We start from the raw sequence: 57,671 nt of genomic DNA, 5'->3' as shown, positions 1-57,671 counted from the left end.
TACACGAGTTACCGTCGAGCCAGTCCCGCGGATGTCGGCAATCTGGCCGCCCGGGGACGACCTTCGCCACCGCGTGTCACGCTCTCGCAGGAAGCCAGCCAAGTCAGCGGCCACCGCACACGCAGCGCACATCGCGCCAGCCGGTCACGCGAACCAAACCAAGCACCACCGTTCCACCGGCCGCAAGTCCCTTAGGAGGACGCCCATGGCCCCAACCGAAGTGTTGGATCGGACCACCCCCAAGCAAAACGCGCAGAACAAGACCCGTCGCACGCGTTCACGCAACCGCGACCACAGCCGCCCGGCCAACCAGCCGCAGCCGCCCAGCTCCGCCGAGGCCCGCGACGTCGCCGGCATCGTCGACGTCCACCGCGACAAGATGATCCTCCGGGTCGAGAGCTACCTGCCCAGCCCCGATGACGTCGCCGTCCCGGCCGCCATGGTCCGCAAGTACGGGCTGCGCCACGGCGACGCGATCACCGGCAGCGCCAACGGCTCGACCCTCACCCGGCTCGACACCGTCCACGGCAGCGACCCGGAGTGGGCCCGCAACCGGCCCGAGTTCAGCAAGCTCACCGCGCTGTTCCCGCAGGAGCGCCTGCGGCTGGAGACCGGCCCGCGGCAGCTGACGACCCGCCTCATCGACCTGGTCATGCCGATCGGCAAGGGCCAGCGGGCGCTCATCGTCTCACCCCCCAAGGCGGGCAAGACGATGGTGCTGCAGGCGATCGCCAACGCCATCGCCACCAACAACCCCGAATGCCACCTCATGGTCCTGCTCGTCGACGAGCGGCCCGAGGAGGTCACCGAGATGCAGCGGTCGGTGCAGGGTGAGGTCATCGCCTCGACCTTCGACCGGCCGGCCAACGAGCACACCGGCGTGGCGGAGCTCGCGATCGAGCGTGCCAAGCGCCTGGTCGAGCTGGGCCACGACGTGGTCCTGCTGCTCGACTCGATCACCCGGCTCGGCCGGGCCTACAACAACGCGGCGCCCGCCTCCGGACGCATCCTCACCGGCGGCATCGACGCCAACGCGCTCTACCCGCCGAAGCGGCTGCTGGGCGCGGCCCGCAACATCGAGAACGGCGGCTCCCTGACGATCATCGCCTCCGCCCTGGTGGAGACCGGTTCCACCGGTGACACGGTGATCTTCGAGGAGTTCAAGGGCACCGGCAACGCGGAGCTCAAGCTCGACCGGAAGCTCGCCGACAAGCGCGTGTTCCCGGCGATCGACATCGACGGCTCCAGCACCCGGCGCGACGACGTCATCCTCCACCCGGATGAGCTGCTCGCCGTCCAGCGGCTGCGGAAGGCCCTCAACGGGCAGGCGTCGACCGAGCAGCTGCTCGACCGGCTCGCCCGGACGCAGTCGAACGCGGAGTTCCTGACCCTGCTGCTGCGCGGCCAGGCCTGACGAGTCCCGACTGAAGGCCCGAACGGCTGAAGGCGCCCTCCCAAGCGCGGACCAGGAGCGGTCAGGAGGCCTGACGGCCTCCGAAGCGGGCCTGCGGGGTAAGGCGGACGAGCGCCTCGTCCGTCGACAGCACCCCCAGCGCCGAGGCGAACGCCATGTCCCGGCCCCACGACGCGATGTCCGCCGGGGCCAGATCGGCCACGCCGTCGACCTCTTCCAGGTGCGCCCGGTAGGCCAGCCAGCCGGCGGCGCTGCGCTGCCCCTCCGGCGTGCTCTGGTCGCTCCAGCCGAAGTCGACGACGAGGTACAGCACGATGCCCAGCCCGATGGTGGCGATCGTCGCACCGGTGATCTGGTCGGCCAGGTTGGCGCCCAGGTCCCGGGCCACCCACCACCAGGTGAACCAGGTGAGCAGGGTCGGCGCGGCCGCGCCCAGCAGCAGCGCCCGGGTGCTCTTGCGGGAGAGCCGGCGACGGGACAGGCCGCGGTTGCGCGCCTCCTCGACGACCGCCCGGTAGAACGCGCCGCGCCAGCGCCGCGCCTCCGACCAGCTGCCGAACGCCAGGCTGCTCAGCGACGTCTCGCCGTTGACCGACAGGCGGTGGACCCGGTCGAGGATCTGCTGCTCGTAGGGCGTGAGGCTGCGTCCGTCGCCCTTGCGCAGCCGGACCGTCGTCTCGGCCGGGTCGTCGCCGGGCTGGCGCAGCTCCAGGAAGCCCCGCGCGGCCAGGTCGAGCAGGGTGGCGTCGATCGCGTCCTCGTCGGCCCGCCAGCGGTTGATCATGAGGCTGACGACCGCCGGCGGCTCGTCGCCGGGCGGGTCGGTCCGGACCGGCCCCGCCTCCGGCAGCCGGGCGCGGGACCGCCAGAGGCTGACCACCGCAAAGGCGATCCAGATGGCCAGCGCGATCAGCGCGCCGTAGTCCAGCAACACGGACGGTCCTTCCAGCGGGGCGGTTGGAAAGTTCGGCAACCACCCTACTGGCCGCGCCTCACCACCCGGCAACCACCACTTTGCCCGTCATGTGGCCCTCCTCCACCATTTGGTGGGCTTCCCGCAGCTGTACCGCGGCGATCGGGCCCAGCTCCCGCGTCATCGTGTGCCGGACGGTCCCCGCGTCGACCAGGTCGGCGACCCGGTCCAGCAGTTCGTGCTGCACCACCATGTCCGGCGTCTCGAACAGCGACCGGGTGAACATCAGCTCCCAGTGGAAGCTGATGCTCTTCTCCTTCAGCGGCAGTAGGTCGAGCCCCGGCGGCTCGTCGATCGCGGTGATCTGGCCGCCCGGCCGGAGGATCCGGGCGAACGTCTCGATCTGCCCGGCGGTGTGCGGGGAGAAGACGAAATCCACCGCCTCGGGGAGGTGCCGGTGGTCGACCACGTCGTGCGCGCCGAGCCCGCGCGCCCACTCCCGCGACTCGGGCCGCGACGCGGTGCCGACCACGGTCACCCGGGTCAGCGCCCGGGCGAGCTGGATGATCATCGAGCCGACCCCGCCGGCCGCGCCCAGCACGAGCAGCGTGCCGGTGCTGTCGGGGGCCAGCCGGAACCGGTCGAACAGCGACTCCCACGCCGTGATCGTGGTCAGCGGCAGGGAGGCCGCCTCGGCGAACGTCAGCGAGCGCGGCTTGTGCCCGGCGATGCGCTCGTCGACCAGGTGCAGCTCGGCGTTCGTGCCGGGCCGGTCGAGCGCGCCGGCGTAGTACACCTCGTCGCCCACCCGGAACAGGCCGACGTCGGCGCCGACCTCCGTCACCACCCCGGACGCGTCGTAGCCGAGGACCTTCTGCACCCCGCTCGCCCGCTGCTTCACGTCGACAGGGTTCACCGAGACGGCCTCGACCCGCACCAGCAGATCGCGCGGGCCGGGTTCAGGATCCGGCAGCTCGACGTCCTGGAGTCCCACCACAGCTCGCATGGTTCCGACGGTACCGTCGGGGCCGTGAGCGTCCCGATGGTTCCCGAGGTGACCCTGGACCTCGCCGGCGAGGAGGTCGGGCTGTACGAGGCGACCGGCGGCTACCGCAGCGACTCGCCGCCGCCGTTCTGGTCGTTCGCCTGGCCGGGCGGGATCGCGCTGGCCCGGTTCGTGCTCGATCGCCCGGAGCTCGTCGCCGGGCGGACCGTCGTCGACCTGGGCGCCGGCTCCGGCCTGGTCGCCATCGCCGCGGCCCGGGCCGGCGCGGCCGCGGTGACCGCCGTGGACAGCGACCCGGCGGCGCTCGCGGCCGCCGGGCGCAACGCGGCGCTGAACGGCGTCACGATCAGCACCGCACCGGCGGTCGTGCCCGCGGACGTCCTGCTGGCGGGCGACCTGTTCTACAGTCCGACGGTGGTGGCCGGTGTACTGCCGGTGCTGCGCGCGGGCACCGGGACCGTCCTCGTCGGCGATCCCGGCCGCGGCTACCTGCCCGAACGCCTCTTCGAGCCGCTCGCCACCTACGACGTCCCCGTCCGACCGGCCCTGGAGTCCACGGGCCGGATGCGGACGACGGTCTGGCGCCTGCTGCGGGCTACTTCTTCTTGTTGAGGCCGTCGAGCCCCTTGTCGAGGCCGGCCCGGCGCAGGGCGTCGGCCAGCGCGCCGCCGCCCTGGAACGAGTCGCGCGACTGCTGACGGCCGCCGCCGCCACCGCCGCCACCGCCGCGGCCGTCGCGGCGCTGGCCGCCCTGGCCGCCACCGCCCTGGCCGCCGCGCTGACCACCCTGGCCGCCCTGACCACCCTGGCCGCCGCCACGCTGGCCGCCGCGCTCGCCGCGCGGGGCCGACGGGTCGCGCTGCTGGGTGGCCTCGTCCTCCAGGCGCAGGGTCAGCGAGATGCGCTTGCGCAGGATGTCGACGTCGAGCACCTTCACGCGCACGATGTCGCCCGGCTTCACCACCTCGCGCGGGTCCTTCACGAACGTGCGGGACAGCGCCGACACGTGCACCAGCCCGTCCTGGTGGACGCCGATGTCGACGAACGCGCCGAAGGCCGCCACGTTGGTGACCACGCCCTCCAGGAGCATGCCCGGCTTCAGGTCGCCCAGGGTCTCGACGCCCTCGGCGAACTCGGCCGTGCGGAAGGCCGGCCGCGGGTCGCGGCCCGGCTTCTCCAGCTCTTTGAGGATGTCGGTGACGGTCGGCAGGCCGAACTTGTCGTCGACGAAGTCGGCCGGCTTGAGCTTCGTCAGCACCCGGGTGTTGCCGACCAGCGACTTCATGTCGCCGTCGGTGGTGGCCAGGATGCGGCGGACCACCGGGTACGACTCGGGGTGCACCGACGAGGCGTCGAGCGGGTCGTCGCCGTCCGGGATGCGCAGGAAGCCGGCGCACTGCTCGAAGGCCTTCGGGCCGAGGCGGGCCACGCCCTTGAGCGCGCTGCGGTTGCGGAACGGGCCGTTGGCGTCGCGGTGCGCCACGATCGCGTCGGCCAGGCTGCCGCCGATGCCCGAGACGCGGGTCAGCAGCGGGGCGGAGGCGGTGTTCACGTCGACGCCGACGCCGTTGACGCAGTCCTCGACGACCGCGTCGAGCGAGCGGCTGAGCTTCGACTCCGAGAGGTCGTGCTGGTACTGCCCGACGCCGATCGACTTCGGGTCGATCTTCACCAGCTCGGCCAGCGGGTCCTGGAGACGCCGGGCGATCGACACCGCGCCGCGCAGCGACACGTCGAGGCCGGGCAGCTCCTGGGAGGCGAAGGCGGAGGCGGAGTAGACCGAGGCGCCGGCCTCCGACACCATCACCTTCGTCACCTTGAGCTGCGGAAACTCCTTGACCAGGTCGGCGGCGAGCTTGTCGGTCTCGCGGGAGGCGGTGCCGTTGCCGATCGCGATCAGCTCCACGTTGTGCTTCTGGCACAGCGCGGCCAGGACCGTGATCGACTCCTTCCAGCGGTTCTGCGGCACGTGCGGGTAGATCGTGTGGGTGTCGACCACCTTGCCGGTGGCGTCGACGACGGCCACCTTGACGCCGGTGCGGAAGCCCGGGTCGAGGCCCATCGTGGCGCGGGTGCCGGCCGGCGCGGCCAGCAGCAGGTCGCGCAGGTTGGCCGCGAAGACCCGCACGGCCTCCTCCTCGGCCGCCTGCCAGAGCCGCATCCGCAGGTCGATGCCCAGGTGGACGAGGATGCGGGTGCGCCAGGCCCAGCGGACGGTGTCGTTGAGCCACTTGTCGCCCGGCCGGCCGTCGTCGCGGATGCCGAAGCGGGAGGCGATCGCCGGCTCGTAGAGCGACACGTCGTCGTCGGACGCCAGCGGCTCCATGGCGAGGTCGAGCATCTCCTCCTTCTCGCCGCGGAACATGGCGAGGATGCGGTGCGAGGGGAGCTTGGTGTACGGCTCGCTGAAGTCGAAGTAGTCGGCGAACTTGGCGCCGTCGGTCTCCTTGCCGGACCGGACCCGGGAGACCAGCCGGCCCTGCGCCCACATCTTCTCGCGCAGCTCGCCGATCAGGTCGGCGTCCTCCGACATCCGCTCGACCAGGATCGCCCGCGCGCCGTCGAGCGCGGCGGCGGCGTCGTTGACGCCCTTCTCCGGGTCGACGAAGACGGCGGCGGCCGCCTGCGGGTCGACGCCCGGGTCGGCGAGCAGCCCGTCGGCGAGCGGCTCCAGGCCGGCCTCGCGGGCGATCATCGCCTTGGTCCGCCGCTTCGGCTTGTACGGCAGGTAGATGTCCTCCAGGCGGGCCTTCGAGTCGGCCGCCATGATCTGCGCCTCGAGCGCCTCGTCGAGCTTGCCCTGGCTGCGGATCGACTCGAGGATCGCGGCCCGCCGCTCCTCCATCTCCCGCAGGTAGCGCAGCCGCTCCTCCAGCGTGCGGAGCTGGGCGTCGTCGAGCATCTCGGTCGCCTCTTTGCGGTACCGCGCGATGAACGGCACGGTCGCCCCGCCGTCGAGCAGGTCCACCGCGGCGGTCACCTGCCGCTCCCTGACGCCGAGCTCTTCCGCGATCCGCTGATGAATGGAGGTCGTCACGATCCAGCATTCTGCCCCACCAGCCCGGCTCTGCCTCACCAGCCACATGCCAAACCGAGCGCAACCGAGCACGCAGGCCGCCCGGGACGGTCGCTCGAAAGTGACAGAAACGGGGACACCGATCCGAGGTTCGTTCACCTAGGCTCTCGCGGCGTGATCGATTTTGACCCTGTCGCGCCCTACCCGGAGCTGCGGCAGCTGCGCGCCGAGGTGGACCGGCGCAACTGGCCGGCGGTCGCGGCGTTCTTCGCCCGGCTCACCGACCCGGACGATCACGAGTATGCGGTGCGCATCGTGTCGGACACGAACGGCAGCGACGCGTTCCTGCGGGCCGCGGCCGAGCACGAGCCCGGCACGCTCGCGCGGGTGCTCCACGCGGCCCGCCTGATCACCGTGGGCTGGCGGATGCGCACCGGCGCCCGCGCCCAGCACGTGAGCCAGGAGCAGTTCGCGAACTTCCACGACTACCTGCGCCGCGCGGAGCGCATCCTCATCGGCGTCACCGCCGAGGAGCCGGGCAACACCTCGGCGTGGGTGCAGCGGCTGAAGATCAACCGTGGCCTGGAACTGGGGCAGGCCGAGGTGCGCCGGCGGTACGACCGGCTGGCCCGCCACGTCCCGCACGTGTTCGTCGCGCAGGCCTCGGTCGTGCAGCAGTACTGCCCGAAGTGGGGCGGCACCGACGAGAAGGCCCACGCGTTCGGCCTGGAGTGCATGCGCCGGGGTCCCGACGGCTCGCTGGCCGCGCTCAGCATGGTCGAGGCGCACGTCGAGATCGGCATGGACTGGGACGACGAGCGCAACACCGTCGCCTACCTGCGCCGGCCCGCGGTCCGGGCGGAGATCGACGAGGCGGCCGCCCGCTCGGTGCGCCATCCCGCGTTCCGGGCCCGCGGCTACCGGGCGATCACCGCCCACAACTACTTCGCCCTGGTCTACGGCAAGATGGGCGACCTCGCCGCGGCCCGGCCGCACTTCCAGGCCATCGGCGGCTTCGGCGCCGGGTTCCTCTGGGGCTACTTCGGCGACGAGCACGAGGTGTTCGCGTCGTTACGCACGCAGGTGCTGGGGCGGTGAGCATGCGACGGCTGGAGGTCGACGGCGTCCCGGCCCTGTACGCGCCCTACGACGGGCCGATGATCGCCGGCCTGACGTTCCGGGTCGGCCAGGTCGACGAGGCGCTGCCCTACCGCGGCATCACCCACCTGCTCGAACACCTGGTCCTGCACCGGCACGGGCTCACCGACTACCACTACAACGGCGCCACCGGCGCGATCTCGACGACGTTCACGCTCCAGGGCGGCGAGGACGACATCACCGCGTACCTGACCGGCGTCTGCGACTCGCTGCTCGACCCGCCGCTGGACCGGCTGGAGACCGAGCGGACGATCCTGCGGGCCGAGGCGGCCGGCCGGGGGATGAGCGTCAACGAGCTGATGCCCCTGTGGCGCTACGGCGCCCGCGACTACGGCCTCGTGAGCTACGAGGAGATGGGGCTGCCCCGGATCACCGGCGAGCACCTGCACCGCTGGGCGGCCAACTGGTTCACCCGGCAGAACGCCGTGCTCTGGGTGGCCGGCCGCCGGATGCCGCCGGGCCTGCGGCTGCGGCTGCGCGACGGGGTCCGCCAGCCGGTCCCGCCGCCCTCGTCGGCGCTGCCCCGCACCCCGGCGTGGTTCACCGGCCCCGGCACGCACGTCGTCTTCGACGGCATCGTGCGGCGCGGCACCCCCGGCTCCGTCCTCGCCGGCGTGCTGGAGCGTGAGCTGTTCCGCACGCTGCGCCAGGAGGACGGCAACTCGTACACCGCCACCGCCTCCTACGCCCCGCGCGGCGACGGCTTCGCCGCGGTGACCGCCTTCGCCGACGCGGCGCCCGGCAAGCACGACGCCGTGCTCGGCGGGTTCGTCGACGTGCTGGCCAAGCTGCGGGTCGGCCGGATCGAGCGGGCCGACGTCGACGCGGTCCGGGCCAAGGCCGACGACGCCCTGACCGGCCCGATGGCGGCGGTGGGCCGGCTGCCGAGCCAGGCGCTCAACCTGCTGCTCAGCGAGCCGGTCCGCGACGTCGAGCAGGTCCGCGAGGAGCTGCACGCGGTCACCGTCGCCGACGTCCACCGGACCGCCCTGGCCGCGCTCGACAGCGGCCTGCTCCAGGTGCCCGGCGACCTCGACGCCGAGTGGGCCGGCTACGCCGCCGCGCCGACGTCCTCGACCGTGGTGGTGGCCGGGCCGCGGTACGGCCGGCTGATCGTCGGCGCCGACGGCGTGAGCCTCCAGCACGACGACGCGGCGGCGACGGTGCTCTACCGGGAGTGCGCGGTCTGCCTCGCGTACCCCGACGGCGGCCGCCAGCTGATCGGCCACGACAGCATCACCGTCCGGGTCGAGCCGACGATGCATCCGGTACCGCCGGATCTCCTGCGACAGATCGACGCCACCCTCGCCCGGGTCACGGTCTGGCTGCCGGCCCGCGACCCGCGGTCGATCCCGCAGCCGGCGCCGGCCGAGCACCCGCCCCTGCCGGCGCCGGCCGGCCCCAACACCCTGGTGGGCGGCATCGTCCTCGTCGTGCTCTCCGTGGTGGCGCTGTGCTGCGGCGCCACCTGGACCTGGGCGGTCGCCGACAACAGCGACCCGGAGAGCGACGTCCCGTTCGACGCGGTCAGCGGCACGATCAACGGCATCCTCTACGCCGCCGGTCTCGTCATGCTCGTGATCGGCATCCGGCTGTTGCTGAGACGTCGCGCAAAGTAGTTTTTCGGAACCTGTTATTGACCCTGCGTGCTCACGTCTCCTGAATAGGTTCGACAGGAGGACGCGGATGAGCACGGCCACGGTGATCGCGGCGCGAGCCGGCGACCAGCGGGCACTCGATGCCCTGGTCGGTGAGTACCTGCCGTTGATCTACAACATCGTCGGGCGGGCGCTGCAGGGGCACGCCGACGTCGACGACGTGGTCCAGGAGACGATGCTGCGCATCGTCGACGGCCTCCCGCGGCTGCGCGATCCGGAGAGCTTCCGCTCCTGGGCGGTCGCGATCGCCATGTCCCAGGTCCGCGACCGGCACCGCCGCCAGGTCCAGGCACCGCTGGTCGGCGACTGGGCCGACCCGACCGACACCGCCGACCCCGGCGCCGACTTCGCCGACCTGGCGATCACCCGGCTGCGCCTGTCCGGCCAGCGGCAGGAGGTCGCCGAGGCGACCCGCTGGCTCGACCACGACGACCGCGAGCTGCTCTCGCTGTGGTGGCTGGAGGCCGCCGGCCAGCTCGACCGCGAGGAGGTCGTCGAGGCGCTGCACATCAGCCGGCAACACGCCGCGGTGCGCATCCAGCGGATGAAGGCCCAGCTCGACTCGGCCCGGGCGGTGGTGCGGGCGCTCGCCGGGCGGCCCCGCTGCCCGGAGCTGCATTCCATCGTCACCCGCTGGGACGGCCGGCCGAGCGCGCTGTGGCGCAAGCGGCTGGCCCGGCACACCCGCGAGTGCCAGCGCTGCGACCGGGCCTGGAACGACCTGGTCGCCGCCGAGCGCCTGCTCGCGGGCGTCGCGCTGGTGCCCGTGCCGTTCGTGTTCAGCGCGGCGGCGGCCAAGACCGGCGCGCTGTCGGTCGGCGCCGGCGCGGGGGCCGGCGGGTTCAAGGCGATGATCGCCGGCTGGTTCGCCGCGCTGAAGCCGGCCATGGTCGGCGTCGCGGCGACGGTCGCGATCGCCGGCGCGGCCGGCGCCGTCTACCTCACCACGCAGGGCGAGGAGCAGCCCGAGCAGCAGATCGCGGCGGCCGCCTCCGAGACGCCCGGCGCGGAGCCGCCCTCCTCGGTCGCGCCCGCGCCGTCCAGCGCGCCGCCGTCGGCGTCCCCCTCGGCATCGAAGAGCGTCGTCGCCGCCCCGCCCGCCGTGAAGACCGCGAAGAAGGGCGTGAGCACCTACAACTTCTCCGGCAACGGCCAGGCGCTGCGCGACGTGAAGGCGTCCTGGTACTACAACTGGTCGGCCGATCCGAGCGTCGCGGCGATCTCGGGCGTCGAGTACGTGCCGATGATCTGGGGCGGCGCCTCGGTCACCAGCGGCAACCTGAACAAGGCCAAGGCCAACGGCAAGGTGCTGCTGGGCTTCAACGAGCCCGACCTCAAGGAACAGTCCAACATGTCGGTGCAGCAGGTGCTCGACCTGTGGCCGCAGCTGCAGGCGACCGGCCTGCGGCTGGGCAGCCCGGCCCCGGCCTACGGCGCCGACACGCCCGGCGGCTGGTTCGACCAGTTCATGAGTGGCGTCAAGTCCCGCGGCTACCGGGTCGACTTCATCGCCCTGCACTGGTACGGCGGCGACTTCTCCACCGCCGCCACCAACCAGCTCAAGAGCTATATCCAGAACGTCTACAACCGCTACAAGCTGCCCATCTGGCTCACCGAGTACGCGCTGATGCGCTTCGACAACGGGACGGTCTATCCGAGCACCGACCAGCAGGTGACGTTCGTGAAGAACTCGACGGCCATGCTCCAGGGCCTGTCCTACGTCGAGCGCTACGCGTGGTTCTCGCTGCCCAGCAGCAAGTCCGGAGACACCGGCCTCTACAGCAGCGGCACGACCCCGACCTCGGTCGGCGCCGCATATCGAGCAGCAGGAGGATGACGATGGACCCCCGATCGACCGGCGCCGCCACGCTGCTGGCCGCGCTCAACGCCAGTTGCGAGGACTTCCAGCGGTACGGCCAGCAGATCGCCGCCACCCACGGGCCGATGCACTGGGAGCTCATCGGCCGCATCGGCCCCGGCGAGGCGCCCTTCGCGCTCGTCGGGGTCGTTCTGCGCTACGACCGCACCACGGTCGACCTGGGCGTCGACCTGTGGGTCCGGGAGGGCCGGTTCGAGGTCAGCGGGTACGGCACGATCGACGGGCGCCGGCTGCTCGTCGACCTGCCGGACGTGCTCACCGACGACCTCGACATGGCGGTCCGCGTCCTGCGCGAGTACACCGCCCGGCTGTGCTCCTACCGCAACGTGCTGGACGAGGTGGCCTGAAGCTCCCGGTCGACGCGCGGCACGCGGCTGCGCAGGTGCACCACCAGCGCCACGCAGCCGACCGCGACCGTCCCCGCCCCGCACAGCACGAAGGTCGCGGCCGGGCCCGCCGTGTGCACCAGCGGCGCGCCGAGCAGCGTGCCCACCGGCGTGGCGAGCACCAGCACCGCGCTGCGGGCGGCCAGCACCGGCGGGAGCCGCTCGGCCGGCACCGCACGCTGGAACAGGGCCGTGCTCGCCGCCGGGAACGGTGCCCAGGCGAGGCCGGCCAGGGCCAGCGTGAGCAGGTCGGCCCAGAGCGGCAGGCCCAGGCCGAGCGGCACCAGGAGCAGGCCGAAGCACAGGACCGCGCCGATGGTCACCGGCCACAGCGGGAGCCGCCGCAGCTGCCCGACGGTGACCGCCCCGATGACGGCGCCGACGCCGAACGCCGAGTACAGCAGGCCCACCTCCGCCGCCGATCCGGCGAACAGCGGTACCGCCACCGGAATCGGCCCGAAGAGCAGGAAGAACCCGGCCGAGAGGGCGGTCAGGCGGAGCAGCTGCCGGTCGTGGCGGATCACCGCCAGCCCCGCGGCGCGCTCGGCACCCGGCCCGGCCCGCGGCACCGGCCGGACCAGCCGGAACGACAGCGCCAGCACAGCGAACGTGGCCGCGTCGATGGTGAGTACGGCCGGCGCGCCCAGCACGGCGATGAGCAGCCCGGCGAGCGCCGGACCGGCCACTGTGGACGCCTCCGCGATGGCCGTGAGCAGCGCGTTCGCCGCCAGGTGGAGCTCCTTGGGCAGCAGTTCGGCCACCAGGGTGTACCGCCCGGCCGTGCCCCAGGCGTTGAGCAGCGCGGACAGTGCGAGCAGCCCGATGTACCGCGGAATCGTCAACGCCTCGCAGGCCGCGAGCAGCCCGATCGCGCCCAGGAACACCGCCCGCAGGGTCGCGTCGAGCCCGGCCAGGTGCGCGCCGCTGCGCCCCCGCAGGGCCGGGGCCAGCACGACCGCGCCGACCGCGCCGGGCAGCGCGTACGCGGCCACCGCGAGCCCGACCCACAGCCCCCGCGACCGCTCCGGCGCCAGCTCCAGCGCGAGCCAGCCCACCGCGACGGCGCTCATGCCGTCGCCGACCGCCGAGAGCACCAGGGCCGGCAGCACCCGGCCGAAAACGGGGTGCCGAACCACCGGCCGATAGGGAGACATCAATTGATTCTCCCCTATGTGCTGGGCCTTTCCCAAGGATGTTCCGGCCCTTGCGAAATCGGCGTAACCGGCCCCGCAGCGGGTATCCGGCTCGGCATGGTGAACTTCGGCTACACACTGCTGTGTGAACAGACCGGCCCCAACGAGCTCGTCGACGACGCGGTCCGGGCGGAAGAGGCCGGCTACGACTTCGCGGCCGTGTCCGACCACTTCAGCCCGTGGCTGACCGAGCAGGGGCACTCGCCGTTCGCCTGGTCGGTGCTGGGCGCGGCGGCCTACGCCACGGAGAGCCTCGAGCTGATGACGATGGTCACCTGCCCGACCCGCCGCTACCACCCGGCCGTCGTCGCGCAGCAGGCGGCGACGATCGGCGTCATGTCCCAGGGCCGCTTCACGCTGGGCGTCGGCGCGGGGGAGAACCTCAACGAGCACGTCGCCGGCGCCTGGCCGCACCGCACCCAGCGGCACGAGATGCTGGCCGAGGCGCTGGAGATCATCAATCCGCTGCTCGACGGCGAGATCGTGCGCCACTCCGGGACCTACTACGAGGTGCCGGAGGCCCGCCTGTGGGACCGCCCCGACGAGGGTGTCCCGGTCGTGATGGCGGTGTCGGGCCACGACTCGCTGGAGGTGGCGGCCTCCCTCTCCGACGGGGTCGTGGCGGTGCAGCCCGACCCGTCGCTGCGCATCCCCGACAAGCCCTTCTACGGGCAGGTCGCGCTGTGCTACGGCCCGGACGAGTCGGAGTGCCGCAAGCGGGCGCTCGACCAGTTCCGCTGGTTCGGCCTCCAGTGGCCGGTGATGGCCGAACTGCCGGACCCGCGGGCGTTCGACGCGGCGTCGTCGTTCGTCACCGAGGACGACGTCGCCGCGTCGATCCCGTGCGGCCCGGACCTCGACCGGCACGTGTCGGCGATCCGCGCCTTCATGGACGCGGGCTTCACCCACATCGCGCTGCTCCAGATCGGCGGCGGCAACCAGCACGACTTCCTCGACTGGTCCGAGTCGATGCTGCTCCCGGCGCTGCGCTCCTGACTCACACCCCGCCGGGGCGCAGGCGCGGCAGGCGCGAGTCGACGTCCGGGACGGAGTAGCCCAGCGCGCGCAGCCGGGCGCTCACGTCCTCGATCGGCTTGCGGGTCTTCTGCGCCGCGGCCAGCAGGTGGTTGAGCGGTACCGGCTGCGAGGCGTCCAGCCACGGGCGGGAGCCGTCGAGGTCGGTGCTAGCCAGCAGGAGGTCGTTCGGCTTCACCGAGTCGACCGCGATGGAGCTCAGGTCCACGTCCACGTTGTAGCCGAGGGTCTCCAGGCGGGCCGCGATCTCGTGCACCGGGCGGCGGACGCGCCGGGCCGCCTGGAGGAGGTGGGGGAGCGGCACCTGCTCGTCCAGGTCCAGCCAGGGCTGCGAGCCGTCCAGGTCGCGGCTGGTGATGAGCAGGTCGTCGGGCTCCACCTGGTCCAGGGACGGGCCGGCGCCGTGCAGGCTCACGGCGTACCCCAGGAAGGTCAGCCGCGCGGCGATGTCGTGCACGCTGCGCCGGGTGCGCTGGGCGGCCCGCAGGACGCGGATGGTCGGGATCGGCTTCATCGGGTCGAGCCAGGGGTCGGAGCCGTCGAGGTCCTCGCTGGTGATGGTGAGGTCGTCGGGCTCCAGGTGGTCGATGAGGATCGCGTCGGGGTCGACGTCGACGCGGTAGCCGCAGGCGGCCAGCCGGGCGGCCACGTCGCCGACCTCGCGGCCGGTCGACTCGGCGGCGCGCAGCAGGTGGATCAGCGGTACCGGCCGGGAGGAGTCGAGCCAGGGCTGCGAGCCGTCGAGGTCGCGGCTGGCCAGCTGCAGGTCCTCCGGCTCCAGCTTCACCACCTCGATGGCGTCGAGGTCGCCGCCCAGCCGGAAGCCGAACGAGCGCAGCCGGGCCGCCACCTCGGACACCGGCCGGGAGGTCCGCTCGGCGGCGCGCAGGACGTGCACCGGCGCCACCTCCTCGGCCAGCTCCAGCCAGGGCGAGGTGCTGTCGAGGTCGCGCGAGATGAGCACCAGGTCGTCGGGCTCGGTGACCAGCGACTCCCAGCCGGGCTCCAGCGGGTAGCCGAGCAGTGCCAGCCGGGCGGCCGTCTCGTCGGCCGGCAGGCTCACCTTGTGCGCCGCGCGGAGCAGGTGCAGCAGGGTCACCGGCTCCCGCGGGTCGAGCCACGGATGCGAGCCGTCGAGGTCGCGGCTGGCGATGGTGAGGTCCTTCGGGCCGAACTGCTCGATCGGCAGCATGTCGACGTCGACGTCCACCTCGAAGCCCAGCTGGCGCAGGCGGGCGACGATCTGGGCGACCGGGCGGCCGGACCGGTGTGCCGCCCGCAGCAGATGCACCAGGTGTACCGGCTGGTCGGGCTGCAGCCACGGCCGCGTCCCGTCGACGTCGCGGCTGGTGAAGATGAGGTCGTCGGGGTCGACGCCCACGGTCGCGGCCCCGACCGAGGGCTCGAAGCCCAGGGCCTCCAGCCGGGTGGCCACCTCCGGCGCGCTCCGGCCGGTCTTGCGCGCGGCCCGCACCAGGTGCACCAGCGGCACGATGTCGACCGGGTCGAGCCACGGGCCGGTGCCGTCGACGTCGACGCTCAGCAGGAGCGCGTCCGACGGCCGGGCCCGCATGGCCCGCTTCCAGTCCGGGCCGGGCTTGAGCACCTTGCGGTACCGCCCGCCGGCGGCCAGCGCCGTCAGCCGCCACTCCACCAGCTCGTCGGGGCCGCCGACCGGGCCGTCGTTGGCCACGAAGCAGCCGGTCACGGCCGCGTCGACCGTTTCGCCGTCCATGTCCCACTTGCCGTGGCCGCGCTCGATGGCCTGCTCGAAGATGAGGTCCGCGACCAGCGGGCGGCCCGGCGCGAGCCGGCACAGCCAGTCGTACCCCAGCAGGGTCGTCCCCGGCGCCGTCAACGCCGGCACCGCCTCCCACAGCAGGCGGTCGACGTCCTCCTCGCGGTACGCGAGAATCTTGGTCCGGTCGACCGACAGGCGCGGGGCGAGGTCCCGGTTCAGGTTGACGACCGCGCCGAAGATCTCCTTGCCGGCGTAGAGGCCGTCGGCGAGCAGCGCGCCGTTGCCCTTGCACCACCAGACCCGCGCGCCCTCGGCCGCCACGACGCCCGGGCCGACCAGGTCCTCGTCATCCTCGTCGTCCTCGGCGACGGCCGCCTCGGACAGCTCGCCGGGCGCCCAGTGCTGGCTCTGCACGCCGTCGGTGGCCTCGGTCGCGAACTCGGCGACCCACAGCAGCTTGCGCAGCTCCTCGACCGACGAGACGGTCACGCCCTCGCGCAGGTGCAGCCGAACCGTGGTGCCCGACTCGGTGCCGGGGCCGAGGTCCTGGATGCGGAACAGGCTGCCCGGGCCGGCGATCGAGACCCGCAGCCGCTCGCCGGCCTGGCCGTCGCGGCCCATCCGGCAGGTCTCCACGGTCAGCTCGTCGGCGAGCATGAAGTAGCTCAGCACGCCGATGCCGAACCGGCTGTTGGGGAACAGCTGCACCGGCGGGTCGAGCCGGCCCCACTCGGCCTGCTCCTCCAGGAACTCCGGCAGGTCGGCCAGGCGCACGCCGGCCTGGGAGAAGACCTCGCTGAGCTCGCGCACGCCCATGCCGATGCCGTTGTCGACGCAGTCGAGGTAGCCCCGGCCGTCCGCCTCCACGCCCTGCTCGAAGCGGATCCGCCCGTCCCACGGGAGCTTCCGGTCGTGGGCGCGGGTGAGGTACTCCGTGCGCGCCTCCCGGTACCGGCAGGCGTCCAGGGCGTTCTGGTACAGCTCACGGATGGCGAGGGCGGGGTCGCCGTAGAGCTGCTCACCCATGAGCAGCTCGCGGACCCGGTCCTCGGCCAGCCGGAAGCGGACCCCGGCCGACTGGTACGCCGGGACGCCGTCCTGCATGGCAGGCCCGACGTCGTCGGTCGCCGCCCGGTTGGGCAGGTAGCGCAGCGGCACCAGGGACTCGTCGCGGGCGGCGGCCCGCTGCGCCTCGGCCAGCAGCTGGTTCAGCGTGTCGATGTGGGCGCGCAGCGCGACCTCGATGGACGGGTGGGCGCAGGCGGCGCTGAGCACCAGCGTCGCCCCGCGCGGCTCCCAGTGGCTGTCGCGGACCGTATCGAGGACCTGCCGGGCGGTGACGGGGTCGCCGATGCCCAGGTGCTCGCCGACGACCTCCGGCAGCACCGTGACCTCGACGGCCAGGCCGCGGGCGATGGTCAGCAGGAAGGCCACCAGCCGCTCCCGCACGCCGGCGTTGTCGCTGACCAGGGCCTCGGGCCGGTCGTGCCGGTTCAGGAACGCCGGGTCGGCGCGCACGGCCCGGATGAACTCGGCCGTGCGGGCCTCACCCTCCCGGCCGGTCAGCGCCTCGATGGTCGCCGGCCGGTACGCGGCCGGTCGGCGCCCGATCCAGCGGTGCAGCAGCCACCAGCCGAGCTCGGCGGCGGTGTCCCGCTTGCCGGCCCGGGTGGCCGCGAGGGCCCGGCGGTACGGCTGGGCGTAGGTCTGGGTGAACCGCTCGAACGCGGCCCGGTCGCTGGTCGCGTCCTGGGACGGCTCCAGGTCGCCGGGCTCGACCACGCGCTCGGCGGTGGCGATGCCGGCCCAGAGGGCGTCGTGCAGCAGCGGCACGGTCACCAGGAGGCCCGCCTCCGCGCCCGTGAACGTCACGTCCGCCGGCAGCGCGTCGATGAGGGCCCCGACCTGCGCGGACATCCGCGCCGCGAACTGGGCGTCCTGCCACGGGTCCGCGGCGAGCACGGCTTTTCGCCGGTGCTCCGCGAGGCGTCCGGCGAGCGCGACCGTTTGCTCACGGTGCGCGTCCGCATCCTCGACACGGCTCCACACCGAGTGCTCCGCCGCAATCGTTTCCCAGCCTTCTGGCACCATGCGGGCAAACTTACCGGCCGATCGCAACGCATTGCCCGTCAAGCCCATTGTGGCGTTCTTTGAAGTGACGGGCATTGGACGGTTGGCCGGTAGAGGATCGTTGCTTGCGCAAGCTACGGTGCTCCGGGCAGTACTGGGCATCGGAGGGAGCAGGGCGGGCATGTCCGTCTCTGGAGACGAGCAGGAACCGTCGGCGCTTGACCGGCGGGCCCGTCACCGTGTGCCGCCAACCGCTTCCGCTTCGGCGTCAATTCCGGAGCTTCCGGAGCCGTTCAACCCGGCGAAGCCGACCTTCCCGGCGATTCCCCGCCAGCCGCGGCGCGATGGCCCGACCGCTATCGCGACGGCTTCGGTGCCGGTCGTGGACCCCGCGACGGTGGAGACGTACGGGGGTGAGATGCGGGCGGCGTCCGCCTCTTCCGGGGACCTGGACGCGACGCAGCACATCGAGTTCGTCGTGGAGCTGCCGGGTCTGGGCGAGTCCGTTGCGGCGCCGGTCCCCGCTCCCGAGCCGGTCTCGGCCGACGACGTGGTCTCCGCTGAGCTGGCCTTCGCGGGGGCGGCCATCGCCGAGCCGGTCGTCGTCTCCGCGCCGCCGATGATGTCCGTGTCCGCCCCGCCCATGATGTCCGTTTCCGCCCCGCCGATGATGTCCGCGGACGACTCGCCGACGGTCGCCGACTACGTGCCCCCGGCCTTCGCCATCGTCACCGACGAGCCGCACGAGGAGGACGGCCCGGACTACCGGGGCAGCCGCCGCAAGACGGCCCGCTGGCGCCGCATTCCGATCGGCGCCGTGGCCGTGGCGGTCCTCATCCTGCTCATCACCGGCGCCGTGGTCTTCCAGCTGGTCCGCGACGACGGCCCGAGCGACCCCCCGAGCGACCGCCTGCCGCAGAAGGTCCCGGGCGTGGGTGCCCTGCCGGGCGGCCCGGCCGGTCAGGCGTCGGAGTCCCCGACGGCGACGACGGCCGGCCTGGCAACGGCGTCACCGACGGCCGGCCCCTCGGCCAGCCGCTCGGCGGGCGGCGCCTCGCCGCTCCCGTCCGGCTCGAACGGCGCCTCCCCTTCCGCGTCTCCGCGCGCGACCACGTCGAGCGCGCCCCCGCCGCCTCCGCCCCCGCCTCCCGCGACCACCGGCCGGCTGGTCGGCGTGGGCTCGAACAAGTGCGTCGAGTACCGGGCCGGTGACAACAACCGCGTGGTGCTGGACACCTGCGACGGCCGGAGCAACCAGCACTGGGAGATCCGGTCCGACGGCACGGTCCGCGCAGACGGCCTGTGCCTGGACGTGCAGAACGCGGGCACGGCCAACCGCACGCTCGTCCAGGCGTACGGCTGCAACGGCACCCCGGCCCAGAAGTGGGTCATCCGCGCCGACAAGACCTGGATGAACCCCAACTCGGGCCGCTGCCTGGACGCCGAGAACGGCGGCACCGGCGCCGGCACCCGCCTGATCATCTGGGACTGCTCGGCCGCCCCCAACCAACGCTGGAACCTGCTCGCCTTCTGAGCCTCCGCTCAGAAGAACCCGAGGTGCGCCAGCACCTTCTCCGCGGCCTCCGCCGGCGTGGTGGCCTTCAGGGCATCACGCCGTGGGCGGAGTGGCGTCGGGGGTGATGATCGTGACGTATGGCGACGCCTTGATCTGGCGCACCAGCGTGTCCGATGCATCATGCCACTGCTGTGGAGTCCGGATCGTCGGGTTCACCGGGAGTGCAAGGCGGTCTTGCGCTGCGTCAGCGGCGGCGTAGACGTCGGCTCGGGCCGGGCTGCCCACCACCAGGACGTCGACGTCGTTCGGGGCCGCTCCCGGCCGGCCGAAGTAGCGGGCGGCCCACGAGCCGAACACGAACAGGCCCTCGACGCCCGGCACGTCCGCGAACGCCTCGCCGACCACGCTGGGCGGTCCGAACGAGACGGTCAGCAGCCGGGTCAATGGCTCGGCGGCCGGGTGGTCGACGGCGGCGCGGAGGAGGCGGCTGCGCCCGACCGTGCGGTCCTGGAGCAGGCCGGCTTCGATCAGGCGCTGCAGCTCGCGATGCAGCGTCGACGGTGGGATGTCGAGCCGGTTGGCCAGGTCGATCGCCTGGAACTCGGTGTCGGGGTGCAGGTACAGCCAGGCGAGCAGGTCGGCCTGGTGGCGCGATCGGAAGATCGGCAGGAGGCTCGGCGCTTGACTTCGCATAACTGGAATATATCTCCCAGTTAAAGGAAATGGCCCGGTGGGGCCTTCCCTGCGTGCACCTGCGGCGCTAGTTTGTTAGGCAACACAACGAACCACCCTGCGGCGCGGCGATCCTCGGCGGGAACGTCCGGGCCGGGCACCACGAAAAACAACTGAATGCTCAGCGGTATCGGCGACCGTCTGCGCGAAGCGACCTCGTGTCTTCACCCCAGCACAAGGAGCTCCGTGTTCAAGGTCCGAAGGCGCGCGTCCCGCGCCTTGCTCAGCAGTGCCGCCCTCCTGCTCTCCGCAGGAGCCGCGGTCGCGCTGCCCGGCACAGCCCAGGCAGCGCCAGCCCAAGCACCTGTCCAGAACCCAGTCCAGGACGCCGCAGTGCAGGCCGACCCGTTCGATGCCCTGGTCTTCTCCAAGACCGCCGGGTTCCGCCACGATGCCATCCCGGCCGGCATCACCGCCATCCAGCAACTGGGGGCGGCCAACAACTTCACCGTCGACACCACTGAGGACGCGGCCGCCTTCACGGACGCCAACCTCGCCAAGTATGAGGTCGTCATCTTCCTCTCGACGACCGGCGACGTGCTCAACACCGACCAGCAGGCCGCCTTCGAGCGGTACATCAAGGCCGGTGGCGGCTACGCGGGCGTCCACGCCGCGTCGGACACCGAGTACGACTGGGCGTGGTACGGCGAGCTTGTCGGCGCCTACTTCACCAGCCACCCCGAGCAGCAGCAGGCGACCATCAAGGTCGAGGACCCGGCCCACCCGTCGACGAAGGACCTTCCGCAGAAGTGGAGCCGGTTCGACGAGTGGTACAACTTCCGCGCCAACCCGCGGTCGAAGGTCCACGTGCTCGCCAGCCTCGACGAGACGACGTACACGCCGGGGACCGGCGCCATGGGGGCCGATCACCCCTTCTCCTGGTGCCGTGACTACGACGGCGGCCGCTCCTGGTACACGGGCGCCGGCCACACCCAGGCGTCCTACACCGACCCGCTGTTCCTGAGCCACCTCCTCGGCGGCATCCAGACCGCGGCCGGCGTCGTCAAGGCCGACTGCAGCGCCACGCTGACCAGCAGCTTCGAGAAGGTGGCGCTGGACAGCAACACCAACAACCCGATGGAGCTGGCCATCGCGCCCGACGGGCGGGTGTTCTACATCGAGCGCGACGGGCGCGTGCAGATCGTCAAGCCGGACACGCACACGACCGTCACGGCCGCCACGGTCCCGGTGTTCACCGGCAACGAGGACGGCCTGCTCGGCATCACCCTCGACCCGGACTTCGCGCAGAACCATTGGGTGTACCTCTACTACGCACCCAACGGCGGCGGTCCGCGCAACGTGCTGAGCCGCTTCACGGCCGTCGGGGACACCCTCGACCTGGCCAGCGAGAAGCAGCTCCTCCAGGTCGACACGCAGCGCAACACGTGCTGCCACGCCGGCGGCACGATGACGTTCGACAGCAACGGCAACCTGTACCTCGCGACGGGCGACAACACCAACCCGTTCGAGTCCAACGGGTACGCGCCGATCGACGAGCGGTCGGGCCGGCAGGACTACGACGCCCAGCGCAGCTCGGCGAACACCAACGACCTGCGCGGCAAGGTCATCCGGATCACCCCGCAGGACGACGGGACCTACACGATCCCGAGCGGGAACCTCTTCCCCGCCGGTACCGCGAAGACCCGCCCCGAGATCTTCGCGATGGGCTTCCGCAACCCGTTCCGCATCGGCATCGACCCGCTCACCAACACGCTTTACGTCGGCGACTACGGTCCCGACGCGAGCGCGGCCGACCCGAACCGCGGCCCCGGCAACACGGTGGAGTGGAACATCGTCCAGCCCGGCAACTACGGCTGGCCGTACTGCACCGGCAACAACGTGCCGTACCGCGACTTCACGTTCCCGTCCGGCCCGTCGGGCCCCGCGTTCGACTGCGCGGCGCCGGTGAACAACTCGCCGAACAACACCGGCCTCACCAACCTGCCGCCCGTGCAGGCGGCCACGGTGGACTACGACTACGACGGCAACCCGCGCTTCCCCGAGATCGGGGGCGGCGGCGCGCCGATGGGCGGTCCGGTCTACCGCTACGACGCGAACTCCACCTCGGAGCGGAAGTGGCCGGCGTACTACGACGGCAAGGCCATCTTCGGTGAGTGGAACCAGAACAAGCTGTACACGATGCAGGTCACCCCGGACGGCAAGTCCCTTGTGGACATCAACCAGCTGCTCACGGGGATGAGCACCATCCGGCCGATGGACATCGAGTTCGGCCCGGACGGCGCGCTGTACCTCATCGAGTGGGGCACCGGTTTCGGCGGCAACAACGACGACTCCGGCGTGTACCGCATCGACTACATCGCCGGCGACCGCGCCCCGATCGCCCAGGCGGCCGCCCAGCCGACCAGCGGCGTGGCGCCACTGGCGGTGAACTTCTCCAGCCAGGGCTCCCGGGACCCCGACGGGCAGGCCATCACCTACGCGTGGACGTTCGGCGACGGCGGTACCTCGACCCAGCCCAACCCCACGCACACCTACACCACGAACGGCAACTTCACCGCGCAGCTGACCGTCACCGACACGGAGGGCCGCAGCGCCACCGCGAACGTGCTGGTCACGGTGGGCAACACGGCGCCGACGGTCACCATCACGGTGCCGCCGAGCGGCGGCTTCTACGAGTGGGGCGACCAGATCAACTTCACGGTCACCGTCACCGACCCGGAGGACGGCCAGATCGACTGCTCGCGCGTCCAGGTGCAGTACCTCCTGGGCCACGACGAGCACGCCCACCCGCTCAACCAGCTGACCGGCTGCAGCGGCACGATCCAGACGTCGCTGGCCAGCGGCCACGGCGCTGAGGCGAACGTGTTCGCGGTCATCGAGGCGTCCTACGTGGACAACGGCGGGGCCGGCGGCGCCGCTGCGCTCACCGGGCGCTCGTTGATCCAGCTCCAGCCGAAGCGCAAGCAGGCCGAGTACTTCTCGGCGACCGGCCGGGTGCCCGGCTCGACGTCCGGCGGTGACCCGGGCGTGCAGCGGGAGACCACGGGCGACTCGCAGGGCGGCTTCCAGAACATCGGCTTCGTCGAGGAGGGTGACTGGTTCTCCTTCAACCCGGCGAACCTGACGGGCATCACCAGCCTGCGGATCCGGGCCGCGACGAACAACGCCAGCGGCGGGACGATCCAGGTCCGCACCGGCGCGCTCGACGGGCCGGTCGTCGGCTCGGTGGCGGTCCCCGGCACGGGTGGCTGGCAGCAGTACGTCAACCTGGACGTGCCGATCACCAGCAGCACGACGTCCGGTCCGCTGTTCTTCATCGCGACGGGCTCCGGTGCCGGATACAACGTCAACTGGGTCGACTTCATCGGCCGCGGTGTGACGGACAACGCCCCGCCGGTGGTCACCGCCTCCGCGGCGGCGACGTCGGGCACGGCGCCGTTCGCGGTGTCGTTCACCGGCTCGGCGACCGACGCCGAGGGTGACAACCCGCTCACCTACGCGTGGGACTTCGGTGACGGGGGCTCGGCGGCGACCGCCAACGCCACCCACACCTACACGGCGCCGGGCAACTTCACGGCGACGCTGACGGTGACCGACGCGCGCGGGGCCAAGGGGTACGCCAGCGTCAACGTGCGGGTCGAGGCGCCCAACACGTCGTGCTTCGGCGCGCGTTCGGACGACTTCCTCGGGTCCACGTTGGACCGTACGAAGTGGACGGTCATCCGGGAGAACCAGACGTTCTCCGTCAGCGGCGGCTCGCTGCTGCTGCCGACCGCGGTCGGTGACCTCTACGGCGGCACCAACGGGGCGACGAACCTCGTCGTCCAGCCCGCGCCGGCCGGCGCCTGGCAGGCCACCGCGAAGGTGACCCTGCCGACGACGGCGAACTACCAGCAGGCCGGCATCATCCTGTACGGCGACGACGACAACTACGCGAAGGTGGACCTGCTGTACTCGGGTTCCCGGCGGGTGGAGTTCATCCGGGAGACGGCCGGGGTCGCGCGCAACGAGGGCGCCGACTCGATCGCGGCGCAGGCCGGTGACACGTTCTACGTGCGGCTCAGCTCGGACGGCACGAACCTGACGGCGGCCTACTCGGCCGACGGCACGACGTACGTCCCGGTCGGGCGGTCGGCCGCGCTGGCCGGCATCGCCAACCCGCGGGTGGGCCTGTTCGCGCTGAACGGCAACACCACGGCGCCGGTCGTCAACGCCGCGTTCGACTGGTTCCAGCTGTCGCCCGACGAGGCGCCGACCGGCATCCTGCCGAGCGACGAGTTCACCGGCTCCACGCTGGACCACTGCCGGTGGAACGCGATCGTCCGGGAGGACTCCACGAAGTACCGCGTCGTGAACGGCGGTCTGCAGATCGACGTTCCGAACGGCGACATCTACGGCACGGGCAACTCCGGGCCGTCGAACTTCATCCTGCAGAAGGCCCCGGCCGGTGACTGGACCATCGAGACCAAGGTCGACGGCTCGCTGTTCAACGAGCAGTACCAGCAGGGCGGTCCGATCGTCTACGTGGACGACGACAACTACGTGAAGCTGGACTACATCGCCGACAACGCGCCCGGCTCGACCCTGGTGCGGCGGATCGAGTTCCGCAGCGAGGTCGGCGGCGTGGTGCAGGATCCGCAGCCGAACGTGGGCAACCTGACCTCGGGCGTGTGGTACTTCCGCATCGCCAAGGTCGGCAACGCCTACACCGGTAGCTACTCCGCGGACGGCACCAACTGGACGGTGATCACCACGCTGACGTCCGCGGCGGTGGCGAACAACGCGAAGATCGGTCTCTACACGCTCGGGGCCGGTCAGCTGGCGTCCAAGCCGGCGACGTTCGACTACTTCCGCCTGACGACGGCGGTGGCGGACAACGTGGCACCGTCCGTGACGGCCGCGGTGAGCGGCACGGCGACGGGTGGCTTCTACACCGGCCCGGTCGAGGTCACGCTGACGGCGACCGACAACGCCGGCGGCTCGGGTGTCGACAAGGTGGAGTACCAGCTCGACGCCGACAGCACCTGGACGGCCTACACCGCGCCGATCGCGGTCAGCGGTGACGGCACCCACCAGGTGCGGTTCCGGGCCACCGACAAGGCCGGCAACGTCTCCACGCCGGGCACCCAGGACGTGAAGATCGACGCCACCGCGCCGGTCACCACCGCCTCCTTCGCGCCGGCCTCGGACGCCGGCTGGCACAAGGGCGCCACGCCCGTGACCCTCGCGGCCACGGACGCCGGCTCCGGCGTGTCGAAGGTGGAGTGGTCGCTCGACGGCGGCCCCTGGACCGCCTACACCGCGCCGGTGAACGTGACCGGCAACGGCCAGCACGAGCTGCTCTACAAGTCGACCGACGGTGCCGGCAACGTGGAGACGCTCAAGTCGGCGATCCTGAAGATCGACGGCACCGCGCCGACGGTCATCGTCGCGGGCCTGGCCGACGGCCAGCTCTACGGCGACAGCCAGGACGTGCGGGTCACCTGGCAGGCGATCGACCCGGTCTCCGGCATCAGGTCGGTGACCGGCTCGCTCGACGGCGGGGCGTACCAGACCGGCACGCTGCAGGCGATGTACGAGCTCGACCTCGGCATGCACCAGCTCGTCGTGGTCGGCACCGACAACGCCGGCAACGCCACGACCAGCACGGTGACGTTCTTCGTCACCACCTCGTTCCGGGACATGCAGAACCTGCTGGACCGGTTCAAGGCGACCAGCCGGCTGACCAACAAGGCGTACACCCAGCTCTCGGACCAGCTGTCGAAGGCCCGCAAGGCGGAGGCCAACGGCAACGACACCAAGGCCCTCAAGGAACTGGCGGCGTTCCGGAACCTGCTGACCGCGAAGCTCGTGCCCGAGGCCGAGGTCCGCGACACGCTGATCCGTGACGCCGACGCGATGACGGTCCGGCTCGGCGGCACGCCGCCGAACAACGCCGGGGTCAAGGCCAACGCCGGTAAGTCGCTGAAGGGCACCGGCCGGCTGGACGAGGACCCGAACCGCCTGAAGAAGAACGGCAAGCTGTGAAACGTGCACTACTGCTCGTGGTCCTGATCGTGCTCGGCTTGCCGAGCACGGCCTGGGCCGACGTTCCCGGCGACCTCAAGCTCGAGGTCGCCGGGGACGGCGCCACCGGAGTGACCGTCCGCGCCCTGCGCGCGGACGGCCGCCCGATCGAGTCCGACCTCCGCCTCGTCCTCACCGCGACCGCGGTGGGCGGGCGGAGCGTCGGCCCGGTCCAGCTCAACCCGGCGGGGGAGGGGCGCGGCTTCTACTCCTCCGGTCCGGTGCTCACGCCGGGCACGTGGACGGTCGTGGTGACCGCCCCGTCGCCCAGCACGGCCCGGGCGGAGTCGGTGGTGGAGGCGCGGACCGCGCAGACACCCCCGTCTCCCGCCGCGCTCGCGGTCTCGCCTCCGCCGCCCGCACCCTCGCGTCTGTGGGTGTGGGGGCTGGTGGCCGCGGTGGCGGCGGCGGCGTTCGCGGTGACGGCCGTGGTCCGGCTCCGGCGCTCGTCGCCGTGATCCTTCTCCGTCCTGGTCAGCGCGACCACGGCGGAGAGCAGGAGGAGGGCACCGAGCGCTGACCACGGGGTCAGCGGCTCGTGCAGCACCAGCACGCCGAGGGCGACCGCGGCGAGCGGCTCGACGAGGGCGACCACCGACGCGGTGGTCGCCCTCACGACCGTCAGGCCGCTGAAGAACATCGCGTACGCCAGGGCGGTCGGCACGGCGCCCAGGAACACCAGCAGGCCGACCGTGCCGGCCAGCCCCTCACGGGTGGGCAGGAGGCCCTCGAAGCCGGCCAGCGGCAGGAGCACCACCGCGCCGACGGCGAAGCCGCCGAGCGCCGAGTCGAACGGGTCGTCGTCGGTGGCCCGGTTGAGCAGCGTCACCGCCGCGTACCCGGCCGCCGACACCAGGGCGACGGCGATGCCGAGCAGCGGGTGCCGGCCGGTGGTGCCGCCCTGGGTGACCAGGAGCACCAGGCCGGCGAGCGAGACCACCAGCGTGATCAGGCTGAACCGCTCGCCGAGGAAGAGCCGGGCGCCGATCGCGATCAGGACCGGGCCCGAGCCGAGGGTCACCACGGTGACGATCGCGACGCCGGCGAGGTCGATGGCCACGTAGTAGGCGGTCTGGTACAGCGCCATGCCGAGCCCGTTGACGATCAGCCATCGGGGTCTCGTGGTGAACCTTCCCTTGTTGAGCAGCGGGCGGAGGGCGGCCAGCAGGGCGAGGCCGCCGAGGTACCGCCAGCAGGTCACGGCGATCGGGCCGAGCCCGCTGTGCTGGTAGAGGACGGCGGCGACGAACCCGCCGACGCCCCATGAAGCCGCCGCGAAGGCGATGCAGAAGAGGCCCCACCGGACCGGCAGGGCACGAGGATGTGCCATGTGAACGGATCTCCCGAGATCGGTCGTGTCGAAGGACGCGAGGAACGCGGGCAGCCGTCACCGCCCCGACGGGGTCCCGCCAGGGTCTCAGGTCCGGGGCGTCGCCTGCCCGCTAGCGGGTGGGCGGCGACAGCACGACACGAAGGCACATGCCGCGCACATTAGCGATCACTCCGCGGCGGTACAGCTGAATTTCGGGATGCTGATCACGATGTGGTGACAACTGTCCGACAGCGGGGCGTGGCAACGCTTTCCTGCGCACCTCGCTGACCTGCGGTTTCTCGCGTGCTGATCGCGGTGAGTGTCCGAGATTTCTTCGAATTGTCACTCTTCTATGGGATGCCCGGGGTGGCCGTCGGACACTACGCTGTAGCTCCACAGCACAGCCGGAGGTGTCGCGCCGTGGCTCTCTCTGCACCCGCCACCCTGGGTTCGTCGTCAGTGGATCTCCCGTGGACCCTCGACGGAGGCCGGGGCATCCTCGGGCTCGACCCGGTCAAGGGCGCTGTGGTGCTGTGGGCCGGCCTGATGCTGTTCATCCTCGTGTTCATCGTGCTCGCGGGCGCGCTCTCCCGGTGGAACCTGCACCGGCTGGACCGGGCCGACCGCCGCGCGCAGGCCGAGGAGGCCCAGGCGAGCCTGAGCCCGGCCGAGCGCGCCCGGCTGCGCACCGAGGCCGGCGAGCTGATCCGCCAGGCCGCCGCGACCGCCGCGGCCGCCAAGCGGGCGCAGCTCACGGTCGTCGAGGCACAGGCCCGCCGGGACGCGGCCCAGCAGGCCCGCGAGGTGGCCTGGACGGCCTTCGACGTGGCTCAGCAGGCCTACCAGGACGCGCTCGACGCCGCCAGCACGCACGCGGCCTCCGTCGAGGCCGCGTCCGACGTCGACGAGGACGGCAAGCGCGAGCTGTCCCGCGCCGCCCTCGACGCGTTCAAGCGCGGCGACATCACCGTCGACGCGCTGGAGCAGGTGTTCAAGGGTGTGAGCGGCGCCGACCCGCTGGTGGAGCTCCAGGCCCGCGAGGTCGAGCTGCGCCGCTCGGCGGAGAGCCGGGCCCGCCGCCTCTACGAGGCCGCCGCGGCGGCCGAGCGCAACGCGGTGAAGCTGGCCGACGTGGCCCTCGTGGCGGCGCAGGCGCTCGCCGAGGAGGCCGCCGAGGTGGCGGAGGAGGCGGCCGAGCTGCGCGACACGCTGGACGCGGCGCGGGAGGCCGGCATCACGGCCGCCACGCTGACCCGGCGCCCGCGCACCGCGCGCGTGCCCCGCCAGCGCTCGAAGCCGGCCAACGCCCGCTCGGAGAACCCGGCCCTGACCGAGGCCTAGGACAGGCGCCCCTAGCTCGCCTCCTGTTCGGGCAGCGGCAGCGGCAACGGTATGGATTCGGTTATCGCCTCGGCCTCGGTCTCGATCTCCGCGGCGGTCATCCCGTCCAGCGCGGACCGCAGCCGCGGAAGATCGGCCTCGAGCAGCTGAAACGAGGCCCGGCAGATCTTGTCCACCCACAGCGACACGACCACCGTTCCCTGCTGCGGATGACAGGTCACCCGCATGGTCCGGTCGTGTCCCCGCACGTCTTCGAACACGTCGCCCGACTTGGGCAGCGCCACCAGCTCACCCATGTACCTATGCTGCGGCACTGAACGCTCGTTCGACAACCATTCGTCCCCACCTCCCCCGCCGCCTCCCCCGGGGGGGGCCATGATCCAGGGAGTCAAGCGAATCCCTGGATCATGGGGCTGTTACAGGGGGACGACCACGCTCGGGGACGGGTGCTCGATGAACGGGCGGGCCGGGTGCGGCACACCCGAGTCTGGGTCCAGGTCCAGGGTCGTCACCGTGTCCGAGTGCTGGTTGGCCACGCACAGCATGCCGTCGAGCACCGCGAAGTGGCGCGGCCACGTGCCGCCCGTCGACACCTCGTCGACCGGGAGCAGGCCCGACTCCTCAACGGAGAAGGTCGTGATCGTGTCGTTGCCGCGGTTCGCCACGTAGAGGTGCCGGCCGTCGCGGGACAGTGCCAGCTCGCTCGGCAGGTTGTCGCCCATCGGCTCGACCAGCACCGACGGCCGCACGTCGAGCAGCTCGAATCCCGAGGTGTAGGTCGCCACCGTCGACGTGAGCTCGTTCGCCACGAACACCCGGCCCGACGGGTGGAAGACCAGGTGGCGCGGGCCCGAGCCGAGCGGCTGGACCGTCGTCGTGCGGACGTGCTCCAGCGAGCCCGCGGGGCCGAGGCGGTAGTGGACCAGCGAGTCCATCCCCAGGTCCACCACGTGCACCACGTGGTCGCGAACCGTCACCTGATGCGCGTGAGCGGTCTCCTGGCGCGCCGGGTGCACGCTGCCGCCCACGTGCTGGGCCAGGTCGGTACGCCGGTCCAGCGAGCCGTCCGGGCGCAGGGCGAACACCGCGACGCTGCCGCCGCCGTAGTTCGCGGCCAGCAGGAAGCCTTCGGTCAGGGCCAGGTGGCACGGGCTGGCGCCGCCGGTCGGCAGGGTGTTGAGCAGCTCGCCGTCGGGCGTGAACGCCGAGACGCTGCCCTCGTCGCGCTCACCCACCGCGTACCGGACGCCGGAGGGGCCGACGACGACGTAGCTCGGAGCGTTGGCCTGGACGGGCGCGCCCAGCGGCTTGCCGTCGTCGTCGAAGGTCGAGTAATGGTCTGCGTAGGAGCCGATGAGCACGGGCACCCGTCAAAGCCTAGGCGGCCCTCCATCGGCGTGCACCGCGGACGCCCGACGACGCGCGCCGTCCGGTGATCGTCGACGGGGGCGCGGCCGTCGAGCGGGATCCCGACAGGATCGCGGCGTTCCTCGACGCGACGGACCTGACGTACCACGAGAATATCGAGCGACGTCTCCCGGATCCGGACGTGAACGCGACCGTCAAGATCACGTCGGTGAGCGCGTTCTCGCTGGATGACGCGGGGTTCACCCAGATGCCTACACGGTGGGCATGGTAGGGCCAGCCCCACCACGAAAAAGCGGGGCTGCCCGGTTCGATCTCGCGGCGGGCGACCGGGACACTGATCGCCATGACAATCACGGTCGAGCGAACGAGCGACTTCACGACGTTGTCCCAGCGAATCAAAGCCGCCGGCCTGCTCGATCGGCGCCCAGGGTATTACGTGATCAGGTTCGCCCTGGTCGGCGCCCTTTACGTGGGCGGTTGGGCGGCCTTCGCGGCGGTCGGCGCGTCCTGGTGGATCCTGGCGGTCGCCGTCGGGCTCGCCGTCGCGTACGCGCAGGTCGCCCTGGTGGCCCACGACCTCGCGCACAAGCAGGTGTTCAAGGGGCGCCGCTGGTCCGAGGGGCTGGGCATGTTCGTCGGCAACCTCGGCATCGGCATGAGCTACGGCTGGTGGATGAACAAGCACACCCGCCACCACGCCAACCCGAACCACGAGGACCACGACCCCGACGTCGCGCCGGACATCCTCGTGTGGTCGACCCGGCAGGCCGAGAACGCCAAGGGCCTGGCCCGGCTGATCGGCGGGCACCAGGCGCAGCTGTTCTTCCCGCTCCTGCTGCTCGAGGGCTTCAACCTCCACGTGTCGAGCGCCCGCGCGCTTCCGGGCGTCAAGCGGCGCTGGCTCGAGGGGATCCTGCTGTACGGGCACTTCGTCGCCTACCTGGCCGCGGCGTTCATCCTGCTGCCGCCCGGCATGGCGATCGCGTTCATCCTGGTCCACCAGGCGCTGTTCGGCCTGTACCTCGGCTGCACGTTCGCGCCGAACCACAAGGGCATGCCGCTGTTGACCGCCGAGGACGAGCTGGACTACCTCCGCAAGCAGGTGCTGACCTCGCGCAACGTGCGCGGCGGGGTCTGGGTCGACGTGCTGCTGGGCGGCCTCAACTACCAGATCGAGCACCACCTGTTCCCGAACATGCCGACGCCGAACCTGCGCAAGGCCCAGCCGATCGTCGAGGCGTACTGCCAGGAGATCGACGTCCGCTACGAGTCGGCCTCGTTCTTCGACTCCTACGCCCAGGCCCTGCGCCACCTGCACGCCGCGGGAGCGCCGCTGCGGGGGTAGGTTCGGGACACGTGGACGCTTTATCCCTCGCCGACTACCGGGCCCGGGTCGCCGCCATGTACCTGTCCGACGTGGACATGGCGGGGTTCCGGGCCCTTCGCGACGACCTGTTCGCGACCCATCCGCAGTCCGCCGCACCCGGCCCGCTGCGCTACTTCTCCGCTGACCAGGCGTTCGTCGCGACGGTACGTCCCGAGCCGGCGGACGGCGCCCTGGAGATCGCGACCGGTGGCGAGGACGGCGTCCTGCCGTACACCCGGGTCGCCCACCTCCCGACGCCGTGGGGCCGGCTGACCCTCTTCTGGCTGCAGGCCTACGGCGGCGGGCTGTTCCTGCCGTTCCGCGACGGCACGAGCGGCCACGAGACCTACGGCGCCGGGCGGTACCTCACCGACACCGTCAAGGGCACCCACGGCCGCGGCGTGGAGCTCCTGCAGGACGGTCGGCTGCGCCTGGACTTCAACTACGCCTACAACCCGAGCTGCGCCTACGACGACGCCTGGGCCTGCCCGCTGGCCCCGTACGAGAACCGGCTCGACGCCCCGATCCGGGCGGGGGAGATGACCTACCTCCGCTGAGGTCGCGGGGCATCGGGTACTGGTGATCTTCGCTAGGATCGCCCGGTGACCTCCGAGTCCTGGCTGATGAGGCGGCTTCGCGGCGGTCTGCCCCGGGTCCAGGCGATCACCCGTCCGTGGTCGATCGAGGCGTCCGCGGAGGAGCATCGGCACGTCGTGCACGCCCCCGCCAAGCGCGTGGTGGTGTGCGGCGACGACCCGCTGGCCCACCGGTTGATCGCGGAGCTGATCGAGCAGTACGGCGTGCAGGTCACCGCGATCATGCCCAGCGTCCGCCGCCGGCACGGCCCGGAGATCGCGCAGCTGCTGGCCGACCACGGCGGCCGGGTCGTCGAGGCCGACAAGCCCGACATCGAGGCGTTCCAGAAGGCCGACCTCGGCTCGGCCGACGCGCTGGCCCTGGTCAAGCAGGACGACATCGGCAACCTCGACGCGGCGCTGCAGGCCCAGGAGATCCACCCCGGCCTCCGGCTGGTCATCCGGATGTTCAACCTGCGCCTGGGGCAGCGGGTCAAGCGCAACTTCGCCGACGTCCGGGTGCTGTCGGACGCGCAGATGGCGGCGCCCGCGTTCGTGTCGGAGGCGCTGGGCGAGGTCGCCCCGGTGCACGTGCGGGTCGCGGGGCGCACGCTCTTCGTGGCCCGCCGGTCCGAGGTGCGCGCCGACGACGTCGTCTGCGGTCTCGCCAGTACCGCTGGAGACGGTGAACCCGACCTGCTGCCCGGCGACCAGGAGCGGGCCGACCTGGTGCTGGCGGTGGCGACGGGCGAGCGGGCCACCACGGTGCTGTCCCGCGACGACCGCGGCGAGCTGCCGCGGCGCAACCACGGGCGGCTGCGCCGCTGGTGGCGCCGGCAGCGGCACCGGCCGTTCGCCACCGTGCGCAGCCTGATCAGCCGCAAGCTGTGGGTGACCGCGCTGCTGCTCGTCGGCCTGCTCGCCGCCGGCACCGCGATCATCGCGTACCACCGGCACATCAGCTGGTGGAACGCCGCCTACGTGACCCTGCTGTCGGAGCTGGTGGGTGCCAGCCCCGACCTCCAGGCGCACTGGCTGGAGAAGCTGGTCACGACCCTGCTCAGCCTGGTGAGCATCGCGCTGATCCCGGTGATCACCGCGGCCGTCGTCGACGCCGTGGTCAAGGCCCGGCTGGCGATCGCGCTCGGCCGGCTGCGCGAGCCGCTCTCCGACCACGTCGTGGTCGTCGGGCTCGGCAACGTCGGCACCCGGGTCATGCACTCGTTCGTCGACCTCGGCGTGCCGGTCGTGGTCATCGACCGTAACGACAACGCGCGCGGCGCGCAGGCCGCCCGCGAGCGCAACGTGCCGTTCATCGTCGGCGACGCGAGCAACGTCGAGACGCTGCGCGCCGCGTCGGTCGACACCTGCCGCGCCCTGGTCGTGGTCTCCACCGACGACCAGGCCAACCTGGAGGCGGCGATCGAGGGCCAGGAGCTGAACCCGGACCTGCGGGTGATCCTGCGGCTGTTCGACGGCGGGTTCGCCGACCGGGTGCAGCGGGCGTTCGGCATCACCGCGTCGCGCAGCGTGTCGTACCTGGCCGCGCCGGCGTTCGCGGCCGCGCTGCTGGAGCGCGAGGTCATCGGGACCATCCCGGTGGACCGGCGGGTGCTGCTGCTCGCCGAGGCGCCGGTGATCGCCGCCTCGGAGCTCGACGGGCGCCCGGTCGCGGTCGCGCAGGACGTCGGCGAGGTGCGGGTGCTCTCGGTCACGACTGACGGGGGCCGCCAGACGGTCTGGGCGCCGCCACCCACGTATGTGCTGCGTGCCGACGATCTGCTCACCGTGGTGACCACCCGGACGGGTCTCGGCAACCTGCTGGCGCAGACCGGCGGGACGGTCGACGGATCCCGCTGAGCTCCACGCGCCCCGCCGGTGCGGATTTCGTGGAGGGCCTGGGCAGACGCCCGGGCCGTTCCGCGTTTTCGGGTACCGTCGGTGCCGTGCTACGCCCCGTCCGCCCGTCCGGCTGGTGGTTCGACGCCGTCCTGCTGGCCGGCTTCGCCGCCGTGACACTCGCCCTCGTCTGGCGCACCCCGCTGCTGGACCTGGACCTCGCGGTGCGGGACTTCGTCGACGCGCACCGCCCCGGCTGGCTCGACACCACGCTGCGCTGGTGCAACCGGCTCGGCCAGGGCGGCCAGGTGCTCACCCCGCTGGCCCTGATCGCCGCCTTCGTCATGGCCCGCCGACGGCACACGGTCCGGCCGTTCCTGCTGGTCGTGGGCGCCTTCGCGCTGACCTACGTGACGATCGGCCCGCTGAAGCTGTGGACCGACCGGCTGGCCGCCAGCGAGCACATCGACCCGCACCCCGAGCTGCTGTTCCACGCCGAGCAGGGGATGTCCTACCCGTCCGGCCACGTGGTCAACGCCATCGTCTGGTACGGGGTGCTCGCCGCGCTGCTCACCGGCGCCCTGCGGCCGGGTCTCGTGCTCGCGATCCGCTACACGGTGCCGCTGGTGCTGCTGTTCACCACCACGTATCTCAGCTTCCACTGGCTGAGCGACGGCCTGGCCGCCATCCTGCTCGGCCTGTTCCTCGACCGGGTGCTGCAACGGGTGCCGTGGGACGCCGTCCCGCTCGGCCGGATCGACCGCGCGGGCTGGGGCGCCCCGTTCTTCGACCGGCCGGCTCAGGTCCAGGCGCCGGAGCGCATCACCCGCTGAACGTTGAGGTCCGCGTCGAGCACCACCAGGTCGGCCCGCTGACCCTCGCGCAGGGTGCCCAGCTCGTCGCCGAGGCCGATCGCCGCCGCCGGGGTGCCGCTCGCCATCCGTGAGGCGTCCACCAGCGACAGGCCGGCGCCGACCGCCCGGCGGAACGCCTTGTCCATCGTGAGCGTGCTGCCGGCGATCGAGCCGTCCCTGGTCAGCCGGGCCACGCCGTCCGCCACCGCGACCGTCTGGCCGCCCAGGTCGTACTCGCCGTCGGGCATGCCGGCCGCCGCCATCGCGTCGGTGATGAGCGCGGCCCGCCGCGGGCCGGTCACCTGTGCGGCGAATGCCAGGGTGCCGTCGTGCAGGTGGACCCCGTCGGCGACGAACTCGCAGGTCACCGTGGCCGCGCCGAGCAGCGCGAAGACCGGGCCGGGCTGGCGGTGGTGCGGCGGGCGCATGCCGTTGAAGACGTGGGTGCCGACGGTCGCCCCGGCGTCGACGCCCGCGAGCGTTTCCTCCCAGGTCGCGTCGGTGTGCCCGAGCGCGACGACCACGCCCCGCTCGACCAGCAGCCGGATCGCCTCGAGCGCGCCGGGCAGCTCGGGTGCGATGGTCACCAGGCGCACCGCACCCTCGCCCGCCTCGATGAGCGCGTTCAGCTCGTCCAGCGACGGATGGCGCAGGTGGGCCGGGTTCTGGGCGCCGCAGCGGGCCTGCGAGAGGTACGGCCCCTCGAAATGCACGCCGGCCAGCAGCCCGTCGGCGACCAGCGGCGCGAACGCCTTGGTGGCGCTCATCATCAGCTCGGGCGGGGAGGTGACCAGGCTGGCGAGCATGGTCGTGGTGCCGTGCCCGAGGTGGTACCGCGCGGCCTTGCGCGCGTCGACCGGGTCGCCGGTGGTGAACGTCGCGCCGCCGCCGCCGTGCACGTGGATGTCGACGAACCCCGGGACGACGGTGTGGCCTTCGCGCTCGGATGCGTCGGATGCGCCGACCTCGGCGATGCGGTCGCCCGCTATCCGGACGAAGCCGTTGTCGATGACGCGGTCCCCCGCCACGACCCGGACCCCGGACACCACCGTCATCGCGTACTCCTGTTCATCTTGTCCAGTGCTATCAGCGCCGCACCCTGGCAGCCTGCCTCATCGCCGAGCGCCGCACGGGTGATCGCCGGCTCGCGGTGGAACGTCACCCGTGCCTTGACGCCCTCCCGCAGCGGGGCCAGCAGCGCCTCGCCGGCCTCGGCCAGCCCGCCGCCGAGCACGACGACCGCCGGGTCGAACAGCGCCATGCCGATCAGCAGGCCGTCGGCCAGGGCGTCGATCGTCTCCTGCCAGACCGCGACGGCGATCGGGTCGCCGCCGGCGGCGAGCTTGGCGACCTCCTCGGCGGTGGCCGACCGGCCGGCCTGCTCGGAGTACCGCCGGCCGACCGCCGACGCCGAGGCGATCGACTCCAGGCAGCCGCGCTGGCCGCACTGGCACTGCGGGCCGTCGGGCCGCACGACGATGTGGCCGATCTCGCCGGCGGCGCCGTGCGCGCCCGTGTAGACCTGCCCGTGCACGACGTTGGCGGCGGCGATGCCGGTCCCGACCGGGATGAAGAGCACGTAGTCGTGGCCCCGGCCGGCGCCCAGCCGGGCCTCCGCCAGGCCGCCGGCGCGCACGTCGTGGCCGATCGCGGCCGGCAGGCCCAGGCGCTCCTCGAGCTTGGCTTTCAGCGGTACATCGCGAAATCCGACATTTGCCGCCCACACGGCGACGCCGTTGACCTCGTCGATCACGCCGGGGACCACGACGCCGGCACCGACCGGCTCCAGGCCCTTGGTCCGGGCCGTCGCGGCGAGCCCATCGGCGATGTCGAGGATGGTCGCGACGACCGCCTCGGCGCCGCGCTCCCGCCCGGTCGCGTGCCGTTCGGCGTGCTGGACGGTGCCGTCCAGGCCGACCAGCGCACACTTGATCCCGGTGCCGCCGACATCGAGGGCGATCACGGTCTGCGTCATGTGGCGTTCGTCCTCGGCTGTTCGTTACGGCTGCAAACCCCGCTCGTTCGCGCATCATTGCGCACCGGCTGGTCGGCTGGCAACCGTACCCACATCGGTTAGTTCGAGCAGTTGCCTTTGCGTTTACCCACTGTTTCGCGCATTATTGTGCACACATCTCGCACCGTACGCGCAAAGGAGGGTCACCGTGGACCGCTATGCGCGCTGGAACGCGCTCCTGGAGATCCTCACCGACAGCGGCCGGATCAGCGTCGAGGACGCCGCCGACCGCCTGGACGTGTCGCAGGCCACCATCCGCCGCGACTTCGACCAGCTGGCGCAGCAGCAGATGATCACCCGCACCCGCGGCGGCGCCGTGGCCAACGGCGTTTCGTACGACCTGCCGCTGCGGTACAAGACCGCGAAGCACGCTCCGGAGAAGCAGCGGATCGGTGCGGCGGCCGCGGCCCTGGTGTCGCCCGGCATGGTCGTCGCGCTCAACGGCGGCACCACCACGACGGAGGTCGCCCGGGCCCTGGCGGTGCGCCCGGAGCTGACCGGCGGCGTCGACGACGCCCAGCTCACCGTGGTCACCAACGCCCTGAACATCGCCAACGAGCTGCTGGTCCGCTCGCGGATGAAGATCGTGGTGACCGGCGGCGTGGTGCGCCCCCAGTCGTTCGAGCTGGTGGGCCCCCTGGGCGGCAACATCCTGCGTGACGTGACCCTGGACATCGCGCTGCTGGGCGTGGACGCGCTGGACGTGACGCTGGGCGCCGCGGCCCACCACGAGGGCGAGGCCGCGATGAACAGCCTGATGGTCGCCCGCGCCCGCCGCGTGGTGATCATCGCCGACAGCTCGAAGCTGGGCGGCCACGCGTTCGCCCGCATCTGCCCGATCGACCGCATCGACACCCTGGTCACGGACTCCAACGCGACCACGGCGACGCTGAACGCCTTCGTCGAGGCGGGCGTGAAGATCGTCACCGCCTGAACTCGCCGGGGCGGGCGATTCCGGGCGCCGGCCGTTAGTGTGGGGGCACCCCCGAGGCCCGCTGGAGTCCGCGATGAAGCGCGAGGAGATCGCGCACGTCCCAAGTCAGCCGTCAGCTCAGGACGTCGACGACTTCGTCGACGGTGACCTGGCTGACGAGCCGGCTGCCGGCGACATCGCGGTCGAGGAGGAGCCGGCCGAGCTCGACGACCGCAGCAAGCAGATCCTGGCGTTCGAGAAGCGCTGGTGGCGCCAGGCCGGCTCCAAGGAGCAGGCCATCCGCGACACGTTCGGCCTGTCCGCGACCCGCTACTACCAGCTGCTCAACGTGCTGCTCGACAACCCGCTGGCCCTGGCCCACGAGCCGGTGGTCGTCCAACGCCTGCGCCGCCTGCGCGTCTCCCGCGCCCGCCGCCGCTAGCGGGCCTTCTGCTGTTCCGCGTAGTTCGCCAGCCAGGTGACCTGGGTCGGGTCCAGGGACGGGCGGACCCGCTCGCGGGCCATCGCCACGTGCTCCGCGGTCACCTCCGTCGCGTCCAGGGACTCGCGCATCGCGGCCAGGGCGGACTCGCGGACCAGGGCCGCGCAGTCGGCGGCCGAGAAGCGGTCCAGGTCGGCGGCCAGGGTCTTCAGGTCGACGTCCGGCGCGAGCGGCACCGACTTGGCCGCCGCCCGGAGGATCTCGGCCCGGGCGTCGGCGTCCGGCGGCGGGACGAACACCAGGCGCTCCAGCCGGCCGGGGCGCAGCAGGGCCGGGTCGACCAGGTCGGGGCGGTTCGTCGCGCCGATCACGACCACGTTGCGGAGGGCCTCGACGCCGTCCAGTTCCGTGAGCAGGGCGGCTACCACGCGGTCCGTCGTGCCGCCGTCGGTGCCCTGGCCGCGGGGCGGGGCGAGGGCGTCGACCTCGTCGAGGAAGACTAGCGTCGGCGCCGCCTCGCGGGCCCGCCGGAACAGCTCGCGGACCGCGCGCTCGGACTCGCCGACCCACTTGGACAGCAGCTCGGCGCCCTTCACCGAGAGCACGTTGGCCTTGCCGGTGCCGGCGATCGCCTTCACGAGGTAGGTCTTGCCGCAGCCGGGCGGGCCGTAGAGCAGCACGCCGCGCGGCGGTTCGATGCCCAGCCGGGAGAAGGCGTCGGGGTACGACAGCGGCCACAGCACCGACTCGGTGAGCGTCTGCTTGACCTCGACCATGTCGCCGACGTCGTCGAGGGTGACCTTGGCCAGCTCCAGCGACGACTCCGCCATCGACGTCGGCCGGACAACTTCCAGGGCGGCCTCGAAGTCGGCCATCACGACCCGGGGCGCCTCGCCTTCGCGACGGTGGCGCAGCGCTGCCCGTACACCAGCCTCCCGAGCCAGCGCCGCGAGGTCGGCGGCGACGAATCCGGGCGTGCGGGCGGCCACGTCGTCGAGCTTGACGTCGTCGTCGAGCGGCATGCCCCGGGTCAGCACGCCGAGCTGTTCCCGGCGCAGCGCCATGTCGGGCAGCGGCAGCGCGATCTCGTGCGCGAGCAGTTCGGGGGAGTGCAGCGCCGGGTCGACCGACTCGGGCCGGCTGGTGGTGCAGACGACCGCCTCGCCCTCGCGGATCAGCTCGCCGAGCAGCTGGCGGAACACCGTCGACAGCGGCCCGGGCTGGTCGCGCGGGGCGAGCGCGTCAACGTCGGAGATCAGCAGGATGGCCGGGCCGGGGGCGCGCATCTCGTCGGCCGCCTTGCGCAGGCGGGCGGCCGCGTCGTTGTTGGTCAGGGCCGCGATCTCCGGCGCCCAGAGCGCGACGACCTGGGCCTCGACCTGCGCGGCGACGGCGTGGACGAGGGCCGACTTGCCGGAGCCGGCGGGGCCGGTGATGAGCACGCCGAGCGACATCGTGGTGCCGAGCTTCGACAGCACCTCGCCGTGGTGGAAGCCGAGGTCGAGCAGCTCGATCAGCTGCTCCGCCTGGGCCCGCAGTCCGGGCAGGTCGTCCAGGTTCACGACGGGCCTCGCCGCCGGCGTCGAGGCCGGCGTGGTCACGACCGTGCCCGGGGCGTGGGTCTGCTGGCCGTGCTGCCAGCCGACCGCGGTGTCCATGGTGACCAGGGCACCCGGGTCGGGGTCGGCGGCGACGACCGTGAGCAGCGCGCTCGTCCACGCGTAGCCGACCCGGTTGGACAGGCTCTTGCGGGCCGCCTCGACCAGGCCCCGGTCGACCATGACGGTCGCGGCCGCCGGGGCGGTCGGCAGCGTGCCGAGCGAGACGTCCTGCGGTAGCAGCGAGACGTTGTCGCCGACCGTCACGACCTTGCCCAGCAGGGCGAGCCGCAGCATCTCGGGCGAGACGACGGCGACGATCTCCGGCGGTCCGGCGAGCGTCACGTGCTGCGCGGCCCGCAGCGGCGCGGCGGCCACGGTGACCTGACCGCCGTCGCGCAGGCCGAGGTTGCCGAGCAGCAGGTCGTCGGCGTAGAGGAGGGCGCGGCTGGCGCCCGGCTCGGCGACGGCGACGATGCCGGCCGAGGCGCGGCGGCCGGTGAGCGAGATCGGGTCGCCCGGGCGCAGCCCGAGCGCGGTGAGCACCTCGGGGTGCAGCCGGACCACGCCGCGGCGGGCGTCGAGCGCGGCCGGGCGGAGGCTGGCAGTGAGCGTCAAGGTCGCCGACACGCACCCGAGCGTAGCCGTTGCTGTGAAGGGCCTGAGGGATTCGCCGACCCGCAACATCCGATGCGTACCGTTTAGCAATGCGATTGCGCGTCACCCGCCGCCAGCTCATCGCCGGCTCGCTGGTCACCGTCCTGGTGGCCGGCCTCGTCGTCTGGGCGGCGCTGCCCTCGCCGGTCTCCTACCGGACGTCCGAGCAGCGCATCTCGGTTCGCACCGGGCCTGACGACGCCACCGAGGTGGCGCTCGACACCACGCTCTACCTGCCGAAGTCGGCGAGCTCGGCGAAGCCGGTCCCGGCGATCCTGCTCGCCCACGGCTTCGGCGGCACGAAGCAGAGCGTCCGCAGCGACGCCGAGGACTTCGCCGGCCTGGGGTATGCGGTGCTGACCTGGACCGCCCAGGGCTTCGGCCGCTCGACCGGGGAGATCCACCTCGACCACCCCGACTGGGAGGTCAAGGACGCGCAGCGGCTGCTCGACTGGCTCGCCGCCCGCCCGGACATCGCCAAGGACGGCGGCGACCCGAAGGTGGCCGCGGTCGGCGGCTCCTACGGCGGCGCGCTCGCCCTGCTGCTCGCCGCCCAGGACAAGCGCGTCGATGCAATCGTGCCGATGATCACCTGGAACGATCTGTCGAACGCGTTCCTACCCAACGGCGTGTTCAAGAAACAGTGGGCCGGCCTGTTCTTCGGTAACGGCAACCCCGACCCGCTGACCGCGGCGGCCCCCTCGGGGACGCTCGGCGACCCCCAGTGCGGGCGCTTCGCGAAGGACATCTGCCAGGCGTACCTCAAGATCGCCACGAGCGGCGAGGCCGGACCGGACGAGGTCGCGCTGCTGCGGGAGTCCAGCCCGGCCGCGGTGCTCGACCAGATCAAGGCGCCCACGCTGCTGATCCAGGGGCAGGTCGACACGCTGTTCCCGCTGAGCGAGGGCGACGCCAACGCGCGCGGGATCGCCGCCAACGGCACCCCGGTGCGGGTCGCCTGGTTCACCGGCGGGCACGACGGCGGCACCGGCCCGCAGTCCGAGGTGGATCGGCTGCGGTACCTCACGGCGCAGTGGCTCGACCACTACGTGAAGGGCAACGGCACCGCGCCCGCCAGCAGCTTCACCTACTCGCGGGTCTCGGGCCTCAACGCGCAGGGCCGCGGGCTCGTCACCACGGCGTCGTCGGTCGACGACTATCCGGGGCTCGGCGGCACCGGCCGCTCCTTCGACCTGCAGGGCCCGCCGCAGGACATCGCCAACCCGCCCGCGGGCAACCCGGCCGGGACCTCCTCGCTGCCGATCGCCAACATCGCCAGCCTGCTCGGCGAGGGCGTCTCGGCGGAGATCCCCGGCCAGCACGCGGACTTCGTCTCGGCGCCGCTCACCGAGGCGTACGACGCGGCCGGCGCCCCGACCGTCCGCATCCGGGCGGCGTCGGAGACCGGCGAGGCGGTGCTGTTCGTCAAGCTCTACGACGTGCCGGCCAAGGGCGCCCCGTCGATCCCCGACGGGCTCATCGCGCCGATCCGGCTCACGAACCTGCCCAAGAGCCTCGCCGACGCCCAGCCGGTGACCGTGACGCTGCCGGCCGTGGTGCACCGCTTCGAGGCCGGCAGCCGGGTGCGCATCACGGTCGCCACCGCCGACACCGCGTACTGGTCGCCGGCGGAGCCGGCCGTCTATCAGGTGGCCGTCGACGGGGCGGTCACGCTGCCCACTATCGCCGGGACGCCGATCGCGAACCCCAACGTGATCTGGCGGTACGTGCTGGTCGGGCTGATCGCCGCGATCCTTATCGGGCTGGCGGTCGTCCTGGTGGTCGCCCGCCGCCGGACCAGGCGGATCGACCGCAGCGTCGACGCTGAGCTCGTCGACACGCCGCTGGTCGTGCGCGGGCTGCGCAAGGAGTACGCCAGCTTCGTCGCTGTGTCCAAGGTGGACTTCACCGTCCGGCGCGGGCAGGTGGTCGGCCTGCTCGGCCCCAACGGCGCCGGCAAGACCACCTCGCTGCGGGTGCTGATGGGCCTGACCCGCCCGACCGCGGGCGAGATCCTGGTCTTCGGCCACCAGCTGCTGCCCGGCGCGCCGGTGCTCTCCCGGGTCGGCGCGCTGGTCGAGGGGCCGGGCTTCCTGCCGCACCTCACCGGCGCGCAGAACCTGGAGCTGTACTGGAAGGCGACCGGCCGCCCGCACGAGGACGCGCACTTCGACGAGGCCTACGACATCGCCGGCCTCGGCACGGCGGTCAACCGCCGGGTCAAGACCTACAGCCACGGCATGAAGCAGCGCCTGGCCATCGCCCAGGCCATGCTCGGCCTGCCCGAGCTGCTGGTGCTCGACGAGCCGACGGACGGGCTCGACCCGCCGCAGATCGCCGAGATGCGCAAGGTACTGCGCCGCTACGCGACCGGCGGACGGGCGGTGCTGGTCTCCAGCCACCTGCTGGCCGAGGTCGAGCAGACCTGCACCGACGTCGTGGTCATGCACAAGGGTGAGGTCGTCGCGGCCGGCCCGGTCGACGAGATCGTCGGCGACTCGCCGACCGTCCAGCTCGACGTGTCCGATGTGGACGCCGCCGAGAAGGTGCTGGAGGAGCTGACCGGCGTGCGCTCGGTGGCCTGGTCCGGCGGGCGCGGCCTGGTGGTCGACATCGACGGGACGCCGCGCGCCGAAGTGGTAGCGGCGCTCGTGAGGGCCGGGGTCGGCATCGACCGGGTCACCCCGCGCCGGCGGTTGGAGGACGCGTTCCTGTCGCTCGTCGGCGGGGACACCAAGGCGAGCGGAGAGCGCTGATGACGACCGATGTGGTGGGCGGCGCGGTCGGCTACCGCCCGGGCGCGACCCTGTCCCTGTGGACGGAGATCCGCCGCCAGGCGGCCCGCCGCCGCACCCAGCTCGCGCTGGGTTTCATGGTGCTGCTGCCGCTGATCATCCTGGTGGCGTTCCAGCTCGACAGCGGTGGCGGCGACGACGAGAACGGCGGCGGCGAGTTCTCCCGCCTGTCCGAGCTGGCCACCTCCGGCGGCCCGAACTTCACCCTGTTCACCCTGCTCGTATCGGCCGGCTTCCTGCTGGTCGTCGTGGTCGCGCTCTTCTGCGGCGACACGGTGGCGAGCGAGGCGAGCTGGGGAAGCCTCCGCTACCTGCTGGCGATGCCGGTCCCACGGGCCCGCCTGCTGGGCATCAAGGTGACGGTGGCGCTGCTCTACAGCCTGCTCGCGGTGCTGACCCTGGTCGCGACCGCGCTGCTGGCCGGCACCCTGCGCTACGGCTGGGCGCCGCTGAGCGGCCCGATCGGCGGTGAGATCACCGGGGGTCAGACCATCCTGCGCCTGCTGGAGATCGTCGGCTACCTGTGCGTCTCGATGCTCGTGGTGGCGTCGCTGGCGTTCCTGCTGTCGGTGTTGACCGACGCCCCGCTGGGCGCCGTGGGCGGCGCGGTGCTGCTGCAGATCCTGTCGAACATCCTCGACCAGATCACGGCCCTGGGGAACCTGCGCACCGTCCTGCCGACCCACTACAGCGACGCCTGGCTGGGCCTGCTCTCCACGCCGATGCAGACCGACGACCTGGTGAAAGGCTGTATAGCGGCGCTGGCCTACGCGACGGTCTTCTTCTCGCTGGCCTGGTGGCGCTTCCTGCGCAAGGACGTGGTCAGCTGACGCTCGCGGCACCGCGTCGGGCTGCCGGTCTGCACGCCCGCCGCCCGCCGCCCGCCGCCGTCCGCCGCACGATGGCCGTCTGCACTGCGCCCACCCACCCATCACGCTTGATGCATCATTTCTGATACATCGCTTCTGATGTATCAGCCCGGATGCATCGTTTGTGATGCAACGCTTGTGATGCATCAGTTCGGGCGCATCGGCTGAGATGCATCAGTCGTGATACATCAGATTTGATACATCAGGCTTGATGCATCAGTCCTGATGGGCGGGCGGCGCGACCCAGGGGCGGCGCGCGCCCCGATGGTCGGGCGGCGCGAGTCCCTGTGGTCGGCGTGACGCGAGCCCCGGTCAGGCGGCACGAACCTGTTGTGGTCGGGTGACGTGACTCCGGCGGTCGGAGTGACACGAGCCCCCGGTCAGGCGGTGCGAGCCTCTTGCGGTCGGGCGCCAGGAGTCCGCGCTCGGGCGGCGCGAGCCCAATGTCGTCGGACGACGTGAGCCCCTGTGGTCGGACGGCGTGAGCCGCCTGCGGTGGGGCGGCGTAAGCGCCCTTTGGTTGGGCGGTGCGAGCCCCATGCGGTCGGACGGCGTGAGCCCAATGTCGTCGGACGGCGTGAGCCCCTGTGGTCGGACGGCATGAGCCGCCTGCGGTGGGGCGGCGTGAGCGCCCTGTGGTTGGGCGGTGCGAGCCCCTGATCGGGCGGCGTGGACCCCCGCAGCCGGGCGGCGCGAGCCCCCGCAGCCAGGCGGCAGGATGAACGCGGCGACAGCAGAACTCGCAGCCCGCGAGCCCCGCAGCGGGGGTGCAGAGATAGACCGGTTACCGAACGGTAAGGTGCCCGTCCATGCGGACCTCGGCGTTCGGTGGTGCCCTACTGCTCGTGCTCGGCCTGGCCGGGCTCTCCGGCGCGCTCTACTACGACCAGGCGCACGCCGGCGAGTGGACCTCCTACGCCGAGCACGCCAACGCCATCAACGGACCCGCCGAGGCCCTCACCGCCCAGGTTTTCACGCTCATCGGGGCGATCGCCGCCGGCTTCGGCGCGGCGATCGCCGGCGGCACCGCCATCCTGGCGGCGTTCGGCGGGCGGATCGGGCACTGGATGCTGCGGGTCACCGCGGTCCTCATCCTGGTGCTGCTCCTGCTCGTCGCGGCCGCCCTCGGCGTCGGCGGGCTCACCGGTGGCGAGCCCGCCGCCATCATCGACACGCCCGGATGGCTGCTCGCGGCCGAGATCGGTGGGCTGGCCCTCGCCGTGCTCGGGGCCGGAGTGACAACAGCGAATCTCTGGACATTCACCCCAGCCGAAGAGGGCTACGCCGGGTAGCCGTCAACGGTCGCCATCGGCGGGCGGTCGGGGAGCGACACGTCGGTCACCTGGGGTACGACACCATCCTCATGACGCCGGAACTGGGTCAGCGTCGGCCACAGCTTGTGCTCGGGCGACACGCGGTCGTTGATCGTGTGGACGATCGTGGCCGCCATCCGGCCCAGCGCCGCCGTGTCCTGATGGCCGTGCGTGCGCTGCCCCAGGTCGACCTGGGCGAGCGCGTCCAGCCCCGCGGTGCGGTAGGTGTCGATGAGCAGGCCGGTCTCGACGCCGTAGCCGTACGCGAACGGCAGGCGCTCCAGCAGCGACCGCCGGGCCCCGTACTCGCCCGCGAGCGGCTGGACGACCCCCGCCAGCTCCGGGAAGTGCGCGTTGAGCAGCGGGCGCGCGGCGAGCTCGGTCACCCGCCCGCCGCCGGCCGCGGAGACGTCCAGCAATGGCCGGTCATAGAAGGCCTTCACCATCTGGACGGTCGGGTCGGCGAACAGCGGCCCCAGCAGGCCGGTCACGAAGTGTGGCCGGAAGTCGGTCAGGTCGGCGTCGACGTACACCAGGATGTCGCCCGTCGTGACCGCGAGCGCCTTCCACAGGACCTCGCCCTTGCCCGGGCGGGAACCGGTCCACGGCAGGATGTCGTCGCGGTGGTGGACCACGGCACCGGCCGCGGCGGCCACCTCGGCGGTGCGGTCGACGGAGCCCGAGTCGACCACCACGACCTCGTCCACGAGTGAGCCGAGGGTGAGTACGCCGGTGACGATCTCGCCGACGGTGGGCTCCTCGTCGAGCGCCGGGAGGACCACCGAGACGCGGGTGTCCCGCTTCTGCGCGGCCAACGCGGCGACGGGAAAGTCCAGCCAGGAGGCGGTTCGGGCGGCGAACCAGGCCGCCGCGGAAGGGTGCATGAGTGAAACCGTAGTCACGTCCAACCCGTGAGATGACTCATACGGTGGGTGCCGTGGTGCCCCTTACACTGAAACGCGCACGACACAACTACATACCTCATCCAGAGGGGCAGAGGGATACGGCCCGATGAAGCCCCGGCAACCCCTGCGACGACGACTCGATGGCGAGGCGGTCGCGGTAGGTGCCAATTCCGTCCCGGTGCAACACCCGGGGAAGATGAGAGGAAACCTCGACATGACCTCGACGCTCAGCATCTTCACCGACTCCCCGGCCCGCCACCTCGTCTGTCGCGGTTGCGGAGCCACCTTCCCCCTCGCGGCGCAGCACGCCTGTTTCGAGTGTTTCGGCCCGCTCGAGGTCGGTTACGACGCCGAGGCGCTGGCCAAGGTCACCCGGGCCGAGATCGAAGCGGGACCCAAGAACATCTGGCGCTACGCGCCGCTGCTGCCGGTGGGTAAGGACCCGGCCGGCCGCGTCACGCTCGACCCGGGGCTCACCCCGCTGGTCAAGGCCGACGTGCTGGCCGCCGAGCTCGGCTTCACCGCCCCGCTGTGGGTCAAGGACGACTCGGCCAACCCGACCCACTCGTTCAAGGACCGCGTCGTCTCGGTCGCGCTCACGGCGGCCAAGGCGCTGGGCTTCACGCGGTACTCCTGCGCCTCCACCGGCAACCTCGCCAACTCCGTCGCCGCGCACGCGGCCCGTGCCGGCGTCCCGTCGACCGTGTTCATCCCGGCCGACCTCGAGCCCGGCAAGGTGCTCATGACCGCCGTCTACGGCGGCGAGGTGGTCGCGATCGAGGGCTCCTACGACGAGGTCAACCGGCTCTGCTCGGAGCTGACCGAGACCGACGAGTTCGAGAACACCGCATTCGTCAACGTCAACGTCCGCCCGTTCTACGCCGAGGGCTCCAAGACGCTCGGGTACGAGGTGGCCGAGCAGCTCGGCTGGCGCATCCCGGCCCAGGTGGTCATCCCGATGGCCAGCGGCGAGCTGCTCACCAAGGTCGACAAGGCGTTCAGCGAGCTGGTCGAGATCGGCCTGGTCCCGCCGAGCGAGTGGAAGGTGTTCGGCGCGCAGTCGGCCGGCTGCAACCCGATCGCGACGGCCCTGCACAAGGGCGTCGACGAGATCGTCCCGGTCAAGCCCACCGGCATCGCGAAGTCGCTGAACATCGGCGACCCGGCCGCCGGCATCTACGCGCTGGAGTCCGTCCGCCGCACCGGCGGCTGGATGGAGTACGTCGACGACGACGAGATCCGTGCCGGCATCCAGCTGCTGGCCCGCACCACCGGTGTCTTCGCCGAGACCGCGGGCGGTGTGACGACGGCGGTACTGCAGAAGCTCGTGCAGACCGGCAAGCTCGACCCGACCGCGGAGACGGTCATCTTCAACACCGGCGACGGCCTGAAGACCCTCGATGCGGTCGCCGACCGGGTGGGCTTCACGCACCGCGTCAAGCCCTCGCTGAAGTCGGCCCGCGAGGCCGGGCTGCTGGGATGATTTTTCCGCCCGCCCAGGGGTGATTTCGCTACTGTCCGTTCACGGAGAGAGAGCGCTTCCACGCTTGGACGAGGACGCACTCGTCCGATTGGAGGATCCGGCCGCAACGCAGCGTGACCGCACTCGCGCGGTCCGCTGTGCGAGGGACTTGACGCCCTTTGTCGCGGGGTCCAGGATGCTCGGTGCGGGAGGACGTGTCGCCGCGAGACCCGGGGCTCTGGCCCCGAAGTCCGCGACCACAACACCGGAGGTGTTGGCGAGCGTCCTCTCGACCATTTCCGGGGTCAGGTGCCATCCGCGGGAAAATTCGTTGCCGGTCGATGGGCCCGTCGGTCAGGCTGGCCGCATGACCCAGGACCTCTCCACGCTCGAGATCGTCGAGGTGCGCGCCGATGATCCGGCGGCCGTCGACGCGGCGTTCCAGGTGGGCAACGAGGCGATGCTCGCGGACTATCCCGAGTTCCCGCCCAACTGTCGCTACGAGCACGACCAGCATCTCTTGGTGCCGATGCCCGGCATGGCGCGGCACACCTTCCTCGGCCGCCGCGACGGCGGGCCCGTCGGCACGGCGATGGTCGACCTGCCACTCTGGGACAACCTCGACAAGGCGATGATCGACGTCTCCGTCGTGCCCGCGGCTCGGCGCAGGGGCGTCGGCCGGGCGCTCTACGCGCACGCGGCGGCGTTCGCCCGCGACCAGGGCCGCCGCTCGGCCCTCGGCTTCAGCACCTTCCACGTGGAGGGCTTCGCCCACGCGCTCGGCCTGGAGTCGAAGCTGACCGATGTCCGCCGTCGCCTCGACCTGTCGACCGTGGACGATGCCCTGCTCGACCGGCTGCACGCCGAGGGCCTGGCCCGGGCCGCCGGCTACTCGGTGGTGCGCTGGGGCAATCGCACGCCCGACGAGCTGCTGGAGGACGCGGCCGCGCTCGACAGCTCGTTCATCGACGAGGCGCCGATGGGCGAGCTCGACTACGAGCCCGAGCAGATCGACGCCGACCGGCTCCGGCAGAAGGACGAGGTTCGGTCACAGCACGGCAAGCACACGTACAACACCGGCGTGCTGCACGACGCGAGCGGCCGGCTCGTCGCCTGGAGCGGGATCCGGATGCAGAAGACCGTCGACTGGCACGCCTGGCAGCAGATCACGCTGGTGCACCCGCAGCACCGTGGTCATCGGCTCGGCGTGGTGTCGAAGATCGAGAACCTTCGTTTTCTCCGCGAAGCGGTGCCGACCGTCCGCGTGATCGACACGTTCAACGCCGAGGTCAACGCGCACATGATCGCGATCAACGAGGCGATGGGCTTCCAGGTCCGCGAACGGTGGGCGAACTGGCAGGGCTCAATCGCGTGACCGGTCCTCGTAGAGCGCCAGGAAGATCGAGTACGGCCGGCCCGGGCCACGACGGTCCCGGGCCGCGTACTCGTCGAGCAGCTCGGCGAACCGGTCCTGCAGCTCCTCCCACTCCTCGTCGGTGAGCCGCAGGCCCAGCCGGGCGAAGTGCGCCGGCTGCTCGGCGATCGCCAGCTCCTCCTGGAACGCCTCCAGTACCGCCTGGTGCCCCCGCCCGACGTCGAGGTCCCAGGACTTGTTCGTCGACAGGTAGGGCACCTCCCGCGAGCCGCGCGGCCCGCGCCGCTCCTCCTGCGGCTCCAGGAACCCGGTCGCGACCAGCGTGCGCACGTGGTGGAGCGCGGTGGCCGGGTTGAGCTCGAGCCGCAGCGCGATCTCCTTGTTGGTCAGGGCGCGGTCCAGGCAGACCCGGATGATGCGCAGCCGCGTCGATGACGCGAGCGCCTTGGCCTCGGCCTCGGTGGCCGGCCGTAGTTGTCTGCCCACGGCGTAATCCTACCGATTGACTTTTCCCAATCAGTCGCTGACAGTGGGCTCGTGAGGGTCGGACTGCTGCGCGACCATGATTTCCGTCAGCTGTTCACCGCCGACACGATCAGTCAGGTCGGCACCCAGGTGAGCGTGCTGGCGCTGCCGCTCGTCGCGGTGCTCAACCTGCAGGCCTCGCCGCTGGAGGTCGGCATCCTCACCGCCGCCGAGACCGCGGCGTTCCTGCTCGTGGGCCTGCCGGCGGGCGCCCTGGTCGACCGGGTGCGGCGGCGCGGCGCGATGGTCATTGCCGACCTGCTGCGGGCGGTGCTGCTGGTCTCGGTCCCGGTCGCGTGGTGGCTCGATGTCCTTTCGATGCCCCAGCTGTACCTTGTGGGCCTGCTCGCCGGCGTCTGCACGGTCTTCTTCGACGTGTCGTACCAGAGCTACCTGCCCTTCCTGGTGGGCAAGGAGCACCTGGTCGAGGGCAACTCGCGGCTCGAGCTCGTGCGCTCGACCGCGCAGATCGGCGGCCCGACCGTGGCCGGTCTGCTCGTCAAAGCGGTCGGCGGGCCCGTCGCGATGCTGGTCGACGGGGTGAGCTACCTGGTCTCGGCCCTCTTCCTGGGCCGGATCCGCCGGATCGAGGAGCGGCCCGAGCGGCATCCCGACGCGCATCTCGGCCGCGAGATCCTGGAGGGGTTGCGGTTCGTCGTCGGCAACCGGCTGCTGCGGGCCATCGCGGCCTGTACCGGTACCGCCAACTTCTTCGGCGCCATCGTCCAGGCCACGCTGGTCATGTTCCTGGCCCGCGAGCTGGCGCTGTCGCCGGCCCTCATCGGCCTGTTCTTCACGGTCGGCGGCCTCGGCGCGCTCGCGGGCGCGTTCCTCGTCCGCCCGATCACCCAGCTGGTCGGGGCGGGGCCGGCGATCTGGCTCGGCATCCTGGTCGGCGACCTCGGCGGCCTGCTCGTCCCGCTGGCGGCGCCGGGCTGGCGGCTCTGGCTCGCCGCGGCCGGCAGCGCCCTCTTCGGCATCGGGGTGATCGTCTACAACGTCAACCAGGTGAGCTTCCGCCAGGGCATCACCCCCGACGCGCTCCTCGGCCGGATGAACGCGACGATGCGGTTCATCGTCTGGGGCACGCTCCCGCTCGGTGCCCTGGCCGGCGGCGCGCTCGCCTCGGCGATCGGCGTCCACGAGGCGCTCTGGGTCGCCTCGGTCGGCGCGCTGGTCGCCGTGGTCCCCATTCTCGTGTCACCCTTGCGCTCGATGCGCGAACTGACTCCCGCCGCCCCCGCGGGCACGGAGGCGGTGCGGAAATAGCCGATCTTGTGGTTGTGCCGGGCGGTGCCGCCTCCAGTCGCTGAAGCTCGACACAACCGCAAGATCGGCGCTCTTCCGGTGGCAGGATGGCGGCATGGAGAACTCACACCCCATGTTCACCAAGCACACCGACACGCTGGAGCGGGCGCTGACCGCGATCGCCGAGCGGTCGTACTGGTCCGCGTTCCCTGAGTCACCCAGTCCCCGCGTCTACGGCGAGACCGCCGCGGCCGACGGCGAGGCGGCCTTCCGGGCCTACCTCGGCGCCGACTTCCCCCTGAAGGACCAGCCCGGCGTGACCGACTGGGTCGCGACCGAGACGTCGCCGTTCGGCATCGCCCTCGACGTGCGCTACCCGCACCTCGACCCCTCGTTCCTCGACGCGATGACCGCGGCCCGGCCCGCCTGGCGCGCGGCCGGCCCGCAGGCCCGCACCGGCGTCTGCCTGGAGATCCTGACCCGCCTGCACGCCGCCTCGTTCGAGTTGGCCAACGCGGTGCACGCCACGACCGGCCAGGCCTTCGTCATGGCCTTCCAGGCCGGCGCCCCGCACGCGTTCGACCGGGCGCTGGAGGCCATCGCCTACGCCTACCGTGAGATGACCCGCACGCCCGCCACCGCCGACTGGGAGAAGCCCGCCGGCAAGGGTCAGACGCTGCACATGAGCAAGACCTTCCATGTCGTACCGCGGGGCATCGCCCTCGTCATCGGCTGCAACACGTTCCCGACCTGGAACTCGTACCCGGGCTTCTTCGCCTCGCTGGTGACGGGCAACCCCGTCGTCGTCAAGCCGCACCCGCGCGCGGTGCTGCCGCTCGCCATCACCGTGAAGATCGCCCGCGAGGTGCTCGCCGAGGCCGGCTTCGACCCCAACCTGGTCGTGCTCGCCGCCGAGGCGCCCGGCGAGGGCCTGGCCAAGACGCTCGCCCTGCGCCCCGAGGTGCGCATCATCGACTTCACCGGCTCGACCGAGTTCGGCGACTGGCTCGAGGGCAACGCGCGGCAGGCCGCCGTCTACACGGAGAAGGCCGGCGTCAACACCATCGTGGTGGACTCCACCGACGATTTCGCCGGGATGTGCCGCAACATCGGATTCTCATTGGTGTTGTACTCCGGGCAGATGTGCACGACGCCGCAGAACATCCTCGTCCCGTTGGCCGGCATCGCCTCCGACGAGGGGCACAAGAGCCTCGACGACGTCGCGGCCGGCATCGCGGACGCGGTCGGGAAGCTCACCGCCGACCCGGCGCGCGGCGTCGAACTCACCGGCGCGATCGTGAACGACAACGTTCTCTCCCGAATCGAGAAAGCGTCTCACGTTGGTGAGTCGGTGCTCGAATCCTCAGACGTTTCGCATCCGGCGTACGAAGGCGCCACCGTCCGCACGCCACTCATCCGGAAACTCGGTGCGGACGATGCCGAGACGTATGGCACCGAGTGGTTCGGCCCAATTTCGTTCGTTGTCGCCACCGATTCCACTGCGGGCAGTTTGCGGATCTTCACCGACACCGTCGGACGGAAGGGCGCATTGACCGCCTCGGTCTATTCCACATCGCCGGATGTGCTCGACGAGATGGAAGAGGCGGCGCTGGACGCAGGCGTGCATTTGTCAGTCAACTTGACCGGCGGGGTCTTCGTGAACCAGTCGGCGGCGTTTTCCGACTTCCACGCCAGCGGTGCCAATCCGGCGGCCAATGCGGCGCTCACGGACGGTGCGTACGTGGCCAACCGCTTCCGGGTCGTCCAGTCCCGCCGCCACGTCTAGTTACCTACACGTAGTCGCCGGGCGATGCTTGACTCGGCAAAGAAAGGTCGCCGAGAAGGCATGCTCGGCGACCTTTTCCACCTGCTTGATTCGTGACCTTGCTGTCCGATTTGGGCCTGTCGAGGGCTGCCTTAGCTCGTGTACCGTGCGTTTCGGTCGTCGTTCCTTCGCCGGTGCCACCCCCGGACCCGGCGTCGTGGGTCGAAGACCCGCCGGCTGGTCCCCACAGCCAGCCGAGTGACGCAGAAGGACCGAAGTAGAGGAAGTGCACCGTGGCACAGGGCACCGTCAAGTGGTTCAACAGCGAGAAGGGCTACGGCTTCATCGCGGTCGACGGGGGACAGGACGTGTTCGTCCACTTCTCCGCGATCCAGATGGACGGCTACAAGTCGCTGGAAGACGGACAGCGCGTCGAGTTCGAGATCGCGCAGGGCCAGAAGGGCCCTCAGGCAGAGGGGGTCCGGCTCCTCGCCTGACGAAACGTCCGCAGAAACCCCGCCGGGGCACCGTCCTCATTGATGAGGATCGGTGCCCTGCGTCTTTTTCCGGACGATTCGCGGGATGCGAAGCCATTCGTCCGAATTAACGGCTTGGTCACTTCTTCGGGCTTGCCGGCGCCGCCGGGCCCTGCGGGGCCCCCGCGGCGGTTGCGCTCCGTGATCAACCCGTCGTTGCGCTGCGTGGTCGTCCACCTCGGGCGTCACCCGGGCTTTGCTTGCACTCGACCGGGCAGAGTGCTAAACAAGGTGTTGGCACTCCCAACTGGTGAGTGCCAACGGTCGGGGCGGTGCAGTCCTCCGGTGTGCAAACACCGAGAGGCTGGTCGTCGCGGGCTATTCCGGCCCGACCAACGAGGATCCGGTGGATCCCCGAAGGTGCGAAAGCAGGCGGTGAGCCGCCGGCCCCACGCGGGTCGCAGGCGAATCGTGGATGTCCAGGAGGACAACGCCGAATGGCCAAGATTATCGCGTTCGACGAGGAAGCGCGCCGCGGTCTTGAGCGGGGCATGAACACCCTCGCCGACGCCGTCAAGGTGACGCTGGGCCCGAAGGGCCGCAACGTCGTCCTCGAGAAGAAGTGGGGCGCCCCCACCATCACCAACGATGGTGTGAGCATCGCCAAGGAGATCGAGCTCGAGGACCCGTACGAGAAGATCGGCGCCGAGCTGGTCAAGGAGGTCGCCAAGAAGACCGACGACGTTGCCGGTGACGGCACGACGACGGCGACCGTCCTGGCCCAGGCGCTCGTGCGCGAAGGCCTGCGCAACGTCGCGGCCGGCGCCAACCCGATGGCCCTGAAGCGCGGCATCGAGGCGGCGGTCGCGTCCGTCGCCGACGAGCTCGCCAACCTGGCCAAGGACGTCGAGACCAAGGAGCAGATCGCCTCCACCGCCTCGATCTCCGCCGGTGACTCCACGGTCGGCGAGATCATCGCCGAGGCGATGGACAAGGTCGGCAAGGAAGGCGTCATCACCGTCGAGGAGAGCAACACCTTCGGGCTCGAGCTGGAGCTCACCGAGGGCATGCGCTTCGACAAGGGCTACATCTCGCCGTACTTCGTGACCGACACCGAGCGGATGGAGGCCGTCCTCGACGACCCCTACATCCTCATCGTCGAGTCGAAGATCTCCGCGGTGAAGGACCTCCTCCCGGTGCTGGAGAAGGTCATGCAGTCGGGCAAGCCGCTCGCGATCATCTCCGAGGACGTCGAGGCCGAGGCCCTGGCGACCCTCGTGGTGAACAAGATCCGCGGCACCTTCAAGTCGGTCGCCGTCAAGGCCCCCGGCTTCGGTGACCGCCGCAAGGCGATGCTGACCGACATCGCGATCCTGACCGGTGGTCAGGTCATCAGCGAGACCGTCGGCCTCAAGCTGGAGAACGCCGACCTCGGCCTGCTCGGTCGCGCCCGCAAGGTCGTCGTGACCAAGGACGAGACCACGATCGTCGACGGCTCGGGCGACGCCGAGGCCATCAACGGCCGCGTCGCGCAGATCCGTGCCGAGATCGAGAAGAGCGACAGCGACTACGACCGCGAGAAGCTGCAGGAGCGCCTGGCCAAGCTGGCCGGCGGCGTTGCGGTCATCAAGGTCGGCGCCGCGACCGAGGTCGAGCTCAAGGAGCGCAAGCACCGCATCGAGGACGCCGTTCGCAACGCGAAGGCGGCCGTCGAGGAGGGCATCGTCCCGGGTGGTGGCGTCGCGCTGGTCCAGGCCGGCAAGACGGCGTTCGACAAGCTCGACCTGGTCGGCGACGAGGCGACCGGTGCGCAGATCGTGAAGGTCGCGCTCGACGCCCCGCTGCGTCAGATCGCGGTCAACGCGGGCCTCGAGGGCGGCGTCGTCGTCGAGCGCGTGCGCAACCTGGAGGCCGGTCACGGCCTCAACGCCGCGACGGGCGACTACGTCAACCTGCTGGCCGAGGGCATCATCGACCCGGCCAAGGTGACCCGCTCCGCGCTGCAGAACGCCGCGTCGATCGCGGCCCTGTTCCTCACCACGGAGGCCGTGGTGGCGGACAAGCCGGAGAAGGAGAAGGCCCCGGCCGGCGCCCCCGGCGGCGGCGACATGGACTTCTGAGTCCGAGCTCACGTGAACGGGCCGGGCACCGCAAGGTGCCCGGCCCGCTTCGCGTTCTGTAGGCCGCGGGACGACACATGCGTGGGGCGCTAGCCGCAGGTTTCGCGCAGGACGCGCAGTGTGTTGTCCCAGCCGAGCGCGCGCAGCTCGCGCTCGGACCAGCCGCGGGAGCTCAGCTCCTCGAACAGGGCCGGGTACGTGCTCACGTCGTGCAGGCCGTCGGGCAGCACCTCGGTACCGTCGAAATCCCCGCCCAGGCCGACCGCTCCGAGGCCCGCCACCGAGCGGACGTGCTCGACGTGGTCGGCCACATCGCTGATGGTCGATGGAGGGCACGGGTTGGCCGCGATCCACGCGGTTCGTTCCCGCTCGAAGTCCGCGGTGTCCCACGGGGACGTGATGGCGTCCTCGACGCGGTACAGCTCGTCGCCCCACTGCCGGCACGCCTCGTTCAGGAAGAACGGCACGAAGGTCACCATGACGACGCCGCCGGTGTCGCGCACGCGGGCCAGGACGTCGTCGGGGACGTTGCGCGGGTGGTCGCACAGGGCCCGGGCGGACGAGTGCGAGAAGAACGCCGGGGCGGTCGACGTGTCCAGCGCGGCGTGCATCGTGGCCGGGGCGACGTGCGACAGGTCGACCAGCATGCCGAGCCGGTTCATCTCGCGTACCACCTCGTGCCCGAACGGCGACAGGCCGCCGACTGCCGGCTCGTCGGTCGCGCTGTCCGCCCACGTGGTGTTCCGCGAGTGGGTCAGCGTCAGGTACCGCACGCCGAGGCGGTGCAGCGCCCGCAGTACACCCAGGGAATTGTCCAGACAGTGACCACCCTCGGCGCCGAGCAGGGACGCGATGCGCCCCGAGGCGGCGATGCGCACGATGTCGTCGGCGCTCGTGGCCAGGGCCAGGTCGCCGGGGTGGCGCTCGGCCAGCCGTCGAACAAGGTCGATCTGTTCCAGCACCTGTACCGCGGCGGTCGCCTCCGGCCGGTCGACCGGCACGTACACGGACCAGAACTGCGCACCCACCCCGCCTTTGCGCAGCCGCGGCAGGTCGGTGTGGAGCTTGTGCCCGCTCAGATCCGTCCCGATGTCGAGCCGGTCGTGCGGGTCGCGCACGCGCAGGCGCCATGGAAGGTCGTTGTGTCCGTCGATGACCGGTACAGCAGCGCTCATGGCTCGACCTTATGCGTGTTTTGCCGCGTCCTCATACGGTGAAGTGGCCTGCACGACGGCGGCGAACGCGGCCATCGTGCACCGCTACAGCGCCTTGCCGTAGATCCAGAAGATGCGCTCGATGCGCGCGCCGACGGCCTTGGAGTAGAACGCGACCGGCCCGGCCCAGCCGATCTGCGCGGTGTCGTGCCGGTTCGCCCGCTGGTCGGCGAGGCAGCGCCGCAGCAGCACCCGCCCGACCCCGAGCCCTTCCGCGGCCGGCGCCGTGCCCATCGGCCCGAACCAGCTGGGCCGGTTCGCGCCGTACGCCGCGAAGCCGAGGATCTCCCCGTCCCGCACGGCCACGTAACACCCGGCGCCGTCCCGCCCGATCGACTGCCCGACCTCCCAGGCCCACCCGTCGCCCCAGATGGAACGCACCCACTCGCTGGTCTCCGGCGGCGCCTCCATGACCTTCACCCCGGCCCCGGCGAGCCGGTTCTCGTCCCGCTCGGCGTCGTCGCTGCTGCGGTGCAGGTCGGCGGTCATGTTCCAGGCGGTGTCCTCAAGGCCGTACCCGCTCTTGTTGGCAAGACAGACCGCCGCGGTGTACCGCACGTCGATCCCCGGCCAGGCGTAACACGGCGGGTTCCCCCCGAGCCGAACCCGCTCACACCCGAGCCCGCGCAGCCGGTCCTCGGCCGCGGCCAGCAGCTGACTCCCGACGCCCCGCCGCCGCGCGCTTTCTCGCACGGCAAGCAGCTCGACGTAGCCGAGCCGCGGATCCCGATCGCTGACGGACCCGAAGACGACCCCGTCCCCGCGGCCGTCCACGAACCGAAACCCGATCCGCCCGCCCGGCCCGTCAGCGAGCCGCCGCACAAGCAGCCGCGCCTCGCCCGAGTCACCGTCAAGATCAAGCGCCTCGGCCGCGATCCGCGCAGCGGTGTCCAGCTCCGCAAGGTCCACGATCATTTGGTAAACATACCTAACTGTTACCGCGCGGGCCGCCGCAAACAGGCCCACCCACCCAGGTCGTCACCACGATGTAACAAACCCTGTTACAGCCACCGATGACCAACCCGGTGCCAGCCTTCCATGATCAAGGGAAACATCTGGCCGCCATAACAACCACAAGTTTCCCTCGATCATGAGCGATTCGACGGACGCCCCGAGGGCGGGAGAGTCGAGGGCGCGCTGCCGCCCGCTCCGCCCGCCGCCGGCTGGCCGCGTAACGGATATTTCGGATCTGTCGGTCACGGAGCACCTGCGGCTCGGGGCGTGGCGATGGGCTGACGGCGGGGTGGGGCGAGCGCGGCATTGGAAGCGGCCGCGCCCACAAGCCGAGGCGGGCCGGTGGGTGGGCGCAAGGCGGACGGGAACGGCGATGGGCGCTTTGTCCACTTGGTGAGTGCAAGCCGAGGGCGGCTCGGGTGGCGTCGAGCCCGCGGTCGGGGAGCGCCCGCCGAATGGGCGCCGTGGTGGGCACTTTGTCCACATTCTGACGGACGGCGGCGAGATGACGTGGGATCGGCGCGGACGGGACGAGGGCGGTGATGGGCGGCTGTGCCTACATGCCGAGGAGCGGCGGGGAATGAGGGCGGGCCGAGGGGCGGCGGGGAATGAGGGCGGGCCGAGGGG

Annotated in this window: 41 protein-coding genes, 1 pseudogene and 1 riboswitch; of the genes and pseudogenes, 26 read left to right on the top strand and 16 right to left on the bottom strand. The window is 71.8% G+C overall.

The window, feature by feature from the left end; all coding sequences use genetic code 11:
• Nucleotides 1–346: 346 nt before the first annotated feature.
• Nucleotides 347–1,414 (top strand): annotated as a pseudogene (rho, locus tag ABZS66_RS02660) (transcription termination factor Rho); the annotation flags it as partial.
• A 61-nt stretch (nt 1,415–1,475) separates the two neighbouring features.
• On the opposite strand, the gene ABZS66_RS02655 reads toward rho, so the two are convergent.
• A complete protein-coding gene (locus ABZS66_RS02655) occupies nt 1,476–2,348 on the bottom strand; it encodes a hypothetical protein (protein ID WP_354754445.1) in 873 nt (290 codons plus the stop codon).
• A gap of 58 nt (nt 2,349–2,406) precedes the next feature.
• On the bottom strand, nt 2,407–3,333 hold the full coding sequence (locus ABZS66_RS02650) for a zinc-binding alcohol dehydrogenase family protein (RefSeq protein ID WP_354754443.1): 927 nt from the start codon (nt 3,331–3,333) through the stop codon (nt 2,407–2,409).
• Nucleotides 3,334–3,369: 36 nt separating this feature from the next.
• On the opposite strand from ABZS66_RS02650, the gene ABZS66_RS02645 reads away from it, so the two are divergent.
• On the top strand, nt 3,370–3,945 hold the full coding sequence (locus ABZS66_RS02645; RefSeq protein ID WP_354754585.1) for a 50S ribosomal protein L11 methyltransferase: 576 nt from the start codon (nt 3,370–3,372) through the stop codon (nt 3,943–3,945).
• Here the strand turns inward: ABZS66_RS02645 and ABZS66_RS02640 are convergent.
• Nucleotides 3,929–6,370, bottom strand: a complete 2,442-nt coding sequence (locus ABZS66_RS02640) for a Tex family protein (protein WP_354754441.1) — start codon at nt 6,368–6,370, stop codon at nt 3,929–3,931. The two genes, ABZS66_RS02645 and ABZS66_RS02640, sit on opposite strands and share 17 nt — an antisense overlap.
• A 153-nt stretch (nt 6,371–6,523) precedes the next feature.
• Here ABZS66_RS02640 and ABZS66_RS02635 point away from each other — a divergent pair, with 153 nt between their 5' ends.
• From ABZS66_RS02635 to ABZS66_RS02620, 4 genes are all read left to right on the top strand, one after another.
• On the top strand, nt 6,524–7,447 hold the full coding sequence (locus ABZS66_RS02635) for a hypothetical protein (protein WP_354754439.1): 924 nt from the start codon (nt 6,524–6,526) through the stop codon (nt 7,445–7,447).
• 2 nt (nt 7,448–7,449) lie between these two features.
• Nucleotides 7,450–9,126: an insulinase family protein gene (locus ABZS66_RS02630; protein ID WP_354754584.1), complete on the top strand. Its 1,677-nt coding sequence runs from the start codon at nt 7,450–7,452 to the stop codon at nt 9,124–9,126.
• 67 nt (nt 9,127–9,193) lie between these two features.
• Nucleotides 9,194–11,002, top strand: a complete 1,809-nt coding sequence (locus ABZS66_RS02625) for a sigma-70 family RNA polymerase sigma factor (RefSeq protein WP_354754437.1) — start codon at nt 9,194–9,196, stop codon at nt 11,000–11,002.
• Between the two features lie 2 nt (nt 11,003–11,004).
• Complete coding sequence (locus ABZS66_RS02620) at nt 11,005–11,391, top strand: hypothetical protein (protein WP_354754436.1); 387 nt, start codon at nt 11,005–11,007, stop codon at nt 11,389–11,391.
• On the opposite strand, the gene ABZS66_RS02615 is transcribed toward ABZS66_RS02620, so the two are convergent.
• On the bottom strand, nt 11,361–12,584 hold the full coding sequence (locus ABZS66_RS02615) for an MFS transporter (protein WP_354754434.1): 1,224 nt from the start codon (nt 12,582–12,584) through the stop codon (nt 11,361–11,363). The two genes, ABZS66_RS02620 and ABZS66_RS02615, sit on opposite strands and share 31 nt — an antisense overlap.
• Before the next feature lie 96 nt (nt 12,585–12,680).
• On the opposite strand from ABZS66_RS02615, the gene ABZS66_RS02610 reads away from it, so the two are divergent.
• Nucleotides 12,681–13,619 carry a TIGR03557 family F420-dependent LLM class oxidoreductase gene (locus ABZS66_RS02610; RefSeq protein ID WP_354754432.1) on the top strand — a complete coding sequence of 313 codons (939 nt, stop codon included), beginning with the start codon at nt 12,681–12,683 and terminating at the stop codon, nt 13,617–13,619.
• 1 nt (nt 13,620) lies between these two features.
• Here the strand turns inward: ABZS66_RS02610 and ABZS66_RS02605 are convergent, their stop codons facing one another.
• Nucleotides 13,621–17,448 carry a hypothetical protein gene (locus ABZS66_RS02605; RefSeq protein ID WP_354754430.1) on the bottom strand — a complete coding sequence of 1,276 codons (3,828 nt, stop codon included), beginning with the start codon at nt 17,446–17,448 and terminating at the stop codon, nt 13,621–13,623.
• 403 nt (nt 17,449–17,851) lie between these two features.
• Between ABZS66_RS02605 and ABZS66_RS02600 the strand changes: the two genes are divergently transcribed.
• Nucleotides 17,852–19,003 (top strand): ricin-type beta-trefoil lectin domain protein, encoded by a 1,152-nt coding sequence (locus ABZS66_RS02600; protein WP_354754429.1) that lies wholly within the window; start codon nt 17,852–17,854, stop codon nt 19,001–19,003.
• A gap of 75 nt (nt 19,004–19,078) precedes the next feature.
• Here the strand turns inward: ABZS66_RS02600 and ABZS66_RS02595 are convergent, their stop codons facing one another.
• A complete protein-coding gene (locus ABZS66_RS02595) occupies nt 19,079–19,678 on the bottom strand; it encodes a winged helix-turn-helix domain-containing protein (protein ID WP_354754428.1) in 600 nt (199 codons plus the stop codon).
• A 372-nt stretch (nt 19,679–20,050) separates the two neighbouring features.
• Here ABZS66_RS02595 and ABZS66_RS02590 point away from each other — a divergent pair, with 372 nt between their 5' ends.
• Nucleotides 20,051–25,705, top strand: coding sequence for a ThuA domain-containing protein (locus tag ABZS66_RS02590; protein WP_354754427.1), 5,655 nt, complete (start codon nt 20,051–20,053; stop codon nt 25,703–25,705).
• Nucleotides 25,706–25,949: 244 nt separating this feature from the next.
• Here ABZS66_RS02590 and ABZS66_RS02585 read toward each other — a convergent pair whose 3' ends face one another.
• Nucleotides 25,950–27,074, bottom strand: a complete 1,125-nt coding sequence (locus tag ABZS66_RS02585; RefSeq protein ID WP_354754425.1) for an EamA family transporter — start codon at nt 27,072–27,074, stop codon at nt 25,950–25,952.
• Between the two features lie 402 nt (nt 27,075–27,476).
• Between ABZS66_RS02585 and ABZS66_RS02580 the strand changes: the two genes are divergently transcribed.
• Nucleotides 27,477–28,397, top strand: coding sequence for a hypothetical protein (locus ABZS66_RS02580; RefSeq protein ID WP_354754423.1), 921 nt, complete (start codon nt 27,477–27,479; stop codon nt 28,395–28,397).
• An 11-nt stretch (nt 28,398–28,408) separates the two neighbouring features.
• On the opposite strand, the gene ABZS66_RS02575 is transcribed toward ABZS66_RS02580, so the two are convergent.
• Nucleotides 28,409–28,693 carry a hypothetical protein gene (locus tag ABZS66_RS02575; protein WP_354754422.1) on the bottom strand — a complete coding sequence of 95 codons (285 nt, stop codon included), beginning with the start codon at nt 28,691–28,693 and terminating at the stop codon, nt 28,409–28,411.
• Between the two features lie 120 nt (nt 28,694–28,813).
• Entirely contained in the window at nt 28,814–29,764 is a 951-nt protein-coding gene (locus ABZS66_RS02570) for a beta-propeller fold lactonase family protein (RefSeq protein WP_354754420.1), read from the bottom strand.
• Between the two features lie 65 nt (nt 29,765–29,829).
• On the opposite strand from ABZS66_RS02570, the gene ABZS66_RS02565 reads away from it, so the two are divergent.
• The 5 genes from ABZS66_RS02565 to ABZS66_RS02545 all read left to right on the top strand — a co-directional run bounded on the left by ABZS66_RS02565 (nt 29,830) and on the right by ABZS66_RS02545 (nt 34,378).
• Nucleotides 29,830–30,036, top strand: coding sequence for a hypothetical protein (locus ABZS66_RS02565; protein ID WP_354754419.1), 207 nt, complete (start codon nt 29,830–29,832; stop codon nt 30,034–30,036).
• 72 nt (nt 30,037–30,108) lie between these two features.
• Complete coding sequence (locus ABZS66_RS02560) at nt 30,109–31,110, top strand: acyl-CoA desaturase (protein WP_354754417.1); 1,002 nt, start codon at nt 30,109–30,111, stop codon at nt 31,108–31,110.
• Between the two features lie 11 nt (nt 31,111–31,121).
• The gene (locus ABZS66_RS02555) at nt 31,122–31,688 is read left to right on the top strand and encodes a DUF1684 domain-containing protein (RefSeq protein WP_354754416.1); all 567 of its coding nucleotides are present in this window, start codon (nt 31,122–31,124) and stop codon (nt 31,686–31,688) included.
• Nucleotides 31,689–31,733: 45 nt separating this feature from the next.
• The gene (locus ABZS66_RS02550) at nt 31,734–33,566 is read left to right on the top strand and encodes an NAD-binding protein (protein WP_354754415.1); all 1,833 of its coding nucleotides are present in this window, start codon (nt 31,734–31,736) and stop codon (nt 33,564–33,566) included.
• An 86-nt stretch (nt 33,567–33,652) separates the two neighbouring features.
• Nucleotides 33,653–34,378: a phosphatase PAP2 family protein gene (locus ABZS66_RS02545; RefSeq protein WP_354754413.1), complete on the top strand. Its 726-nt coding sequence runs from the start codon at nt 33,653–33,655 to the stop codon at nt 34,376–34,378.
• Here ABZS66_RS02545 and nagA read toward each other — a convergent pair.
• Both nagA and ABZS66_RS02535 read right to left on the bottom strand, forming a co-directional pair.
• A complete protein-coding gene (gene nagA, locus ABZS66_RS02540; RefSeq protein WP_354754411.1) occupies nt 34,345–35,454 on the bottom strand; it encodes an N-acetylglucosamine-6-phosphate deacetylase in 1,110 nt (369 codons plus the stop codon). The two genes, ABZS66_RS02545 and nagA, sit on opposite strands and share 34 nt — an antisense overlap.
• Nucleotides 35,451–36,374, bottom strand: a complete 924-nt coding sequence (locus tag ABZS66_RS02535; RefSeq protein ID WP_354754410.1) for an ROK family protein — start codon at nt 36,372–36,374, stop codon at nt 35,451–35,453. The genes nagA and ABZS66_RS02535 overlap by 4 nt, the downstream gene beginning before the upstream one ends.
• Before the next feature lie 187 nt (nt 36,375–36,561).
• Here ABZS66_RS02535 and ABZS66_RS02530 point away from each other — a divergent pair, with 187 nt between their 5' ends.
• Nucleotides 36,562–37,347, top strand: a complete 786-nt coding sequence (locus ABZS66_RS02530; RefSeq protein WP_354754408.1) for a DeoR/GlpR family DNA-binding transcription regulator — start codon at nt 36,562–36,564, stop codon at nt 37,345–37,347.
• 73 nt (nt 37,348–37,420) lie between these two features.
• The gene (locus tag ABZS66_RS02525) at nt 37,421–37,768 is read left to right on the top strand and encodes a DUF3263 domain-containing protein (RefSeq protein WP_354754406.1); all 348 of its coding nucleotides are present in this window, start codon (nt 37,421–37,423) and stop codon (nt 37,766–37,768) included.
• On the opposite strand, the gene ABZS66_RS02520 is transcribed toward ABZS66_RS02525, so the two are convergent.
• Complete coding sequence (locus tag ABZS66_RS02520) at nt 37,765–39,996, bottom strand: AAA family ATPase (protein WP_354754404.1); 2,232 nt, start codon at nt 39,994–39,996, stop codon at nt 37,765–37,767. The genes ABZS66_RS02525 and ABZS66_RS02520 overlap by 4 nt on opposite strands.
• A 77-nt stretch (nt 39,997–40,073) precedes the next feature.
• Here ABZS66_RS02520 and ABZS66_RS02515 point away from each other — a divergent pair, with 77 nt between their 5' ends.
• From ABZS66_RS02515 to ABZS66_RS02505, 3 genes are all read left to right on the top strand, one after another.
• Nucleotides 40,074–42,779, top strand: coding sequence for an alpha/beta fold hydrolase (locus tag ABZS66_RS02515; RefSeq protein WP_354754402.1), 2,706 nt, complete (start codon nt 40,074–40,076; stop codon nt 42,777–42,779).
• On the top strand, nt 42,779–43,648 hold the full coding sequence (locus ABZS66_RS02510; protein WP_354754400.1) for an ABC transporter permease subunit: 870 nt from the start codon (nt 42,779–42,781) through the stop codon (nt 43,646–43,648). The genes ABZS66_RS02515 and ABZS66_RS02510 overlap by 1 nt, the downstream gene beginning before the upstream one ends.
• Nucleotides 43,649–44,496: 848 nt before the next feature.
• A complete protein-coding gene (locus ABZS66_RS02505; protein ID WP_354754398.1) occupies nt 44,497–44,979 on the top strand; it encodes a hypothetical protein in 483 nt (160 codons plus the stop codon).
• On the opposite strand, the gene ABZS66_RS02500 is transcribed toward ABZS66_RS02505, so the two are convergent.
• Nucleotides 44,967–45,884, bottom strand: a complete 918-nt coding sequence (locus ABZS66_RS02500; protein WP_354754397.1) for a glucosyl-3-phosphoglycerate synthase — start codon at nt 45,882–45,884, stop codon at nt 44,967–44,969. The genes ABZS66_RS02505 and ABZS66_RS02500 overlap by 13 nt on opposite strands.
• A 94-nt stretch (nt 45,885–45,978) precedes the next feature.
• Nucleotides 45,979–46,108: riboswitch (SAM riboswitch) on the top strand.
• 11 nt (nt 46,109–46,119) lie between these two features.
• Between ABZS66_RS02500 and thrC the strand changes: the two genes are divergently transcribed.
• Both thrC and ABZS66_RS02490 read left to right on the top strand, forming a co-directional pair.
• The gene (gene thrC / locus ABZS66_RS02495) at nt 46,120–47,388 is read left to right on the top strand and encodes a threonine synthase (RefSeq protein WP_354754395.1); all 1,269 of its coding nucleotides are present in this window, start codon (nt 46,120–46,122) and stop codon (nt 47,386–47,388) included.
• Nucleotides 47,389–47,734: 346 nt separating this feature from the next.
• The gene (locus ABZS66_RS02490; protein WP_354754393.1) at nt 47,735–48,742 is read left to right on the top strand and encodes a GNAT family N-acetyltransferase; all 1,008 of its coding nucleotides are present in this window, start codon (nt 47,735–47,737) and stop codon (nt 48,740–48,742) included.
• Here ABZS66_RS02490 and ABZS66_RS02485 read toward each other — a convergent pair.
• Complete coding sequence (locus ABZS66_RS02485; RefSeq protein WP_354754391.1) at nt 48,731–49,228, bottom strand: winged helix-turn-helix domain-containing protein; 498 nt, start codon at nt 49,226–49,228, stop codon at nt 48,731–48,733. The two genes, ABZS66_RS02490 and ABZS66_RS02485, sit on opposite strands and share 12 nt — an antisense overlap.
• Before the next feature lie 51 nt (nt 49,229–49,279).
• Between ABZS66_RS02485 and ABZS66_RS02480 the strand changes: the two genes are divergently transcribed.
• From ABZS66_RS02480 to groL, 4 genes are all read left to right on the top strand, one after another.
• Nucleotides 49,280–50,536 (top strand): MFS transporter, encoded by a 1,257-nt coding sequence (locus ABZS66_RS02480; protein ID WP_354754389.1) that lies wholly within the window; start codon nt 49,280–49,282, stop codon nt 50,534–50,536.
• A gap of 94 nt (nt 50,537–50,630) precedes the next feature.
• Nucleotides 50,631–52,301 (top strand): phenylacetic acid degradation protein PaaN, encoded by a 1,671-nt coding sequence (paaN, locus tag ABZS66_RS02475; protein ID WP_354754387.1) that lies wholly within the window; start codon nt 50,631–50,633, stop codon nt 52,299–52,301.
• 272 nt (nt 52,302–52,573) lie between these two features.
• Nucleotides 52,574–52,777, top strand: a complete 204-nt coding sequence (locus tag ABZS66_RS02470) for a cold-shock protein (protein WP_190251253.1) — start codon at nt 52,574–52,576, stop codon at nt 52,775–52,777.
• Between the two features lie 476 nt (nt 52,778–53,253).
• Nucleotides 53,254–54,876, top strand: coding sequence for a chaperonin GroEL (groL, locus tag ABZS66_RS02465; protein WP_354754385.1), 1,623 nt, complete (start codon nt 53,254–53,256; stop codon nt 54,874–54,876).
• Between the two features lie 89 nt (nt 54,877–54,965).
• Here the strand turns inward: groL and ABZS66_RS02460 are convergent, their stop codons facing one another.
• Together ABZS66_RS02460 and ABZS66_RS02455 are read right to left on the bottom strand one after the other, a co-directional pair.
• Nucleotides 54,966–56,051, bottom strand: coding sequence for a dipeptidase (locus ABZS66_RS02460; RefSeq protein WP_354754383.1), 1,086 nt, complete (start codon nt 56,049–56,051; stop codon nt 54,966–54,968).
• 84 nt (nt 56,052–56,135) lie between these two features.
• Nucleotides 56,136–57,005 (bottom strand): GNAT family N-acetyltransferase, encoded by an 870-nt coding sequence (locus ABZS66_RS02455; RefSeq protein ID WP_354754381.1) that lies wholly within the window; start codon nt 57,003–57,005, stop codon nt 56,136–56,138.
• Between the last annotated feature and the right edge of the window lie 666 nt (nt 57,006–57,671).

This window comes from Dactylosporangium sp. NPDC005572 (genome assembly GCF_040605515.1).
GTDB lineage: Bacteria > Actinomycetota > Actinomycetes > Mycobacteriales > Micromonosporaceae > Dactylosporangium.
Note: the sequence above shows the minus strand (reverse complement) of the source record. Positions and strands in the feature narration are given on the sequence as shown.

Coding starts and splice junctions, on each gene's coding strand:
- ABZS66_RS02650 (WP_354754443.1), bottom strand. CDS start 3,333: ATGCGAGCTGTGGTGGGACTCCAGGACGTCGAGCTGCCGGATCCTGAA.
- ABZS66_RS02645 (WP_354754585.1), top strand. CDS start 3,370: ATGGTTCCCGAGGTGACCCTGGACCTCGCCGGCGAGGAGGTCGGGCTG.
- ABZS66_RS02630 (WP_354754584.1), top strand. CDS start 7,450: ATGCGACGGCTGGAGGTCGACGGCGTCCCGGCCCTGTACGCGCCCTAC.
- ABZS66_RS02625 (WP_354754437.1), top strand. CDS start 9,194: ATGAGCACGGCCACGGTGATCGCGGCGCGAGCCGGCGACCAGCGGGCA.
- ABZS66_RS02620 (WP_354754436.1), top strand. CDS start 11,005: ATGGACCCCCGATCGACCGGCGCCGCCACGCTGCTGGCCGCGCTCAAC.
- ABZS66_RS02615 (WP_354754434.1), bottom strand. CDS start 12,584: ATGTCTCCCTATCGGCCGGTGGTTCGGCACCCCGTTTTCGGCCGGGTG.
- ABZS66_RS02610 (WP_354754432.1), top strand. CDS start 12,681: ATGGTGAACTTCGGCTACACACTGCTGTGTGAACAGACCGGCCCCAAC.
- ABZS66_RS02595 (WP_354754428.1), bottom strand. CDS start 19,678: ATGCGAAGTCAAGCGCCGAGCCTCCTGCCGATCTTCCGATCGCGCCAC.
- ABZS66_RS02585 (WP_354754425.1), bottom strand. CDS start 27,074: ATGGCACATCCTCGTGCCCTGCCGGTCCGGTGGGGCCTCTTCTGCATC.
- ABZS66_RS02575 (WP_354754422.1), bottom strand. CDS start 28,693: ATGGGTGAGCTGGTGGCGCTGCCCAAGTCGGGCGACGTGTTCGAAGAC.
- ABZS66_RS02560 (WP_354754417.1), top strand. CDS start 30,109: ATGACAATCACGGTCGAGCGAACGAGCGACTTCACGACGTTGTCCCAG.
- nagA (WP_354754411.1), bottom strand. CDS start 35,454: ATGACGGTGGTGTCCGGGGTCCGGGTCGTGGCGGGGGACCGCGTCATC.
- ABZS66_RS02535 (WP_354754410.1), bottom strand. CDS start 36,374: ATGACGCAGACCGTGATCGCCCTCGATGTCGGCGGCACCGGGATCAAG.
- ABZS66_RS02525 (WP_354754406.1), top strand. CDS start 37,421: ATGAAGCGCGAGGAGATCGCGCACGTCCCAAGTCAGCCGTCAGCTCAG.
- ABZS66_RS02515 (WP_354754402.1), top strand. CDS start 40,074: ATGCGATTGCGCGTCACCCGCCGCCAGCTCATCGCCGGCTCGCTGGTC.
- ABZS66_RS02510 (WP_354754400.1), top strand. CDS start 42,779: ATGACGACCGATGTGGTGGGCGGCGCGGTCGGCTACCGCCCGGGCGCG.
- ABZS66_RS02505 (WP_354754398.1), top strand. CDS start 44,497: ATGCGGACCTCGGCGTTCGGTGGTGCCCTACTGCTCGTGCTCGGCCTG.
- ABZS66_RS02500 (WP_354754397.1), bottom strand. CDS start 45,884: ATGCACCCTTCCGCGGCGGCCTGGTTCGCCGCCCGAACCGCCTCCTGG.
- thrC (WP_354754395.1), top strand. CDS start 46,120: ATGACCTCGACGCTCAGCATCTTCACCGACTCCCCGGCCCGCCACCTC.
- ABZS66_RS02490 (WP_354754393.1), top strand. CDS start 47,735: ATGACCCAGGACCTCTCCACGCTCGAGATCGTCGAGGTGCGCGCCGAT.
- paaN (WP_354754387.1), top strand. CDS start 50,631: ATGGAGAACTCACACCCCATGTTCACCAAGCACACCGACACGCTGGAG.
- groL (WP_354754385.1), top strand. CDS start 53,254: ATGGCCAAGATTATCGCGTTCGACGAGGAAGCGCGCCGCGGTCTTGAG.
- ABZS66_RS02460 (WP_354754383.1), bottom strand. CDS start 56,051: ATGAGCGCTGCTGTACCGGTCATCGACGGACACAACGACCTTCCATGG.
- ABZS66_RS02455 (WP_354754381.1), bottom strand. CDS start 57,005: ATGATCGTGGACCTTGCGGAGCTGGACACCGCTGCGCGGATCGCGGCC.